Consider the following 56,154-nt stretch of genomic DNA (forward strand, 5'->3'; position numbering starts at 1 on the left):
TACGCACCACCCCGTCAGTAGCTGAACAGGAGGGACAGCTGATAGAAACAGAAGCCACTGGAGCACCTCAAAAACACCATCATACACTAAATCAGTAAGTTGGCAGCATCACCGGCAGCGCCATTACTATAAATAAAACAGCCTTTATTTTTATGTTTTGGTCCAATGCCGAAGAGGCAGAAATGATTTTACTATTCTTTTTAAATGTTTTATCTAATTGCGATTCAATTAAATTGCTACCATAGGAAAGAATATTTTTCGGGTCATCTTTTCTAGCGGAAAAGTTAATTAGCTTTTCTACTTTTTTCATCCTCCGCTGCCGATAGATAAGTAACAATATACTTCTCATTCCAATTGCAAATAAAACACAGAAAAAAGCATATATCATTAGTTTATCCCACCTTATTCATCATCATCCATACCAACCATATTCCGGTTAATATACTACCTACAGCGTAATACAGTATAAATCGTCCTGAATCTGTCCCTATTAATATGTCAAAGTTATCTGGTGAAACAAATTTTATAAAGAAGAAAAAGAAGACTGGTATAATCACAAGCACTTTTACCGACATCCTGGCCTCAGACGTCATGGCGATTTTTTTTCTTTCCAAGGCTTTACTTGCAGAGATCAACATAGTTAACCGAGTCATCACTTCGCTAACTTGCCCACCACCTTTTAAATTTATTAATACCGTTATTACAAATGAAAAGTACTCACTGTAGGGGTAGCGATAATAGGAGTCCATAAATACACGTTCTGGTTCATCGCCAATATCAAGTCTCATTAATACTCGCTTAAATTCCTGTCCAAAATCGCTATTGATTACTCGTGCACATTCTTCGAACCCTTGTAATACCGGTCGCCCTACTCTCACGGAACTATTAATAATATTTAATGCCTCTGCAAAATCACGTTCAAATTCAGTTCGACTTTTTTTTCCTGCTTAACATAGAGAATATACGGTATGATAATCATCACGATTATTGCAATAGTAAGGTTACCAAACTGTAAGAACTCGGCATTGATATATAAAGCTCCCGTCACACCCGCAAATGTAATAGCTGCAGTTTTAACAAGTAGCTCGCTATTTTTACCAATAAGGTTCCTACGAACTTTTCCTAAAACCAATTTTGCATTGTTAGCTAGATTGGAAATTATGATGTTTTTCTGTGTATCCTCGTGGCTGGCAATGATGTTCGTTGATAATATTTTACTCTTTATATTTTTTGAGTTTTTTGCAGAAAAGTATATTTGTGCAATACCTATTAAGAGAAAAATGGTTGAAACAAATACTATAATCATGACACTTTGCTCCCAAATAGTTGCCGTAAAGGTTCAAGATAGCCATGTACTAACGCTTGCCTATAAACTGCAGAACGTTGAAGAAGACCATTGCAGGTGAATGTACCTGTAATCATTCCATTAGCATCTCTTTCAGGATTGGCAGTGAAATTAAAGATATCCTGTAGAATAATATTTTCGCCTTCCATCCCCATTAATTCAGATATATTTGTTACCTTTCTTGAACCATCGGGTAAACGTGATGCCTGCACGACAATATTTACCGCCGTCGAGATATTACGACGAATAGCGATTAGCGGAAGCGCGGCATTAGCCATCATGACCATACTCTCTAATCGAGCTATCGCATCCCTTGGATTGTTTGCGTGCAGCGTTGACATGGAACCATCGTGCCCAGTATTCATCGCCTGCAGCATTTCAAAAGCTTCCGCACCGCGGCACTCACCGATGATAATGCGATCGGGCCGCATACGCAGGGAGTTAATTACTAGATTTCTCATATTAATCTGCCCCTGATTTTCTGACCCAGCAAGCCTTGTCTCTAGCCTCAACACGTGTGTTTGTTGCAGTCTTAATTCTGCCGCATCCTCAAGCGTTAATACACGTTCACTTTCTTCAATATATTGTGACATCGCGTTCAACAAGGTTGTTTTTCCTGATCCTGTCCCTCCCGATACAATAATATTGACCCGGCAACGGCTGGCAATAACCAAAAAATTTGCCATTATTTCATTCATGCTTCCGAACTTTATTAACTCTCCCAGCGTTATATTTCCTTTACCGAATTTTCGTATCGACATTGACGTGCCATCAATAGATATCGGTGAAATAACAACGTTCAAGCGACTTCCATCAGGCATACGCGCATCAACCAATGGTTGTGAATCATCGATGCGCCGCCCCACCTTACCGACAAGTCTCCTTGCGATATCTGTTAACTGTTCATTATTGATAAACTGTTTTTCAGATAACTCCAGACGCCCCTTTTTTTCAACAAAAATACGGTTAGGTCCATTGACGAGAATATCACTGATCGAATCATCTTCCATCAGTTCTCGTAACGGTCCATATCCCGTTATTTCATCAACGACCAGTTCACACAACTCTTGCCGCTCAGGGGCAGAGAGATAATTTTCTGTACGGTTGCCATTAATCACCGAGCGAATAACAGAATTCACTTCATTAAGAAGTTCTGATCTATTTTCTTTTATACTGTCAATCTGCTCAAGATCAATACTTTTAAGAACTTCCTGTCTAAAATAGACAAATGAACTCGATTTATTCATAAGAAATCATCCATGAGTGATTTTCTGAACTAATACTAAAATGTCATTTTTTCTTAAAGAGGGACAAAAATCGTATGCCACTCTTTTTGCTACCAGAATTATCTCTATCATTGATACCAAGCATTTTTACCGCAAAGTTTTGAATTGCGTTATTTTTATTTGTTTGTTTCATGTCTTTGAGATACGAATGAATAATATCGATTTTTTTACCAAGATAGTTTTCAATATCCTCATTTGATAACTCATCCGGCCTTGCAAGATGGTTTTCATTCAATATAATAATATTTTTTGACAACTCCTTCACATTTTCTGGAGTAGGTGAAATACGCTCGAACTCATCAATAATCAGACGTGCATTACGTACCGAAGCTAGCTCTCTGGTAACTACAATAAACATAAAATCAGTACCAGGGACAATTACTGTTAATTTATCCCTGACCTGGGTCGTAACATTATGATCAAAAATAACAATATTATAATTTCGATAATCAGGAGCATCGAATTGCCATAACTCCTCTTCTGTGGCGATTTTAATTCCCTGATGATTGTTAAGATGAGTGATAACACCATCGCGTGCTAACGATGTATCTGCGATTAAATCCAGATCTGGCGTTCCAGTGTGGCCCTGAACCAAAAGTATGGGGAAATTACTCAGCTCACTAAAAGCTTTAAATAGCTTCCAGGCCAACAGTGAAGTACCACTCCCTCCCTTACACCCAATGACGCTAATTTTTTGCGTATAGCTCGAAGTTTCAGAAACCTCATTGACCTTTTTTAGCGCATTCCCAACCATCAGTATTTGTGATTCAAGGTGTAAATAGACAGTACCAATTCGCGTCATTTCATCACAGAAACGAATAGAATCAGTATCACCGACAAATATTTTTTTGGTTGTTATTGGAAATAAAAATTTCATTTTTTGTTCAATAATTGATATGTCATTAAAACCTTCAAGGTCTATAACAATATAATTACATGATGGTATAATCTTCCCATCAGTTATATCACAGAAATAAGCATTAACGCGTGTTACTTCCATCCCTGTACTCATTCTTATTTGAGTTGCCAGGCCTGATGCTATATTTTCCCGCGTTGTAATAATTGCAATATTTTCCGTTCCTGATGAGCCGGCACTGCTTTCGACATTTTTCTTATTAATTTTAGTTAAATCTAACATAGCGGTAACCTACCTATCTAATAAATCCACCGTGTGAAATAAACCCTCGGCCATCATTATTCTCCAGCCTATCTTTGTGTTCTTCAGCAACACCAACGTTAAAGAAAAGCTTATCAACAGAGGTTCTATGGAATTGAGGGACTGGCAGTTTATAGCTTTCGGATGCAGATACAGGTTTAACTAATTTTACGGTGGCAAAAACGACTAATTCACTTTTTTCCCGCTCGGATTGACTGCTGCGAGCAAACGCGCCAAAAATAGGAATATCGCCAACATAAGGAACTTTGGATAAAGATTCTCGGTCGGTTTCACTTAATAAACCGCCGATGACAAAACTATCGCCGTCAGCAAGTTCTATCGTTGACTGTGTTCTTCGCGTATTGATTGTTGGAATGGAATAAGAGTTATAGGTATAGCTTCCCGTAACGTTACTAAGTTCATTAGAAATAAATAGGCGGATTTTGTCGCTACGATTTACCTTTGCACCAATGTTAAGTCGGATACCGTATTCTTTATACTCCACAGAAGTAGAACTATCGCCACCGCTATCCACTACAATTGGAATTTCGCCACCAACCAGGAAGCTAGCGTATTCTCCCGAAAGTACGGTTAAATTTGGCTGTGCGAGTACCCTAGCGATACTATCATTTTTAACGGCATTGATTACTGTACTAATGTTTCCAGCATCAAAGCCACCTTTAAAACCAATCAAACTGAAAACACCTGCGGAATTTGCCGCACTACCACCGTTGATAATACTATCAAGCGTCAAGCTGCTCCACTCGATACCCAGTGCATCCGTAAAGTTCTTCGTGACCTCAACCACAGTCAGTTTTACGTTAACCTGTTGCGACGTTGAGAGCACGGTCATGCGGTCGATAACATTTCCCCACTGTCTTTTAGTCAGGTGGTCAATCTTATTATCCCCTCCATCCTGTGAACTCCAACTGACCTCTCTATCTTTTTTATCATCACCAACCAAACTTCCGACGGTATAATATATCTCATCCCTGATTTCTTCAGTCGCGACATCACCTTTTATGATATATGTCAGTTTTTCCCCGCTCATATATCTTTCAATTTTTATATTTGTTCCTGGATACTGTTTATTTATCCTCGCCGTTAACGTTCCCCCAACAGAATCTACAGTTACGGTGATAAACCTTAAAACCTTACCTTTTGCGCCATAAATCGTAAGGTCGGTATTTCCTGATTTTTTAGCATATAGAACAACTTTTTTACCATCAATGACTTTGTAATCTGCAATATCTGGGTTAGATATAAATACCGTATCGATTTTTTGCCCTGATGTGATATTTTTTGCTTGCCCTTCCTTCAAAATCATATCTTCTGCAAATGATGAGCTAATCGCGAAGGGTAATAACAGCAAAAGTATAAATACTTTAAGTATTTTAAACATACTACATCCTCTCGTTATTGTATGGGTTTAAAATCCATTTAGATATGTCTTTAATCTACGTAAGAGTAATACTCCGGGATGCTACCTATAGATTTAATTATTTCATTTTTTATTTTCAATCTCGGTGCTAGCAGCACTAGTCCCGCGATATTCTCTTATAGAATCTATTGTATTCTGAGGTTCTTGTACTATATTTTCTACCACTATAGGAGCCGGTGCTGGTGAATTTGTAAATAGAATATCCCGGTTATCGACCGGCCACTGCCCCTCACTTCCAACTAATACTGAATGTTCAAGACTCATATCGCCGCGATTTTTGTTCGTAGGGAACAGATAGATAGACTTATTTTCAAGACCTTTTAAAGTCATGACTTCAGCTGGTGACAATTCGACTAAAATATATCCCTCATTATCTATAGGACTGCTTTGGTCAACGATCTTCGTCATTTTTGACGCCTGCGACGTAATCGATAGTATTTTTTTATCTTTCATTATTAACTTAAAATGTTTATTATTGATACTATCCGTCGTATCGGCAGTTGGTATCGATTCTTTCTGCCCATCATCCTCCCTACTTTCTCTCAATATGTAGGCAAGATAGATATCGACTCCTTCTCCAGCACGAACATTAGTAAAAAGGTAGCTGTCTGATTTTTGAATAGCAAAACCATAAACAATAGTTCCAGGTTTAGCCGACATTTGGATATATTCATCACTTCCCGGTGCGACTAATACTGCGGTTGGTATTTTCCCCCCCGTTGCAACATCATTCTTAACCATCCAGTTATCAATATCGTTAACCGAAAATTTCTTTACCTCTTCGCTATCTTTCTCTACCTGCACCGTCTCTAACCTGAAATCCTCAGAGGTTAAACGCATCCCTTTTTTTAGCTCTTTCCGGGCTACGGCAACCGTTATACTTTCCTTTGGTTTTTCATTTGCTTTAACCAGCGCTGATTCATCAGTGTTAGGTTGCACTGCTTTATTGTTATTTGCGGTATAATAAACAACCATTCCAATAATGCCGATGATTACCATGGCAATATTAATTATTAATTTGTATTTTTTGCTCATTGATATCCTCAGAATTAACGTTTGTAACAATTCATTCCCTAGTTAATGAATCTGGAATCATGAATAACTACTGGTTATTAAATTTATAGTTTGAAATAATAGATAGAAGTGGATAACTTGCGAGCGCATATTCACTATGTGAATAATAAATATAGCGATGCATAGCTACCGCACGAACTGTACTGTGATACAGCCCCTTTGGCATATGTATAAAACTTATGTTTAAAAGTATAATTCCATTGTAAAAATACAGACGGCATATGACGCCGCCTGTATTTTTACTTGCAGCAACTTAGCGTTTAAACACCATGCTTACTTGATATTAGTACTCACCACAGCTGTTGCTTTGGTGAATAAGCTATTTATCATCGATTGAACCTGCCCCTTATCACCAAACACAACGGCTACTACTGCTGCTACGCCCGCCAGTACGATGGCATATTCAACTGCGGTAACACCATTTTGGTCTTTACAAAAACCACGCATTTTCTGCAGGCCAACACTTCCCAGAACGTAGGTTTTGATCATTAAATCATTCATTTCATTTATTCCTTTATTAAACATCCCAATAATATTTATTGATTCTATTGTTCCAGCCACATATATAAGGCATGTCTGGAGCGTCAAATATTATATTCTTACACTTGGCTAAAAGCTTAACAGAGGTTTTTTTTTAGGATATTATTTATATAGCAAGAGTGAATTAGTGATTTAGGTATAATTATTAGGCGCAAAAATATATTAGCCAACTAGCTTGTTGATAAGAATATGTATTTTATTTTTCTGCAAAATATGAATGTGGATAGATAATTGTTCATATCATTTTTTTTGACTGTTTGTGCTATTCATCTTATGCACACAATATAATAATTCAACACCACCTGCGTTTTTGCTGCAAACATAAGCGCATATCGCGAAGACAAAAAACCCCGCAAGCATTCGTTACTTGCGGGGCTTTACAGTATGTCATCTATAACCTGGACAGTTATCTCAAAGACATTACCGTGTACCTTTCTGGAACAGCGAGTCCCACATCGACTTAACCAACGCCTGGTCACGCGGCGTGAGTTCGCCCGCCCCAATAGCCTTTTCCAGACTCCCTGCTACAGTGCGATAGACGGCCTCTGCGGAATGGTCGTCGCCCTCTTCCAACTCCGCTACCGCGAGCGTTAAATGGCCGCGCAGATAACCGCTGGCAAACAGCTCATCATCACTGGCGTGCTCCACCATGTCATCAATTAACGCCAGAATGCGTGCTTCAAACTCCGCGATCATCTTCTTTCCTCTTTCGGTAACATGGCTTTAGAGATCTTCCGGCCATGGGAATTGTTCCGCCGTTAGGGTCGGCGTATGGTAATAATCCTGTAGTGCTTTGATAAACGCCGCCGGGCGCGACGGAATGCCTTGCGTCAGATAGGTCATCACCTGCGCGTGTACACGCCGCTGGAAGACGATACGGTCCGGTTCAAAGTCACCTTCCAGGTTGTCGCAGCTAACGTTGAACGGGAAGCCCGCCGCCACGCAGAACAACCAGTCAAACGCCTGCGGCTTCACCTCAACGTCTTCAAACTGCCCCTGGGTTTTGGCATCGCGCCCGTCCGGGCAGTACCAGTAACCAAAATCAACCTGTTCACGTCTTGCTTTACCGGCAATACACCAGTGTGAGATTTCATGCAGCGCGCTGGCGAAAAAGCCGTGCGCGAAGACGATACGGTTATAGGGCACCTCGGCGTCCGCTGGAAGATAAATAGGTTCGTCGTCACCTTTAATCAGACGAGTATTAAACTCATCGGCAAAGCAGCCATCGAAAATCGTCACCAGCTGCTGGTAATCGTGTGTGTTCGTCATTAATTCATCCCTAACCAATGCATAATCTGCTGTCCATGGCTGTCATACAGCAGCTTCGCGCTCATCACTGCGGAAACCACCACGATCATCGGGCGAATCAGCGTCTGCCCTTTACTTAGCACCAGACGGGAACCCATACGAGCACCGAAAAACTGCCCAACCATCATCACAAAGCCGGTTGCCCAGATCACCTTGCCACCAATAATGAATAGCAGCAGCCCCCCCACGTTAGAGGTAGCGTTAAGAACCTTGGCGTGTGCGGTAGATTTAGCGAGGTTGAAACCCATCAGCGTGACGAATGCTAACGCGTAGAAAGACCCTGCGCCGGGGCCAAAAAAGCCGTCGTAGAAACCGACGCAGCCGCCGGCCACTAGCGCGAACGGCAGACCATAGAGGCGCTGTTGGCGGTCAGCTTCGCCAAGCTTCGGCATCAGCAGGAAATAAAGACCGATACCTATCACCAGCAGCGGCAGAATTTGGCGCAAGATTTCCGACTGCACGTATTGCACCAGCAGCGCACCGGTCATCGAGCCGATAAAGGTCATCAGGATATTGAGCTTTTGGTCCGCTAGATTTACCACTTTGCGGCGAACAAAATAGAGTGAGGCGGATAGCGAACCGCCACAGGCCTGCAGCTTGTTGGTTGCCAACGCCTGCGCGGGCGGCATGCCTGCTGCCATTAGTGCCGGTACGGTCAGTAAACCACCGCCGCCCGCCAGTGAATCAATAAAACCCGCCAGAATCGCAGTAAAGAAAAGGACCACCAGCATCAGTGGTTCAACCATAAATAGTGCGGAGAAGCTGTCCATTAGAGTACGTGTTCGTCCAGTAGCGCCTGGCAGGAAGGCGGCAACGGAGGAGGCGTCTTCTTCACAGGCTTAGTGGCGCCAGGTTTTGGCGGTTCAAACCAGCTTTGCAGTTCAGCGCCGCAGCCGTCTCCAGCCGGGGGCAGTGCCTGCTCTTCACACTCAAGGCTGTTCGCAGGGCACTTCAGGCGGACGTGCATATGCGCACGATGCTGGAACCACGGGCGAACTTTACGCAGCCAGTCGCGGTCGTTACCCGCGTCGAGGCAAAGCTGTTGTTTAATAGCTGGGTTAACAAAAATGCGCGTCACTTCACGGTCTTCGGCAGCGAGCTTAATCAGTTGGCCGATTTCCGGTTTCCACAGCGTCGGGACCACGTGTTTACCATCCGCGCTGACTAAATCCAGCGCCTGGGGTTTCAGCAATTGGGCTGAACTCCAGCGCGCCTTCGGTAGCTGCAGGAAAATATCGACATCCAGCCCGCTCTGGTGGCTGGCGTGTCCGCCGTTAAAGCGCCCACCGGCAGGCATCCCCATATCACCAATCAGCATCGTGCCCATCCCATGCTGCTGTACCTGGTTGCCCAGACGCTGGATAAACTGCACCAGATCCGGGTGACCAAAGTAGCGGCGCTGGTCGGTACGCATCACCTGATAGGTGTCTGATTGCAGCGGTAGCGCCTGTGCGCCCACGATACAACCGTTGGCAAACGCGCCAATAGACTGCGCGCTGCCGCTGATAGGCTGGGTGATTTTCTGCCACGGCGTTGCCGCCAGCGCCGTGCCGCTGGCCACCAGAGCCAGCAGCGCAATAACGGTTTTTTTCATGTTTACCAGCGTGGAATCGACGTTGTCACATCGGCGTTCTGCGCGCGTTGGCGCATAAAGTGATCCATCAGGACAATCGCCAGCATCGCTTCAGCAATGGGTACCGCGCGGATGCCCACGCAAGGATCGTGACGACCTTTGGTGATCATCTCCACTTCTTCGCCAAAGCGGTTCAGCGTTTTGCCCGGTACAGTAATGCTGGAAGTCGGCTTCAGCGCAATATTCGCCACGATCTGCTGACCGCTGCTGATACCGCCCAGAATGCCGCCCGCGTGGTTGCTCTGGAAACCGGCTTTGGTGATTTCGTCGCGGTTTTCGCTGCCGCGCAGTTTCACCACCTCAAAGCCATCGCCAATCTCCACGCCTTTCACCGCGTTGATGCTCATCATCGCGTGGGCGATGTCCGCATCCAGACGGTCAAACACCGGTTCGCCAAGGCCTGCAGGCACGCCATCCGCCACTACGGTCACCTTAGCACCAATAGAGTCGCCCTCTTTTTTGAGGCCGCGCATCAGTTCGTCCAGCGCTTCAATCTTATCCGGGTCCGGGCAGAAGAACGGGTTCTGTTCTACCTGATCCCAATCTTTGATCGCCAGCGGAATGTCACCCATCTGGGTTAAACAACCGCGAATAACGATACCGAATTTCGCCGCAAGAAATTTCTTGGCAATCGCCCCTGCCGCTACGCGCATCGCCGTTTCACGGGCAGAAGAACGGCCGCCGCCGCGATAGTCGCGCAGGCCGTATTTCTGTTCGTAGGTGTAGTCTGCGTGCCCCGGACGGAAGACGTCTTTAATGGCGCCGTAGTCCTGCGAACGTTGATCGGTGTTTTCAATCAGCAGACCAATGCTGGTACCGGTGGTCACCCCTTCGAACACGCCGGAGAGGATTTTCACCTGATCCGGTTCGCGACGCTGGGTGGTGTAACGCGACGTGCCCGGGCGGCGACGGTCAAGGTCGTGCTGCAGGTCAGCTTCGGTTAACGGGATGCCCGGAGGCACACCGTCAACGATGCAGCCCAGCGCGATGCCGTGCGACTCGCCAAAGGTCGTTACACGAAAGAGTTGTCCAATTGTATTTCCTGCCATCACGACTCCGTTATCGTTGTTCTGTTGTTGCGTGCTGGATTAATCAGTCTTTGTACTGGGCGAAATGATCCTGCGCGGCAATCAGCTGCGCTTTGGTCAGCATAAAGACGCCGTCACCGCCGTTATCAAACTCGAGCCAGGTGAACGGAACATCCGGGTATTGGTCCATCAGATGTACCATGCTGTTACCCACTTCACAAATCAGAATACCGTCGTCGGTGAGGTAATCCGGCGCGCAGCCGAGAATACGACGGGTCAGGTGCAGGCCATCTGCGCCGGAAGCCAGACCCAACTCCGGTTCGTGGCGATATTCTGACGGCAGGTCAGACATATCTTCTTCATCCACGTACGGTGGGTTGGTGACGATCAAATCGTATTGCAGCTGCGGCGCATCACGGAACAGATCGGAACGGATCGGCGTGACGTTATGGATCATGCCGTGTTCTTCAATGTTGAATTCGGTGACGGCCAGGGCTTCAGGGGAGACGTCAATGGCGTCCACTTCCGCTTCCGGGAAAGCGTAGGCGCAGGCAATCGCGATGCAGCCGCTGCCGGTGCACATATCAAGAATATGCTCAGGACGATGGTTAATCAGGCCCGCAAAGCGGTTGTTAATCAGCTCACCAATGGGGGATCGCGGCACCAGCACGCGATCGTCAACGTAGAATTCGTGGCCGCAGAACCAGGCTTTGTTAGTCAGGTATGCCACCGGAATACGCTCGTTCACGCGACGGATCACGCGTTCAACGATCAGCTGTTTTTCCGTGGTGGTCAGGCGCGCGCTGCGCATATCTTCTGGAATATCCAGCGGCAGGTAGAGCGTCGGCAGCACCAGTTGCACCGCTTCATCCCACGGGTTATCGGTGCCGTGACCGTACCAGATCTCGGCCGCGCTGAAGCGGCTTACCGCCCAGCGGAGCATGTCCTGAATGGTATGCAGCTCATTGACTGCTTCATCAACAAAAATCTTATCCACATTGTCCTCCAGGGGCATGCGTCGGGGTAAATTCGGCGGCTAGTTTGCCATGAAGGCGGCGATAAATCAGCATTCTTGCGTAGGGTGCGGGGAAAAAAGCGTTTTCGCTGCAGGGAGCAGCGTGAAAAGGTAAACTAAGGGAAAAGGCGAATTGAGAAGAATCAATAATGAAGAACAAAAATTCACTGAGCGAGGAGGATCAGGCACTCTTCCAGCAGCTAATGACGGGCACCCGCAAAATTAAGCAGGACACCATCGTGCATCGCCCGATACGTAAAAAGATAAGCGAAGTGCCGCCAAAGCGCCTGTTACAAGAGCAAGCAGACAACAGCCACTACTTTTCCGACGAATTCCAGCCGCTGCTCAATACCAACGGCCCGGTCAAATACGTGCGCGAAGATGTCAGCCACTTTGAGTTGAAAAAGCTGCGCCGAGGTGACTATTCACCGGAGCTGTTTCTCGACCTGCACGGGTTAACGCAGATGCAGGCCAAGCAGGAACTGGGCGCGCTGATTGCCGCCTGTCGCCGGGAACATGTGTTCTGCGCCTGCGTGATGCACGGCCACGGCAAGCATATTCTGAAGCAGCAAACGCCGCTGTGGTTGGCTCAGCATCCGCACGTGATGGCGTTTCATCAGGCATCGAAAGAGTACGGTGGAGATGCCGCGCTGCTGGTGCTGATTGAAGTGGAAGAGTGGCTGCCGCCAGAACTCCCCTGACAGATTCCCGGAGTCGGCGTAAACGCCTCGTCCGGGCTACAGGGAAAATTGACATTACCCAGCCATCAAGCTGGGTAAAAAACGATTAAATCGCTTTCGCCATTTTCAGATTGCACGGGCTCATTTGCCAGTTCAGGACACCTTGTCCGTTAGCGTCAAGGGTGACGCTGGCAATGGCGGAGGTGGTAAACATCGGCGGAACTTCGCCTGGGCACAGTTCAGCAACCAGATAACCCACCAGCGGCAGGTGAGAAATCACCAGCACCGATGAAGTCCCTTCATTGGCTAACGCCTGAAGATAGGCGCTGACCAGGCCGATATCGCCGCATGGCGTGAGCTCAGGCAGAACATCCACCTCTTTTGGCAGGTTAACGCACTCCCCTACCACTTCGAGCGTCTGCTCCGCACGCAGGAACGGGCTCACCAGAACACGATCGATATTCACATTTTGGTCTTTCAACCAGGTTGCCATCTGACGAGATTCATCACAACCACAACCGGTGAGAGGACGAACCGAGTCACTGGCTGCATCGAGGGCAGCGTCGCCGTGACGCATAATAAAAACTTGCATATTGCACCGCTTTTGTTGACCAGAAGCACCAACGTCACCATAACGGTGACGCGGTAGCCGGGCATTGTGCCTTATCCATTCACTGAATGAAACGCTGATTTTTACCTTACTGGTGTAAGTATAGTCAACATCCGTTTACAAAATAGCCAAAAACCATGCATTTCATCTGGGTTCAATACCTTTGACCTCAGCTCAGTGAATCTGTTTCATCACCTGGCCAAAAGGTATCGCCGCGCTCCGCCCGCTGCACGAGTGCCTCGCATGGGGTAAATCGCGAACCATACTGTGTAGCCAATCGTTGCAACCGGGCAACTACCTCACCCGCGCCTAATGAATCCATATAGCGCAGCGGGCCACCGAGGAACGGTGGAAAACCAATGCCAAAGACCGCGCCGATATCGCCGTCACGGGCGCTACGGATCACGCCTTCATCACGACAACGCGCCGCTTCATTCAGCATCAGCATCACGCAGCGTTCAGCCACTTGCTCAGCCGAACACTGGCTACGCCGAGCCGACATTCCCGGGAGGGAATAGACCGCGCTATCGACCTGTTTCTTGCTTTTACGCCCTTTCGCACCATAAAGATAGAAACCGCGACCATTTTTTCTACCTTTGCGATCGTCATTCAAAATTGCCTGAATCAACGTTGCAGGTGCGCTAAAACGCTCGCCGTAGGCGGCTTCAAGAATAGGCAGAATTTTGGTGCCGGTGTCGATACCTACTTCGTCGAGCAACTGAATAGGCCCAACCGGGAAACCAAATTTAACCAGTGCATTATCAATATGTTCAACATTTTCACCGTCCACCAGCATGCGCATGGCCTCGGCGATATAGGGCGCAAGAATGCGGTTAACGTAGAATCCCGCTTTATCTGCGACCACAATCGGCGTTTTGCCCTGTTTCTTGGCAAGCTTCACGGTGGTCGCAATTGTCTGCTCTGAGGTTCCAGCATGGGGAATTACCTCGACCAACGGCATTTTTTCAACCGGGCTGAAAAAATGCAGGCCGATAACCTGTTCAGGCCGTTGGGCCAAGGCTGCAATATCGCCAATCGGTAAAGATGAGGTATTCGAAGCAAAAATAGTGTGTGGCGCGCAATACTGTTCAATCTCACCCACCATCTTCTGCTTGAGCGCTAAATCTTCAAATACCGCCTCTATCACCAGATCGCGATGGGCAAAACCCCGGTAGTCGGTGCTGCCGGAGATCAGCGCCAGTTGTGCGTCACGCTCCGCTGCTTTCATATGGCGACGGCGCACTTTTTGTTCAAGCTGATCCCAGCTGTACTTCAACGCATGGTTAATCCCGTTGGCGTTAATATCTTTAATGCGTACTGGCAATTTGCCTTTTACCGCTGTGACATAGGCTATGCCGCCACCCATTAATCCACCGCCCAGCACGCCTACCGAACGCAGCGGGCCAGGAGCAACAACGGCACCGGGATCTTTTTTGATATCGGTACTAGCAAAGAAAATGCTACGCAGCGCTTTAGACTGCGGCGTCATTGCCAGCTCACCAAACGCGCGCGCTTCCGCCTCGTAGCCGCTGTTCACGCCGTGCGCCAGGCCGGTTTCAATAACCTGCAGAATTTTATCGGTCGCCGGGTAGTTACCCTGGGTTTTTTGTGCCGTCTTTTTGGCGGCCATGCTAAACAGCAGATTGCGCCCCAGCGGCCCCGCCAGAATGCGCTCGCGTACCGGCAAACGACGATGTTCGTGGTGCGGTTTACGGGCGTACTCCGCTGCAGCCTCCAGCAGAATTGAGTGCGGCACAACCTCATCCACCAACCCGGCTTTCAGCGCCTGACGAGCACGAAGCTGCTTGCCAGTGAGAATCATATCCAGCGCCGTGCTGACGCCAATCAAACGCGGTAAACGCTGGGTGCCGCCGGATCCCGGCAGCAGACCAAGCTGTACTTCCGGCAATCCCAAAACGGTTCGCCCATCGTCTGAGCAAATACGCGCATGGCAGGCTAACGCCAGCTCCAGCCCGCCACCAAGACAAGCTCCGTGTATCGCCGCGACTACAGGGATCGACAGGCTGTGAATTTCAGCCATCACCTGCTGCCCCTGACGGGCGAGGGATTCCGCTTCCTGTGCGCTTTTACAGCGGCCAATCATATTAATATCCGCCCCGGCGATAAAGTTATCTGCCTTCGCGGAGATCAGCACCACGCCCTGCAGCGCTTTGTTTTCTCTGATCTGTTTGAGGATCGCACGCACCTGGCCACCAAACTCAGCCTTCAGGGTGTTCATCTTTTCATCAGGCACATCAATCGTCACTACCGCCACGTTGTCCGGGCGCACGGTGAGCGTAAATGCGGATTTCATTTCCATTATTCAGCCTCCAGAACCATTGCCGCACCTAACCCGCCCGCCGCACACGCCGTCACCAGCCCGAACCCACCGCCACGGCGGCGCAGTTCGTTCAGGGTTTGGGTGATCATACGTGCGCCGGTCGCCGCAAACGGGTGACCGTAGGCAATTGAACCGCCCAGGACGTTGAATTTACTTTCATCAACCTCACCGGTAGCGTGGCTGCGCCCGAGCACTTCGCGGGCAAATTTTTCGCTCGCCAGGCACTGAATATTCGCCAGCGTCTGAGCGGCAAAGGCTTCATGCATATCGATAAGCGTGAGGTCGGCAAAGGTCAGCCCTGCGCGATTCAGAGCCAGCGGCGTGGACCACGCCGGCCCCAGCAGCATATCCTGCCAGACATCAATGGCGGTAAAAGCGTAGCTGCGCAGATAACCCAACGGCACCAGCCCCAACTCTTTCGCACGGGATTCGGTCATCAGGATAACCGCAGCCGCACCGTCGGTTAACGGCGTGCTGTTGGCCGCCGTCACCGTGCCATGCTGACGGTCAAATGCTGGACGCAGCTTGGCGTAATCGGCAAGCGTAGAGTTTGCACGGATGTTGTTATCCTGCTCCAGCGGGTTGCGGTACGGCGGCGAGTAGGCCGTCATGACCTCATCAGTCAATTTTCCAGCCGCCCAGGCCTGCGCCGCCAGTTGATGCGAGCGGTTAGCCAGCGCATCCTGCTGCTCACGGGTGATGCCGTAGGTTTTCGCCATTTGCTCCGCGGTGTCACCCATCCGCAGGCCGGTCGAGTATTCCGCCACAGCCGGAGGCACCGGCATCAGGTCACGCAGGCGCAGTCGAGAGAAGAGTTTGAGTTTCTGGCCCAGGGTACGGGCTTTGTTGGCATCCACCAGCGTACGCGCCAGTTTTTTGCTCACGCCGATAGGCAGCACCGAGGAAGAGTCGGCCCCGCCCGCAATCCCGGCGCGGATGGTGCCTGCCATCAGGCTTTCCGCAACGTTTGCCACCGCCTGGAAGCTGGTGGCGCAGGCACGGCTGACGCTGTAGGCATCGGTATGCACATTCATGCCGGTACCCAGCACAATTTCACGAGCGATATTCGGCGCGGCGGGCATCTGCACCACCTGGCCAAAGACTAACTGTTCGATAACGTCAGGGGAGATTTCGCTACGGGCCAGCATTTCACCCACGACCATTTTACCGAGGTCGACGGCGGGAACGCCGTGAAAAGCGGTCGCCTGTCGGGCAAACGGGGTACGTAATCCACTGACTATAGCAATGCGTTCGCCCTGACGGGTGATAAGCGGTAACGCCTGACTCATAACTCTCCCCTGTTAACGGAATAAAATCAAGTGGTCTGACCTGATAACAGTTTTAACTAATTTATTACACTTAGCCAATCGGGGAGAGAAAAAATTGGGAGCTAAAACACACTGAGAACAAAAGAAAACGCCCCTGTTACCAGCGTAACAGGGGCGTTATTTAACGTCGTTGTGCAGGGGCGCGATTAACGCAGGCCCAGCTGGAAGATCAGCGTTTCAGCTTCGCAGGCGAAGACAAAATCGATATCCAGCTGCACGCCGCCTTCGACTTCTTTGAAGTCAGCGGTAATTTTGCAGGGTTCAGATTCTACGCTACGGGCTTTTTCTGACAGCGCGGCCAGCGTTGCTTCTGCGTCGGCACGGTTGGCGAATACACGGCTATAGGAAGCGGTGCAGTCGGAGTTGTCCATAATGGTACCCACGTCCATGCAGCAGCAAACCGGGGTTTCATCAGCACTACATTTGCTCATTGTAGATTTCCTCTGTTTTGTGCACTCAAGGTGCCAGATAAACGATGAGCATATTTTACGTCCACCCGCTTTTCGCCTCCAGTCGAGAATGTGATCTCTGACGTTAAGTGACCGAAATCACAATTAAAAATGATCTAAAACAAATTTAGTGTTTCTCCCCCTATGACAAGACCCGCAATTTTGCCAACCAGATCCCGTTTCAAACAACATCTCAGAAAAAATTAATAAACAATATTGCAACATACCAGCTGGTCAGACCTATACTCTCGTCACTGGTCTGATTTCTCTGTCGTAGTCCAGCCCCTACACTTCGCGCTTCTGTTACTACATGTAACATTGTTTGTATAAAAATAACTCAATGAGGTTATGGTCATGAGCCAGAAAACCCGTTATACGAAGTCTGCTCTTGCTGTCGCAGTGGCACTTGTTTCAACTCAAGCCTGGTCCGCAGGCTTCCAGCTAAATGAATTCTCAGCCTCTGGTCTGGGCCGTGCCTATTCCGGCGAAGGTGCTATCGCAGATGATGCGGGTAATGCTAGCCGTAACCCGGCGCTGATTATGATGTTCGACCGCCCGGAGTTTTCTATCGGTGCGGTGTTTATCGATCCGGATGTAAATATCTCGGGTACCGCACCAAAAACGAAAAAAAGCACCGATGCCGATAATATTGCACCAACCGCATGGGTTCCTAACATGCACTTCGTTATGCCTATTAACGAACAGTTTGGCTGGGGCGCTTCGGTAACCTCCAACTATGGTCTGGCGACCGAATTCAATAATAACTATGCTGCTGGCATGTATGGCGGTACGACAGACCTTCAGACCATTAACCTTAATCTGAGCGGTGCCTACCGCCTGAGCAGCAACTGGAGCTTCGGTCTGGGCTTTGATGCTGTCTACGCCAAAGCAAAAATTGAGCGTTACGCTGGCGAGTCAAGCCTCTTATTAGGCCAAGTACCTGGGTCTGGCGTTACTGGCTACGATTCTCAAATTGCCTATCTTAAAGGTGATGAATGGGGCTATGGCTGGAACGCAGGTATCTTATATGAGCTGGACAAAAATAACCGCTGGGGTCTGACGTACCGCTCTGAAGTCAAAATCGACTTTGACGGCGATTATAAGAGCTCAATTAATAGCCAATATAACGGTGGATTACCTGCAGGTACACCATACGGCACCAGCGGCGCCACCATCCCTGGCTCTCTGACCCTGAACCTGCCTGAAATGTGGGAAGTCTCCGGTTATAACCGCGTCGATCCGCAGTGGGCTATCCACTACAGCATCGCCTATACCAGCTGGAGCCAGTTCCAGGAGCTGAAAGCTACCGGTTCAAACGGCCAGCAACTCTTCTATAAAGAAGAAGGCTTCAAAGATGCTTACCGTATCGCACTGGGTACCACCTACTACTACGATAAGAACTGGACCTTCCGTACCGGTATCGCATTTGACGATAGCCCGGTTCCAGCAGATAACCGTTCTATCTCCATTCCAGATCAGGACCGCTTCTGGATTAGCGCCGGTACGACCTATGCCTTTAACGATGACGCTTCTATCGACTTCGGCGCATCCTATATGCACGGTCAGGACGTCACCATTAAAGAAGGCGACTACACCTTCAAATCCGAAGGTAAAGCCTGGCTGTTCGGTACCAACTTTAACTATCGCTTCTGATATCCTGCCGACATAAAAAAAGGGTGAACATCACGTTCACCCTTTTTTATTGCCATCAATCCGCTATTCGGAATCGATATCTTTCAGGTCACCCTGAATTGCCTGCGCGTTCGGGTTCTCTTCCGGCTTCAGCTTACCGCCGCTGGCGATAAAGTCATGCTGCTGGAAGTAGGCTTCACGCACCATAATGTACGGATCGGAAGACTGGCGCAGCAGACCGTCGGAGTCGAGCAGCTGTGCACGCGTTTCTACCCCTTCAACCATCCACTTACCGATAGACATCGGCCAGGTCAGCCAGGAGAGAACCGGATAGGTGGTATCCGCGAAATCACCACCGTCTTCACGCAGCGTGAAGCTGCCGTAAAACGGCAGTTGCAGATACGGACCATAGCCTACGCCGTAATGGCCCAGCGTGCTGCCAAAGCGGTGCGGCTGGACGCGCTGCAGTTTCGGGTTAGCCATACCCGCCACGTCGATAAAGCCACCCATCCCCAGAATAGTGTTGAGGAAGAAGCGGGTAAAGTGCACCATCCCCTGGTACGGGTCGCCCTGTAAGAAGTAGTTCACCATCGTCGCTGGCTCTTCCAGGTTGCTGGTGAAGTTACTGAGGCCATTACGCGCAGGTTGCGGAACATAGTCACGCCAGGCGACGGCGACTGGACGAACGACATACGGGTCCAGCACGTTGAAGTTGAAGCTGTACATCGTGCGGTTAAAACCTTCGAAGGGGTCTGAACGCCCCTGCTGTTCTGTACCGGAACTCGCACAGCCCACCAGCAGTGTCGTCCCGAGCGCAAGCGCCGACAGGCGAAGCTTCATAAATGTCTCCCTGTTGATTATGGCTATCGCTGATTGCCATCCATGCGGCACGTTTACGTATCCGCCTGTTTAGATGTGAGCGATTGTAACAGCCCATCGGACGATGTCTATATAGCCAAGTTTTGTTGATTTTATCATAGCCTGGTAAAGCCGGGGCTGCGGCACGCCATGCCTGCCTGGCGCAATTAAATCTTTGCAATAACGTCAGTATTTCAGAATAGCGCCAAACCTGCATTGTCTGTAACCCGCTACGCTTAGGCTATATGTGCTTATTTCAGGGCCACCGCGATGGATGAACTCAAAAGAGAGACCATAGACCGCCACCATGACGAAATAGCAGTTGAAAGCGAAGAAAAACAGCAAGGGAAAAGCATTGAAGTGAATGAAGACCGGCTCCCCTCTCGCGCCATGGCGATTCATGAGCACATTCGCCAGGAGGGCGAAAAGGAGATGGAGCGTGATGCAATGGCACTGCTGTGGTCCGCCATCGCCGCCGGGCTATCGATGGGCGCATCGTTGCTCGCAAAAGGTATTTTTCACGTTCAGCTTGAGGGCCTGCCCGGCAGTTTTCTTCTTGAGAACCTTGGCTATACCTTCGGTTTTATCATCGTCATTATGGCCCGCCAGCAGCTCTTTACCGAAAATACCGTCACCGCCGTACTGCCCGTGATGCAAAAACCGACGTTGGGCAACGTTGGTTTACTGATGAGGCTGTGGGGGGTGGTGCTTCTCGGGAATATTATCGGAACGGGAATCGCAGCATGGGCGTTTGAATATATGCCTATTTTTGATGAACCGACGCGCGATGCCTTCACCAAAATCGGCATGGACGTGATGAAGAACAGCCCAATAGAGATGTTTTCAAACGCCATTATATCAGGGTGGCTGATTGCGACGATGGTCTGGATGTTCCCTTCCGCAGGGGCGGCAAAAATCGTGGTCATCATCCTGATGACCTGGCTTATCGCGCTGGGAGATACCACCCATATTGTCGTCGGCTCGGTCGAAATACTCTATCTGGTATTCAGCGGCACGCTCCACTGGGGGGATTTTATCTGGCCTTTCGCCCTGCCAACTCTCGCCGGCAATATCTGCGGTGGCACCTTTATTTTCGCCCTGATGAGCCATGCACAGATCCGTAATGATATGAGCAACGCACGTAAGGAAAAAGTGCGCTTAGCGTCTGAACAGGAAGGAAAGCGACAAAAAGATGAGAAGAATCAACTCTGAATGGCGAGTGTTTGAGCAGTCGAGCGGCCGAGCACTTACCCAGGCGCACAAAAAACGCTATACTCGGCGCGCTCTGTCCCCTTAGTTAAATGGATATAACGAGCCCCTCCTAAGGGCTAGTTGCAGGTTCGATTCCTGCAGGGGACAAATCCCTCCCTCTCCAGCCGTAAACGTCCCAACAACTGCAATTACACAGCCCTACGACTTTTATATTATTACTCACAATATAAATAGCCACCTAACATACAAAAAACAAATCCAAGTTTATCAACCTGCCAATAAGTCGATCCCACAAACACTTTTGAAACATTGTTCCAAATTCATACTTTCGACATCATTTTTTGTGAACATCGTCAGCGAAATAATTGGTTACATTCATTAACCTGCACAACGAGCAGCATTAAGACCCTTTTTCACTGCCCTTTCCCAGGGGCGGTTCTTACTCTGTTTTTCTCTATTAATGGATATTAATACGTGTCTGGAGAAGGAAAATGAAATTGACAAAAACACTGTTAAGCTTGTGCATTGGTTCGACCTTAATATTGACTGCCCACACGGCTCTCGCGCAAACATTACGCGCCGCTGACGTCCATCCCGCCGATTATCCGAACGTAGTCGCCGTAAAACATATGGGGGAGAAACTCAGTACCGCGACCCAGGGCCGTCTTGATATTAAAACCTTCCCTGGCGGCGTTCTCGGCGATGAAAAGCAGATGATTGAGCAGGCGCAATTAGGTGCGATTGATATTATCCGTGTATCCATGGCCCCGGTTGCAGCGATTCTGCCTGAGATAAACGTCTTTACCCTGCCCTATATTTTCCGTGACGAAAACCATATGCATCAGGTACTTGATGGTATGATTGGACAGGAAATTGGCGATCGTCTGACCGGTAATAGCAAGTCTCGACTGGTGTTCCTCGGTTGGATGGATGCCGGTACTCGTAACCTCATCACCAAAGAACCGGTCGCCAAACCGGAAGACCTTAAAGGGATGAAAATTCGCGTACAGACCAGCCCGGTAGCGCTGGATACCTTAAAAGCGATGGGCGCTAACGCCGTTGCTATGGGAACCAGCGAAGTGTTCAGCGGCATGCAAACCGGCGTCATTGACGGCACGGAAAATAACCCGCCAACCTTTGTAGCCCATAACTATTTACCGGTAGCGAAAAACTATACCTGGAGTAAACACTTTATTATTCCTGAACTGTTCCTGTTTTCAAAACCAAAATGGGATAAGTTGAAAAAAGAGGACCAGCAGTTAATTCTCAATCTGGCGAAAGAGGCGCAGATGGAACAGCGTCAACTTTGGCAAGTCTATAACGAAAAATCCCTCGAAACGATGAAGGCCAACGGCGTTCAATTCCATAATATCGACACCGAATACTTTTATAACGCTACTCAATCCGTGCGCGATAAATACGGTAAAGACCATCAGGATTTAATTAAGAAAATTCAGGACGTGAAGTAATCGTTCGGGCGGGTGAACCTGTTCATCCGCCTCAGTTCCATTATGTCTTCGAGGTTATGATTATGGACGAACGCTATTCGTCATTGATGGATATTATCTATCGTATCTCCATGTGGATTGCCGGGCTCGCGCTGCTGGTCATGGTTGCCGTTATCCCCGTAGGTATTTTTGCCCGCTACGTGATGAACAGCGCCCTCTCCTGGCCTGAACCGGTTGCCATTTTATGTATGGTGACTTTTACCTTTATCGGTGCCGCCGTCAGCTATCGCGCGGGCTCCCATATTGCCGTCAGCATGGTCACCGACCGTCTGAGCGAAGGTGCGCGCCGCGTCTGCCTGATCCTGGCCGACCTGATGCTGATGGCCATCAGCCTGTTTATCCTCTGGTACGGCACCCTGCTGTGCTACGAGCTGTGGGAACAGCCGGTGGCGGAATTCCCGCTGCTCACCGCCGGAGAAAACTACCTGCCGCTGCCAATAGGTTCCGCCATCACCCTGCTTTTCATCATCGAAAAGCTCTGGCGTGGCCCACAGTATCAGCGCCCTGTCGTGATGCTGGGTTCCACCAGTTAAGCCCCGGTTATTGAGAAAAGGAATACAGATGGACGCATTTATTCTCGTCTTTACGCTCGGCATTATGCTGGCAATTGGGGTACCGGTGGCTTTCGCCGTGGGCATCAGCGCCATTATTGGCGCCTGGTATATTGATATCCCGCTGGAAGCGGTGATGATTCAGTTAACCAACGGGGTCAATAAATTCTCGCTGCTGGCGATTCCGTTCTTTATTCTCGCCGGGGCGATTATGGCCGAGGGCGGCATTGCCCGCCGACTGGTGAACTTCGCCTACATTTTCGTGGGCTTTATCCGCGGCGGCCTGTCGCTGGTGAATATCGTCGCCTCAACCTTCTTTGGCGCCATCTCCGGCTCATCCGTGGCGGACACCGCGTCGATTGGTTCGGTGATGATCCCGGAAATGGATAAAAAGGGCTATCCGCGCGATTTCGCCGCAGCGGTTACCGCCAGCGGTTCGGTGCAGGCCATCCTGACGCCGCCAAGCCACAACTCAGTGATCTACTCACTGGCAACCGGCGGCACGGTCTCCATTGCCGCGCTGTTTATTGCCGGTATTTTACCGGGGCTGCTGCTGAGTTTAAGCCTGATGGTGATGTGCGTATGCTTCGCCCGCAAGCGCGGCTACCCGAAAGGTGAACGTGTGCCGTTCCGCCAGGCGCTGAAGATTTTCGTCGATACCCTCTGGGGGCTGATGACCGTAGTCATCATTATGGGCGGGATCCTCTCCGGTATCTTTACCGCAACGGAATCCGCGGCCATCGCCTGTCTGTGGTCGTTCTTTGTGACGATGTTTATCTACCGCGACTACAAATGGTCCGAGCTGCCAAAACTGATGTACCGCACGGTAAAAACCGTCACTATCGTCATGATCCTGATTGGTTTTGCCGCCGCTTTTGGCGCCATCATGACCTATATGCAGCTGCCAATGCGTATCACCGAAGCCTTCACCAGCATCTCCGATAACAAGTATGTGATTCTGATGTGCATTAACATCATGCTGCTGCTGATCGGCACTTTGATGGATATGGCACCGCTGATTCTGATCCTGACGCCGGTGCTGCTACCGGTGACCAATGCGCTGGGCATCGACCCGGTTCACTTCGGGATGATTATGCTGGTTAACCTGGGAATTGGTCTGATTACGCCGCCGGTCGGCTCGGTGCTGTTCGTTGCCAGTGCGGTCAGTAAGCAAAAAATCGAGCAGGTGGTAAAAGCCATGCTGCCGTTCTACGGCGTCCTGTTCCTTATCCTGCTGCTGGTTACCTATATTCCAGAAATTTCGCTGTTCCTGCCTAAACTCTTCGGGGTGATGTAAAACACCACAGAGGCGACGATTCCGTCGCCTCTCTCTTTTCCTGCTCGCTTATCAGAACGCGTAACGTACCTTCAGGCTAACGCTTTGGCTGGTAAAGGCGGTGCGCTGCCCGGCATCGTACTGAACCGTGCCGTCCAGCACATCGCTGAACTTCGCCGTTACCCCAACGCCTGCCATTGCAATCCACGGGCTTTCGCTCATGCCACGATAGGTGAATGGCGTTGTCGTGCTGCCGATAAAGGCCGCCGTGGTGTCAGAGCGCCGGTTCATCGTGTCATAACCTGCACCGATATAGCCGTGAACATTCACAATATCAGAGAGTTGCAGCCCGGCCTTTAGCTTACTGGAGACAATTAACGCTTCGGTAGTGGCACCATCCACCTTCAGACCAACGTCATCAGCACCGGACTCCTGATAGCCATCATCCTTCACCCGATAGTAGTCGGTGCGCACCTCAGGCGTTAACGTCACCTCGTTCGTCGGATGGAATGCGCTTTGCAGCCCCAAACCCGCCTGGAAGGTATCGCTGTTATAGTCTGAGTGCGCCACGCCGTTAAACACCGAACTACCGTCCGCCGGGTTCTCAATATTCAGGTATCGATTACCTTTAGTGGTATTGCGCCCCAGCCCGGTTTGCCACGTCAGCCCAGTGTCCGGCGTAAAGTCATAGCCGCCATAGACCAGCATATTCCAGCTATCAACCCGCGCATCATGACGGATATCATCGGACGTATCGTTAACATCCGTACGGCTCATTCCCAGCGCTAAACCAAGCCGGGTACGGTCATAAACTAGCCCATCGGCCCCGATGGCAATGCCGCGCGTATCTGCGTTGTAGCCTGCGTAATCGCCACGAGTGGACTGGCTATCCCAACGCCCCACCGGGCGGATCCACAGATATTTCTCCGGATTAAACTCGCTGAGGTAGCCCTGCCCACGCACTGAATCCTGACGGCTGCTGACGATATCACCAAACGCACGCAAATTATTAAGCGCGATATACGGCATGCTGCCATCCATCAGCGGAGCAAGCTGAACCACGTTTTTGCGCACCTGCCCGGCATTAAACGATGAAGTAATGGCACAAACGGTACTGGCGAGCGCGCCTGTACAGGCTGTCGCCTGGGAAGCCTTATTGTTGTTGATAATCGTATCAACAACCGTCCCTACGCCCGTCAGCGAATCGTTGCTTTTGGTCGTCGCGATAGTATTGGATACCGTCGTCAGATTGGTATCGACAATTTTCAACGAGTAGGTGGTCCCGGTCAGTTCTTGCACAAACTGGTAACGGAGCGAGTCATCCAGCACCGCGGAAGGCGTGCCGGTAATACTGGCCGCCGTCACTACGTTCGTCAGTTCATCACCGTCGGTAAAGCTCGTACTGCCGCGCGTTGCGACCACCACCCGTCCGTTGAGCGTAGCATCACCCGTGGCCTGTAATTGGCCGTAGCTGGTCGAACTGTCGGCCTGTAGACCCAGCACGCCAGTAGCGGTCTGCGAGTAGTCTTTGACCACCGACGGCGCGCTGGTACTGAGCAGTTCAACGATGCCGTAGTTATGCAGATTAGTATTTGGGGCGTTGATCCTGCCGACAATCGCTCCCTGGTTTTTCACCCCATCGCTAATGACGGCTGCGCCATCGACGCGAATAGCATCGCCATCCAATGCGCCAATAATACCGGTATTCGTCAACTGTCCAAGGAAAGCGCTGTCCGTTACTACAATGGCGTCACCGGTACCCGCACCGATGATATAGCCATTATTCTTCAACGTGATAATCCGCGAGGTGCCACCCAGCGAGATACCAGCAACGCCCGCATCAATAATGCCATCGTTGATGATCGAATTGACCGTTGCGCCATCGCGCGTAGTGATGCCGTTGCCCGCCGATGAATAGATAACGCCATTCGCCGCATTCTGCAGAGTGTAGTTAGTGACCTGGTCGCCCAGATAAATGCCGTTACTTCCGGCCCCGCTGGCCGTAATATTCCCCTGGTTAACTATCGTACCGTCATTGCTATACAGCACATTAATACCGTTCGCGGTGTCTCCGGTCGTCACGATATTACCGCTATTGTTCAGCGATGGCTGACGAGTGTCAGCGCCAATATTGATACCGTGGCTGTTCGCCCCCGTCGTTGCCAGCGTACCGCTATTGTTTAGCGAGCTGTTTCTAACTTCGCTTATATCAATGGCATCAGACCAATCACCAGAGGTGGTTATCGTCCCCGCATTTCCGAGCGTCGCCCCACCGGTGGTGTGATATTGAACCGCATCGCCATCGGTCGAGATGATGCTGCCGTTGTTTTGAAGAGTGCCCCCCATGCTTGAGAAGTACGCGGCATACAGTTGACCAGAGGTGGTTATCGTCGTTCCTTGCGTAATATTGATATTTTGTCCCGCAGAATCAAAACGCTGAGATGACGTGATGGTGCCGGAGCACGTCACAGAGGTAGCGCTTGAAGTAGAGCAATCCGCAAACGCGGTTGGAACCGTAAAGAGACCGGCGCTGCCGGTAAAACCCGCGACGAGCAAACGCATTGATTTTTTATTCATTTCCCTCTCCCCAGGAAAAGAAACACAATTGCATCACATATATATCAAGATCGTTACATCGCTTAATAAATCACTAAAAAATTAAGAAATATATAAATTTTACTTATGATTTAAAACATCCCTCTTATGCCTGATAGAGACATCAAAAATCGGCATGACGTGCGGGCAGTAACACCAGGTAGCGACGCGAAAACAGAGGGGAATAGACTGGGGATTAACCGTCAGAAGACGTTCTCCTGACGGTTTCAGGAAGTGATGCTAAAAGCAGTACGATGGCGAAACCGACCGTTTACTGGGCGGCTTTCCACATCTCGACGCAGTTCCTACCACGTTTTTTGGCGATATAAAGCGCTTCATCCGCCAGTTGGATCAGCCGTTCATAGTCCGGGTGACCGTTAAACATCGCCGCCCCGATCGACAGCGACAGCGGGATATCATTACCGTCCGGTGCCTTCACTTTGGTTTTCTCAACCCGGCTGCGGATACGTTCGGCGGTGCGCAATGTATCAACCGGGGTTGCTTCGGTGAGGACGATAATAAACTCATCACCGCCGTAGCGGAACACGTAATCGCTGCTGCGCACGTTGTCATAAAAGACCTGAGACACCCGACGCAAAATATCATCGCCGGTGTTATGACCCCAGGTATCATTAATTTTCTTAAACTTATCGACATCAATCACCAGAATAGACAGCGGCGTGCCAACCCGGTTAGCGTGGGCGATTTCACGTTTAAAAATGGTTGGCAGAAAACGGCGGTTGAGCAGTTTCGTCAGCACGTCCATCCCTACCTCATGGCGAGAAACCTCTTCAAACAGCTCACGGAGCAGAGTCAGGATCTGCGACACCGTACTTCTAAGCTGGATCAGAAACTTATTACGCTGGGCTTTGTTGCCGAGCGATTTATCTCCCGCGCTCTGGACGTGGATAACACCATCGAAATCCTGCATCAGTCGGGAAATATGGCCCACTTCGGCAATACCGCTGAAGTAATGACGTCCCTTATGGTTAAACCACAGGCCAAAGTCCGACTGGCTGAGCGGCATGCTGTTGCCGAGATCCGAATCCAGCACGACTTTATAGATAATATCGAGCTCCCAGGTCAGCAACGTGGCGATTTGCCGCTCTTTCTCCTCTTCGGCATTCTCCAGCAGCGAGAAGATTCGGTAGTTCTCATCCTCTTTCGATAGGCTGCTTTCACTGAAGGAAAATGCCCGCGACATGACCTCCATCGCCAGGTCAATACTGTTGATAGCGAAGTGGTAGATCTGCAGCTTATCGGCCGCCTCCTGCGAGCTGTAAATAATGGCGGGATAGAGGATTTTCTTCAGTACCCGAAATCCCATCTCCACCAGTTCAACCGGAATACCGATCCGCGCGTGCACTTCCGCAACGGTATGCTGGGCTTCAATCAGGCGGTCGATGTCCTCCTCTTTGCAGGAGAGAATATCGATAATCCACTTCTCCAGCGCGCTCTTGAGCTGTTTTTCCACCTGCTCATTGCTAAGGAACTCTTCAGCGTGAGGGTCGGCCAGCACCACTTTATAAAATTCAGCGCACAGCGCATGCGCATTTGCGGCGGCAATCTCTGCGGCCAGCGTCCGTATGTGAGGTTCGGTCTGCTTAAGCAGCAACAGCCACTCGCCTTTCATCTTCTTCAGGTATGTCTCCATGGGCGACTCTCTCACATAACAATCATTCATAAATTAAATAACAACTATGCAACTATGACCTTTAGCGGCATAAGACACAAGCCACAGGCTTCACTTGCCCGGTAAGTTCTGGCAATCTGGCGACCACATTTTCCCGTATAAACAAGGCCGTCAGGATGAAACAGATCACCTGTAACGATATGCAACAGCAGAGCGCCGCTGCCGCTCAATCTCCACGACTGCGCGCGCACCGTAATTTCCATCCTGAGCTAAGCGATCCGGTTCAGCGTCTGGCGATTGCGATGGAGCCAGGTACCTATGTGCGCCCACACCGCCATCCGCATACCTTTGAGCTACTGCTGCCACTCAGCGGACGTTTTGTGGTGCTGAATTTTGACGAACAGGGAACGGTAACTCACCGGGCGGTACTGGGAGAAAGCTGCACCGTACTGGAAATGGCGGCGGGCACCTGGCATGCCGTGCTGTCGCTGGACAACGGCGGCGTGATTTTTGAAGTGAAACAGGGCGCGTATCAGCCTGTCGCTGAACAAGACTACGCGCCGTGGTCTCCGGCTGAAGGAGAAGCGGGAACCGCTGAATTGATGGCGTGGTATGCCATGGCTCAGGTTGGTGACAGCGCGCCAGCCCGCTGAGTGTCCTCAATGCCCCGCCATCCTGCGCGGGGCGTTTTTAACCACTGACGCTAAAGCCCTTGGGTAACGATTTTTGCCGCAGCGGCCAGTACATCGCGACGACTTTCCGCCTTCTGATCCGGCTGGGTAAAGTAGGTCACCAGAATCAGCGGCGCATGGTCTTCCGGCCAGATAACGGCGATATCGTTGGTCGTACCATAATCCCCGCTGCCGGTTTTATCTCCCACCACCCATGATGTTGGCAGGCCCGCCTGAATGCTCGCGCTGCCGGTAGTGTTGCCCTTAAGCCACGTCACCAACTGCGCCCGCTGGGTTTCCGCCAGCGCTTTACCCAGCGTCAGATTACGCAGCGTCTGCGCCATCGCCAACGGCGTGGTGGTATCGCGCGGGTCGCCAGGGATAGCAGTATTGAGCGTTGGTTCGGTTCGGTCGAGACGGAAGGTTTCATCCCCCAGCGAACGGGCAAAGGCAGTGACTTTATCCGGGCCGCCAAGATGCGCAATCAGCTTATTCATGGCGGTATTGTCGCTGTACTGCAGCGCCGCCGCGCTAAGTTCCGCCAGCGTCATGGTGCCGTTAACGTGCTTTTCGGCTATCGGATTGTAGTTAATCAGATCGCTCTTCTTAATTTCAACACGCTGATTTAAAAGCGTCTTATCACTTTCGCTCTGCTTGAGCACCGCCGCTGCCGCCATCACCTTACTGGTGCTGCACATCGCAAAGCGCTCGTCTGCGCGATAGACAATTTGCGAATCATCAGCGGTGTTAATCAGCGCCACACCCAGCCGTCCGCCCGTGCTTTTCTCCAACGCTTCCAGCTTTTGCTGCACGTTGTTGGTCCCGGCGTACAGTGCCGTACTGCCAAGCAGTAGCGGAAGAGTGGCCATCATCATTAACATTGTCCGGCGAACGCTCAGGGTCATCATAGAAAATCCTCTGTCAGTATTATCCCTCGTCCATTCAGTATTCATTGAAAAAACAAAAAGTAAAAACAAAACGGCCCGTTTTTTGCCGATCCGTAGCCGCATGTCCAATATCCGCGTCAGAGGGCACATTCTATTTCGCCATCCTGCCAATAAAGGGCTCAGGCGAAGAACGATGATTTTCCGACATTCGTCACAAAATTAGCCTTTAAATCAATGGGGTTTAAGCGAGCAAAAAGCGGTAAACGAAACGTCGCCAGAATGGAATTTATTACCGTATGAAATTAAAGTGTCGCCGAATCACGACACTCGTAAGTAACTAAAAATTAATAAAAAAATCCCTCTTGTTTCCCCTCATCTTTAGGCGTACATTAGCGCCATCTGGAGCACAAATGCACAGAATTCTGAGGTGATGCCAGTCGCGAAAAGTCAGTCAGATTTTTCTGTCGGTTGATATCAACTCGCAGTACCACCCGGTCATAAGTGCGTAGAAAAAATTACGCGGAGAGATGAGTCGTGAAATATTTCTTTATGGGCATTTCCTTTATGGTCATCGTTTTTGCCGGCACGTTCGCCCTGATGATCTAGCCAATAAAAAGCAAAAAAAACAGGAGCCAATTGGCTCCTGTTTGCTTTTCTGGGGATGAAGCGATCAGCCCGCTGATTTACCCTCTGACGGCAGCAGGCCGTCGGCGCGGAACATCGCTTTGATGCCGCGAATGGCCTGGCGAATACGGTCACGGTTTTCAATCAGCGCAAAGCGCACATGGGTATCGCCATAGTCACCAAAGCCGATGCCCGGCGACACGCAAACCTTCGCATCCTGCAGCATCTTCTTGGCGAACTCCAGCGAGCCCATATGGGCGTACTGCTCGGGTATTTTAGCCCACACGTACATCGATGCTTTCGGCATGTCGACCATCCAGCCCGCCTCATGCAGCCCTTTCACCAGCACGTCGCGGCGGCGCTTGTACTGCGCGGCGATATCGTGCACGCACTGTTGATCCCCTTCCAGCGCGGCAATCGCTGCAACCTGTAGCGGAGTGAAGGTACCGTAGTCGTGGTAGCTCTTAATACGCGCCAGGGCATTGACCAGGGTTTTATTACCCACCATAAAGCCAATACGCCAGCCCGCCATGTTGTAGCTTTTCGACAGCGTGAAGAACTCGACCGCCACGTCGCGAGCACCGGGAACTTCCATAATCGACGGCGCTTTCCAACCATCGTAGACGATATCGGCATAGGCCAGGTCATGCACCACCAGCACGTCGTAACGTTTAGCCAGCGCGACCACTTTTTCAAAGAATTCCAGCTCGACGCACTGCGCGGTCGGGTTAGACGGGAAACCTAAGATCATCATCTTCGGCTTCGGATAGCTTTCGCGGATCGCCCGCTCCAGCTCGTTAAAGAAATCGACCCCTTCCACCAGCGGCACGGAGCGTACCTGGGCTCCGGCAATTACCGCGCCGTAAATGTGGATCGGGTAACTCGGGTTCGGCACCAGTACGGTATCGCCGTGATCAAGCGTCGCCAGCATCAGGTGCGCCAGCCCCTCTTTTGAACCAATGGTCACAATCGCTTCGCTTTCCGGGTCGATCTCAACGTTGTAGCGATCCTGATACCAGCGAGAAATAGCCCGGCGCAGACGCGGGATACCGCGTGAGGTAGAGTAGCCGTGAGTGTCCGGGCGTTGAGCCACGGTACAGAGCTTTTCGACGATGTGCGGCGGCGTCGCGCCGTCCGGGTTCCCCATGCTGAAATCGATAATATCTTCACCGCGCCGACGCGCAGCCATTTTCAGTTCAGCGGTAATGTTAAAAACATAAGGGGGTAAGCGATCGATACGCGTAAAACGGCGTTCAGGACTGGAGTCAGCCATAGGTTCCTCAGATTTACGTTAGCGCCCGAACCGTTCGAGCGACGCTGCCACCGATGTGGCATGACTAGAAAATAACCTGAAAAAATTGGCGCTGTCGAGGGGGCAGGTAAAAAAATATTTCCGCAGCAAAAAGGGGAAGGCCTACGAATGGGAATTAATCACTAGCGGTCAAAATCAGTAAAATTAAAACACAGATATAACAATATATTATCTAGTGATTTTCATTGGAGTTGTACTGACCGGTCGAAAATTTATGATCTCACCTCGGTGATTCGTTTTTTCTATCAATCCCCTTTTAAAAACAGGGTTTATCCCTATTCATGCGTACCGCTGGTCATCCGCCGCCGGGTTTCTTATCATAAGCGCTTTCCTGAAAACATTCGGCGCCCCCCCATGCACGAAATACTCAATATGCTGCTCGCGGTCTATGACCGGGCCGCATTAATGCTGATCTGTCTTTTTTTCCTGATTCGCATCCGTCTGTTCCGCGAACTGCTGCATAAATCAGCGCATACCCCGAAAGAGTTGCTGGCGGTCACGGTCATTTTCTCGATGTTCGCTATCTTCAGTACCTGGTCCGGCGTGCCGGTGGAAGGGTCGCTGGTGAACGTGCGGATCATCGCAGTGATGTCGGGCGGGATCCTGTTTGGCCCTTGGGTAGGCGGTATTGTGGGGATTATCGCTGGGATCCACCGCTACCTGATTGATGCCGGTGGCGTCACCGCGGTGCCATGTTTTATTACCAGCATTATTGCCGGGATCCTCTCCGGCTTGATTAACCGCCGGGTGCCGAAAGAGCTGCACTGGAAAATCGGTATTCTTGGCGGGATGCTGTGCGAAACGCTGACCATGATTCTGGTGATCGTCTGGGCGCCAAACATCGCACTGGGCGTGGATATTGTGTCAAAAATCGGTATCCCAATGATTGCCGGCAGCGTCTGCATCGGCTTTATCGTCCTGCTGGTACAGAGCGTTGAGGGGGAAAAAGAGGCCAGCGCCGCGCGTCAGGCCAAGCTGGCGCTGGATATCGCCAATAAAACGCTGCCGCTGTTTCGCCAGATAAACAGCGACACGCTGCGCCAGATTTGCGACATCATCCGTCAGGATATTCACGCTGACGCGGTAGCGATCACCAATACCGACCGGGTACTGGCCTACGTCGGCGTAGGGGAAGATAACTACCACAATAATGATGACGCCATCAGCCCGACCACCAAGCAGGCGATCAACAACAACGAAATCATCATTAAAAACAATGATGAAGCCTATCGTACGCCGGAAATCCACTCGATGCTGGTGATCCCGCTTTCCGAGAAAGGAGTCGTCACCGGTACGCTGAAAATTTACTACTGCCACGCCCACCAGATCACCTCCTCGCTGCAGGAGATGGCGATAGGGTTATCGCAAATCATCTCTACCCAACTGGAAGTTTCTCGCGCCGAACAGCTGCGGGAAATGGCAAATAAGGCAGAGCTGCGCGCGTTACAAAGTAAGATCAATCCCCATTTCCTGTTTAACGCCCTGAATGCGATTTCTTCATCGATCCGCATGAACCCGGATACCGCCCGGCAGCTGATTTTCAATCTCTCGCGCTACCTGCGCTATAACATTGAATTAAAAGATGATGAGCAGATTGATATTCGCAAAGAGCTGTACCAGATTAAAGACTATATCGCCATCGAACAGGCGCGTTTCGGCGATAAGCTCACGGTCATTTATGATATTGACGATGAGGTGAACTGTCTGATCCCTAGCCTACTGATCCAGCCGTTGGTGGAAAATGCCATCGTGCACGGCATTCAGCGCAGCAAGGGGAAAGGCGTGGTCACCATCAGCGTAACGGAGTCCGGCAACCGCGTGCGCATTGGCGTGCGCGATACCGGGCCGGGTATCGACCCGCAGGTCATTGCGCGGGTTGAAGCCAACGAAATGCCGGGGAATAAGATAGGCCTGCTCAACGTGCACCACCGCGTCAAACTGCTGTACGGCGAAGGGTTGCATATTCGCCGTCTGGAGCCAGGCACGGAAATGTCGTTCTATATTCCTAACCAGCGTACGCCCGTGCCGGTCGCCGCCACGTTATTGCCCTAACCCGGAGTTTACATGAAAGTCATCATTGTCGAAGATGAATTCCTGGCACAGCAGGAGCTGACCTGGCTGATTCAGCAGCATAGCCAGATGGAGATTGTCGGAACGTTTGACGACGGGCTCGACGTGCTGAAATTTTTGCAGCACAACAAAGTGGATGCCATTTTCCTCGACATCAACATTCCATCTCTGGACGGCGTACTGCTGGCGCAGAACATCAGCCAGTTTGCCCATAAGCCGTTTATCGTCTTTATCACCGCATGGAAAGAGCATGCGGTGGAAGCCTTTGAGCTGGAAGCATTCGACTACATTCTGAAGCCGTATCAGGAATCACGCATCGTCACCATGCTGCAAAAGCTGGAAGCCAGCTGGCAACAGCAGCAGGCAGGTAGCGTCAGCGTGGCCAGCAGCGCGCCGCGCGAAAATGACACCATCAACCTGATTAAAGACGAGCGCATCATTGTGACGCCGGTAAACGACATCTACTACGCCGAAGCGCACGAGAAGATGACGTTTGTCTATACCCGCCGCGAGTCGTACGTGATGCCGATGAACATCACCGAGTTTTGCACCAGGCTGCCAGCCAGCCAGTTTTTCCGCTGCCACCGCTCCTTTTGCGTCAACCTGAATAAAATTCGCGAGATAGAGCCATGGTTTAATAACACCTACATTCTGCGCTTGCGCGACCTGGAGTTTCAGGTGCCGGTGAGCCGCAGCAAGGTGAAAGAGTTTCGCCAGATCATGCATCTCTAGCTCGGGGACGGGCGACATTAAACGGATATTCTGTAGATGAAAGCGATGCCCTACCAGGAGACCTTACAGAGACTTTTGCTTGCCGACCCTGGCAGAATGCAGGCGCTTCATGCTGTGCAAACCCTAGGGCTCAGGGACGGCTGGATCGGCGCCGGATTTGTGCGGGAAGCAGTGTGGGATCACCTTCATGGGTTTAGCCCACGCCCCGTAGCAGGCGATGTGGATGTGGTATTCTTCGATGAAAATCAGTGCAGCCCGGATGAGGATCGACGCCTGGAAGAAAAGCTTCGGCAACTGACATCAGCATTTGACTGGTCAGTGAAGAATCAGGCCAGAATGCATCACCATAACGGCAACTCCCCCTATGACTCAACGGAGCATGCGCTGAGCTTCTGGCCCGAAACCGCGACGGCGGTGGCCGTCAGAATCGCACCTTCAGGTCTTATTGAGAGTATCGCCCCTTATGGGCTTCACGACCTCTTTGAACTCCGTCTCAGGCCGACGCCCCCGTTTGAGCGGGATAAGTTCGCCGTTTTCAGAGAGCGGGTTGCGATAAAAAGATGGCTGGAACGCTATCCTCAGCTACAGCTTGTAAAGGCAGCATAGTAGCGGTTTCTCCCAGGTCACTTTCTCGCCTTTAAGCCTCCCGCACACGCGCATGCCTCCTTATCCGGCTGACGTAAATAATGGTATCAACGCCGAGCAGTTTACCCTTAGCGATATAAAGCGAGACATCGACGAAAACGAGAATGGCGCTACCAGATAAATAATAATGAATAGAGTCCGATAAACATGATGATGTTGAGGATGACCTGAGCCAGAAGCACCAGAAAAGCCAGGCTCCCGAACACCGTTATTTTTCTACGCAGAATAAACGTCACGCCGGACAGTACGGCACAAAACAGAACGATTTTTAAAAGGTAAGACAACGGAACCAGCGCGGCATGGGTGGTATGAATGCCCGCAAGGCCAATCAGGCCCAAAACCAGCCCGCCACAAAATCCCCATCCCCAAAACGTCATTGGCAAACTCAGTTGCCCGGTGACCAACTTTTTCAACACAGCACTATCCCTTTTTAATTATCTCTGTACGTTAATGCTTTTATCATCCGTTATCCTGGACGGTATAGCGAATTTTACCTGTGCCTCATGGGTTTAAAAAACTACCCTAAATGAGGTGTCGGGCTCCTGTCAGGTTGGTGTCGCCTGCCTGTCGTGCCGCTATGAGAAAAGATGTGCAAGACTGTTCCTATCCCATATCTACGAGGCAACAGCAATGAGTACGAGTGAAAAAATTAAAGCCTACCGGCTCAAAAATGCATGGTCACAGGAGCAGTTGGCGCAACTGGCTTCTCTGTCGGTGAGAACGGTACAGCGCATTGAAAATGGGCACACGCCGGGGCTTGAAACCATCAGCGCGTTGGCCTCGGTATTTAACGTTACGGTCTCGGCGCTTTCGGAAGAGACGCAGGCAGCAAGCGAGGCGCTGGATACGCGGATCCACGATGCCAGACAACGGGTACAGGAGGAGGCACGCTTCTACCGCACTCTGACCATTGCCACGCTGGTCTGTGCCGGGCTGATGGCGGTGAACTACTTTTACTCGCCTGGCAGCTATTGGTCGCTGATAGTGGCCCTAATCTGGGGTTCACTTATCGCCTTTCGCGGACTGAGAACCTTTGTCCTCCGGGAGCGCATTGCCCAATGGCAGCACAACCGAATGCAGCGGCTGTTACGTGAAAAAAATGCCACATCGACGCCGGATAAACCACATGCCGATAGCGACGCTAATTCATGATGTCATGAGCGATGGCCGGATAAGGTGTTCACGCAACCGTCCGGCAATTCGCCTCAGAAGCGCTATGCCAATTGATAGGGAAAGAGATGAACAACATTGCTGGCTAGCGGGAAGAGCCCCAGGCTTTCGGTTCGTTTTCGAGCCTCTTCCAGCGGCAGCCCGGCAATCGGTTCGCGCCCACCCCAGATAAGCAGGCCTTTGTTGGCATAGTCAGCCATGACTTCCACCGTTTTGCCGTTGTTAAGTGCGATCAGTAGCTTGTTCTCTTTCACATGGTGCAGGGCACCATCAGCGCCGGCAATAAACAGCACAATACCGACGCCCGAAGTGGAATTATTTTCATGATGCGGGGGAGATAATCACGCCATTCGATGCCACCGGCATGACGTTCAGCGTTGAAAACGCGGTCTCCGTCGAGGAGGCAGAGGGCATCCGCCCGCCCCAGATATGGATACCATCTGGAATTTCCGCCGGTAACGGCTGCTGGCTTTCTGCCAGTTCAAGCGTCTTGCCGTTATCAAACTCAACCACAATACTGCCGCCTTGCTGCAACGCTAAGCCGCCCTTCTGGTCGATGAGATAGAGGTTCATACCATCCCCTTATTCAGCAGCAGATACACCGCGATCATCGCCACGATGTTCACTATCACGCTGATAATAAAATAGGTTTTAAACGGCTGTTTTTGCGTTTTATGGCGAAAAACCTGCTGCCCCAGCAGCGCGCCAGGCCAACCGCCCACCACGCCAAACGTTAGCAGCGTGGCCTCCGGCACTCTACGCCAGCCCTGACGAGCCGCCAGTTTATCGGCGCCGTAAATCACCAACGTCAGAACATTAGCCAGCAGGAACCACGCCACAGTCGGATAGGGGGTAAAAATGCTGGCAAGAGCCGCCAGCACCAGCAGTAAATAACAAAAGCGATTGAGATTCATCGTCGTCAGTACAAGGTTATTTAACGTATCGAACGCGTATTATACCCAGAAGGTTGGGGTTACTTGTTCTGATAAAGATCCCAGCGGTTACCGTAGAGGTCTTCGAAGACCACCACCGTACCGTATTCTTCTTCTCGCGGTTCCTCGCAGAACGTGACACCTTTCGCCTTCATGGCGTGGTAATCACGCCAGAAATCATCGGTTTGCAGGAACAGAAACACCCGCCCACCGCACTGGTTACCGATAAAGCTCTCCTGCCGCTCGTTCGAGGCACGCGCCAGCAGCAAATTACAGTCGCTTTCCGGGTTTGGCGAGACCACCACCCACCGTTTTCCCGGCTGCGGCGTATCTTCAACCAGCGTAAAGCCCAGTTTGTCGGTGTAGTACTCAATGGCGCGGTCGTAATCATCGACCACAATAGCCACGTGCCCCATGCATCGTTTCTGCGTTCTCATTTTTGCTCCATCAGAGTGTCGTTACCCTTTTATCATAAATGAATTTTATTCACCTTCTCAGCATCCCCTGCTTCAGCACTATGAACTTCTCTCATGTTGCAATGAAATTAAGTCGCTTTCCCTCTTCCACCGCCTCTGGCATAAATTATCAACATTAACTTATCGGCAACATTAAGACTGCTGAATGAGCAAACCAGAGCACAAACTCTGGGTACCAGGACGTGATTTTAATTTTCATTTCAGCACTCGGGATGCAAGACGCGATGAACAAAGACTTTACCTTTACGATTAAAAGCAGCCGTTTCGACGAGAACTATAACCCGGCGGAAAATACGCGCATTACCACCAACTTCGCAAACTTGGCCCGTGGGGAAAACCGTCAGGAGAACCTGCGCAACACGCTGAAGATGATTGACAATCGTTTCAATACCTTAGCGCATTGGGATAACCCGAAAGGCGATCGCTATGCCGTTGAGCTGGAGATTATTTCCGTCGAAATGAATATCGATGCGGACGGGAAAACTAACGCCTTCCCGGCCATCGAAATTTTGAAAACGCATATTGTTGATAAGCAAACCAACGAGCGTATCGAAGGGATTGTCGGCAATAACTTCTCATCCTACGTGCGGGATTATGACTTCAGCGTCCTGCTGTTAGAACATAATAAAAACCGTACAGAATTTAACATCCCGGATACCTTCGGCGACCTGCACGGCAATATCTTTAAGCTGTTTGCCCACTCCGCAGAGTACAAAGCGAACTTTAAAAAAGCGCCGGTCATCTGCCTGAGCGTGTCCAGCAAAGACGTCTACCGTCGTACCGGCAATGAACATCCGGTGCTGGGCATAGAATATCAGCCGAGCAGCGCGTCACTGACCGAGCAGTACTTCGGCAAAATGGGCCTGAAGGTGCGCTATTTCATGCCAAAAAACAGCGTCGCACCGCTGGCCTTCTTCTTCTCCGGCGATCTGCTGGCGGATTACACCAGCCTAGAGCTTATCAGCACCATCAGCACCATGGAGACGTTCCAGAAGATTTATCGCCCGGAAATTTACAATGCCAACTCAGCGGCAGGCCTGTGCTATCAGCCAGATCTGAACCAGCAGGATCACTCATTAACCAAGATTGTTTACGACCGCGAAGAGCGTAGCCGGTTAGCGATTGAGCAGGGCAAATTTACCGAAGAGCACTTTATTAAGCCTTACCAGAACATTCTTGAGCAATGGTCCGCAAGCTACGCTCTTTGATTAACGAAAAATACCAGGTTATCGAATATGAAAACATTGCTCCCTACTTCCACCGCCGGCAGCCTGCCAAAACCTTCCTGGCTGGCGCAGCCCGAGACGCTATGGTCTCCGTGGAAACTGCAGAACGACGAGTTAATTGAAGGGAAACAGGATGCGCTGCGTCTTTCCCTGCAGGAACAGCTGCTGGCCGGTATCGATATCGTCAGCGACGGCGAACAGACCCGTCAGCACTTCGTTACTACCTTTATTGAGCACCTGAGCGGCGTCGATTTTGAAAAACGCGAGATCGTAAAAATTCGTAATCGCTACGATGCCAGCGTACCGACGGTAGTTGGTGAAGTGGCGCGTCAGAAACCGGTCTTTGTTGAAGACGCACGCTACCTGCGTCAGCTCACTAAGCAGCCTATCAAATGGGCGCTGCCGGGGCCGATGACCATGATTGATACGCTGTACGACAACCACTACAAAAGCCGCGAAAAGCTGGCGTGGGAATTTGCCAAAATCCTTAACCAGGAAGCCCGTGAATTAGAAGCCGCTGGCGTCGATATCATCCAGTTCGATGAGCCAGCGTTTAACGTCTTCTTTGATGAGGTCAACGACTGGGGTATCGCCGCCTTAGAGCGCGCCGTTGAAGGGCTGAAATGCGAAACCGCAGTACATATTTGCTACGGCTACGGCATTAAAGCCAACACCGACTGGAAAAAGACGCTGGGTTCAGAGTGGCGTCAGTACGAAGAAGCGTTCCCGAAACTGCAGTCGTCGAATATCGATATTATCTCGCTGGAGTGCCATAACTCTCGCGTACCGATGGATCTGCTGGAGCTGATTCGCGGTAAAAAGGTAATGGTTGGGGCCATTGACGTGGCAAACCATGCGATTGAAACGCCTGAAGAAGTAGCCAACACGCTGCGAAAAGCCCTGCAGTTTGTCGATGCAGAGAACCTCTACCCGTCAACCAACTGCGGCATGGCGCCACTGCCTCGCCAGGTAGCACGTGGCAAGCTCAAGGCATTGAACGCGGGGGCCGAGATCATCCGTAAAGAGATTCTGGGCCGAAAACCGCCTCTGGCATAGAAATAAAAAAACCGCGATGAACGCGGTTTTTGGTCTTATAGGGCCGGGGATTACAGTACCTGGCCCAGCGTTTGACGCAGGTGCGCACCGGAACCCAGCAGCCCCGGATTGTCGTGGACAATCAGGTAGACCGGGATTGGGTGAACGTAATCTTTAAAGCGGCCCTTATCTTCAAACCCGCCGCGGAAGCCGGAGGCTTTGAAGAACTCGAGGAAGCGCGGCACGATGCCACCGGCGATATAGACGCCGCCAAAGGTGCCCAGGGTTAACGCCAGGTCGCCGCCAAAGCGGCCCATGATGACGCAGAACAGTGACAGCGCGCGGCGGCAGTCGGTGCAGGTATCAGCCAGCGCGCGTTCGGTAATATCCTTCGGCTTGTAGTTTTCCGGCACGCGGTTGTCGGACTTCACAATGGCCCGATAGAGGTTGATAAGGCCAGGGCCGGAGAGCACGCGCTCGGCGGAAACGTGGCCAATTTCTTCGCGCAGCACTTCAAGGATAATCCCCTCTTCTTCGCTGTTCGGCGCGAAGTCAACGTGGCCGCCTTCGCCCGGCAGGCTGACCCAGCGCTTGTCGACGTGAACCAGATGCGCCACGCCAAGGCCGGTGCCCGCGCCGTAAACGGCGATCGGTTTGCCTTCAACCGGCTCGGTGCCGCCGAACTGGATCAGATGCTCTTTTTTCAGCATCGGAATCGCCATGGAGACCGCGGTGAAGTCGTTGATAATTTCCAGATGCGAGAAACCGAGGTTTTTCTTCATTTCCGCAATCGAGAACTGCCAGGTGTGGTTGGTCATCGCCACCCAGTCACCGGTAATCGGGCAGGCAATCGCGATACAGCCGTCTTCGACCGACACATTATGCTCGTCGAGATAGACGCGGACAACGGCTTCCAGGCTTGGATAATCCAGGCCGGAATAGGTTTTCGCCTGCGAAATTTCACCGCTGGCTAAATCGCACAATGCCAGACGCGCATTGGTGCCCCCAACATCACCCACTAAAGCAAACTTTGTCATTCCGTTACGGCTCCGCTAAAGTCAGAATAAATCTTTGTCACACTGTAAATTCAAGGCGCTTTCACGACAATGACGTTTGTGTGAGCACCCCAGGATTATCGATCCCGGTCACATTTTTTGCCTCATTCTTATCAGATGCAAAGGCCGGATGCGCTATCGCGCCGTATCGTTTCAGCATCATTTGCGCTGAACGTAAACGCCGGAAAATGCAAAGTAACCTCAGCATTCAGTCAAAAGGATAAAAACATGCTCCACCCGCGAGCCAGAACGATGTTGTTGCTCTCTATTCCCGCGGTGCTGATCGGTATCGCCTCGAGCCTGCTTTTAATTGTGGTGATGAAAATTGCCGCCGTGCTGCAACATCTGCTGTGGCGCAATCTGCCCGCGACGTTCGGCGTGGCCTTTGACTCCCCTTTTTGGATAATCCTGATGCTGACCCTGACCGGCATCGCCGTCGGTCTGGTCATTCGCTATAGCCCCGGTCATGCCGGGCCGGATCCGGCCAGCGAACCGTTAATTGGCGCGGCAGTTCCCCCTTCACATCTACCGGGACTGGTCATTGCGTTAATTATCGGCCTGGCGGGCGGGGTTAGCCTCGGCCCTGAGCACCCGATTATGTCGGTGAACATCGCGCTGGCGGTTGCGTTGGGCGCACGCTTCTTCCCGCGTGTCAGCTCGCTGGACTGGACCATTCTCGCCGCAGCGGGCACCATCGGCGCACTGTTTGGCACTCCGGTTGCCGCCGCGCTGATTTTCACCCAGACGTTAACCAGCAATAACGAATCACCGCTGTGGGACCGCCTGTTTGCGCCGCTGCTGGCCGCCGCCGCCGGGGCATTAACCACCGGCGTATTCTTTCATCCGCAGTTTTCACTGCCGATTGAGCATTACCAGACGCTGCGCATCGTCGATATTTTCAGCGGGGCGATTGTCGCCGTCTTTGCTATCGCCGTCGGTATGGTCGCCGTCTGGTGCCTGCCGCATCTGCACGCGCTGATGCACCGATTGAAACATCCGGTATTGATCCTCGGCGTCGGCGGTTTTGTGCTGGGGATTATCGGCACCGTTGGCGGGCCAATCACCCTGTTTAAAGGGCTGGATGAGATGCAGCGGTTGACCGCAGGTCAGAGCTTCGGCGCAGGCGACTATATGCTGTTTGCGCTCAGCAAGCTGGCGGCGCTGGTCGTGGCTGCCGCCTGCGGCTTCCGAGGAGGGCGCATCTTCCCGGCGGTATTTGTCGCGGTGGCGCTGGGGCTGATGCTGCACGCGCACGTGGATGCCGTTCCGGCGGCGATTACCGTCTCCTGCGCTATTCTGGGGCTGGTGTTAGTGGTCACTCGCGATGCCTGGCTGAGCCTGTTTATGGCTGCCGTGGTGGTGCCAGATACCACGCTGCTGCCGCTGCTGTGCATCGTGATGCTCCCCGCCTGGCTCCTGCTGGCGGGGAAACCCACAATGATGGTGCCGCGCAAACGTAAGGATTAATGGCTGTTGTTACGCGCCTCTAGCGCCTGGGTGACCGCTTTTAACAGCGGCGGAATATCCATTTTCGGCAGCATCACCTCAAGCAGGGTCAGCCTGTCCCGGTGGGCGGCGCGCGCCAGCGCGTCGCTAAGCTGCGAGACGTTGCTCACTTTCCAGCATTCGGCCTGGCAATCCAGGTTGAGTGCTTGCGGCAGTTGGGTCCAGTTCCATAGGCTAATATCGTTATAGCGTTCTTCCGGGCCATGAATAGCCCGTTCGACCGTGTAGCCTTCATTATTCAGCAGCAGAATCAACGGCTTCAGCCCATCGCGCAGCATTGAGCTGAGCTCCTGAATCGTCAGCTGCGCGGCCCCGTCACCCACCACCAGCACCACGCGCCGCTCCGGCTGCGAGGTTTGCGCGCCAAACGCGGCTGGCAGCGTGTAGCCAATCGATCCCCACAGCGGCTGCACGATCAGGCTGGCCCCCTGCGGGAGCGTCAGGTCAGCAAGCCCGAATGCCGCCGTCCCCTGGTCACCCAGTATAATATCGTGCGGCATCAGATATTTATCCAGAGTTTGCCAGAAATGGCGCTGGGTTAGCTGACCGGTATCCGCCGCCGTCGTTTTCTGCGCCCGAGGGGGCTGAATTTGCCACTGCGCGGAAAAGTCACGGCTCAGCGCAATAAGCGCATTCACCGCCTCCTGCATGCCTATCCCGCTAAACCAGCGTTTCCCTACCCGCGCGGCAAAAGGCTGGATTTCAATCGATTTTTCTGCCGGAATCTGGTGGGTAAAGCCCGCCGTGATCGTGTCAGTAAAACAGGTGCCGATGCAAAAAATAACCTCCGCATCTTCTATTGCGGCTCGCGTTTCCGGCTGGCTGGCTCCACCGCTGTAAGTGCCCACAAACCCAGCATGCGTCTCATTAAATAGCCCTTTGCCCATCAGCATGGTCGCGTGAGGGATCGGTAGCGCATCCATCCATTTGTTTAGCGTCGATTGCAGACCAAAGCGTAGGGCAAGCACATCGGCCAGCAGCGAGACACGGCGGCGGTCATTCAACAACGCGCGGGCGTGCGAAACAAAATCGGTCAGTTCAGTCGAGTCAACCGGCGTAGGTTTTGCCGTGAGAGCGTTTACAGGAGGAGAGGTTGGCAGCGCGGCGATATCCGCAGGCAACAGCAGATAGCCAGGACGGCTGTAGTGCAGAATATCGCGCAGCACGCGGTCAATTTCATCGCGGGCGTTAGCGGCATCCAGCACGCCCTGCGCTACCGAGATAGGCGCGCTCATCTGGCGAAAACGATCGAAATTGCCATCACCCAACGTGTGGTGTAAACACTCACGTCGCTGCTGAGCACCGGTACAGGGGGCACCGACAATATGCAGAACAGGAACGTGTTCAGCAAAGCTCCCCGCTACCCCGTTCAGCGCACTCAGTTCACCGACGCCGAAGGTGGTGAGCAGCGCGCCGCAGCCCTGCATCCGCGCGTAGCCATCGGCGGCGTAGGCGGCGTTGAGTTCGTTCGCGCAGCCGACCCAGCGAATCTGTCGGTGCGCGATAACATGGTCGAGGAACTGGAGGTTGTAGTCTCCGGGGACGCCAAACAGGTGGTCAACGCCACAGTCGGCGAGGCGGTCAAGCAGATAATCTGCCACGGTATAGGACGTTGTCATCATGCACCTCCTCCAGTCAGTATTCTTTGAGTATTGAGGAAGTGTTAAGGCTGTCCAGATTTCGTCAAAAAGTCCCCTGGAAAGCAATTTTTACAGATTTCAGGAGTGTACGAGTCGGTGGACATTCGCTAGTGTAAGCGTATACACAACCGGATAATCTGGAGGACACAATGGTTTACAAGGCAAGCCCGACGCGTTATGAGACCATGACGTTTCAGCGCTGCGGCAATAGCGGCCTCAAGCTGCCGGCCGTTTCGTTGGGGCTGTGGCACAACTTTGGCGATGAAACGCGAGTAGAAAACAGCCGCCAACTGCTGCAACACGCGTTCGACCTTGGGATCACCCATTTCGATCTCGCCAACAACTACGGGCCGCCTCCAGGCTCTGCTGAAAGCAACTTTGGCCGCATCCTGCGGGAAAATTTCCTGCCTTACCGCGATGAGCTGATTATCTCCAGCAAAGCCGGTTATACCATGTGGGACGGGCCGTATGGCGACTGGGGTTCACGTAAATATCTGATTTCAAGCCTCGATCAGAGTCTGAAGCGGATGGGGCTTGAGTACGTCGATATCTTCTATCACCACCGCCCGGACCCGGAAACGCCGCTGCTGGAAACCATGCGAGCGTTGGATCATATCGTTCGTCAGGGCAAGGCACTGTACATCGGGCTTTCCAACTACCCGGCCGAACTGGCAAGTCAGGCTATTGCGATGCTGAACGACCTCGGTACGCCGTGTCTTATTCACCAGCCGAAGTATTCAATGCTTGAGCGAAGCCCTGAAAATGGCCTGCTTCAGGTACTCCAGCAGGAAGGCGTCGGCTGTATCGCCTTCTCACCGTTAGCGGGCGGGCAACTGACCGATCGTTACCTGCACGGCATTCCGGCAGACTCCCGTGCCGCTAGCGGCAGCATCTTCCTGAAGCCAGAGCAGTTGACCGACGGCAAGCTGGAAGCCGTACGCCAGCTTAACGCTATCGCAGAGCAGCGTGGTCAGAAGCTATCGCAGATGGCGCTGGCGTGGGTTTTACGCCAACAGGCGGTGACGTCGGTGTTGATTGGTGCCAGCAAAACCGCGCAGCTTGATGATGCAGTGGGCATGCTGAGCAATCGGCATTTCAGCGCTGAGGAAAGCGAAACCATCGATAGTATTCTGCGCAGTATAAAATAACGGCGACTTTAGCAAAAAGTGCTCTCTCCTGACGATTTAAGAGTTACCCCAATAATCGCGGCATTTACCGAATTGTAATATTGCGTTAACAGGCCTTACAGGCCACGATCGTATAGGAGAGAAGTATGTTCAGGTCACTGATTCTGGCGGCAGTGTTGATGGCATCGGCCCCGATGTTCGCGAATGCTGGTGAAATCACCCTGCTGCCATCCGTAAAATTACAAATTGGCGATCGCGATAATTACGGTAATTACTGGGACGGCGGTCGCTGGCGCGATCGTGATTACTGGCATCGTAACTGGTATCACCGCGATAACGGCTGGCACCGCGGTTGGGATAACCGCAAAGCCTATGAGCGCGGCTATCGTGAAGGCTGGAGCGACCGCGACGATCATCGTGGGCGCGGTCGTGGCCATGGACACGGGCATCATCACTGATACTTTCCCGGAGTCGCTGCGCTCGTCCGGGCTACACATCAAAAGTAGCCCGGACAAGCGGGTTTATTACATCAACGTTCCCAGCAGCAGCCACCCATTCAGCGCTACCACAATCGCCACAATCACCCAGCCAATCCGTTTAATCCACAGCGTGTTGACCAGTTCGCCCATCAACTGACGATTGCTGGTGAAAATCAGCAACGGCACCAGCGCCAGCGCGATGCCGAAGCTTAGCAGCACCTGGCTCATCACCAGAATACGCGTTGGGTCGAGCCCCATCAGAATCACAATAAATGACGGCAGCATCGTCACCGCACGACGGAACCACAGCGGAATGTGGAAGCGAATAAAGCCCTGCATCACCACCTGACCTGCCAGCGTCCCAACCACCGTGGAGGAGAGCCCCGCCGCCACCAGACTCAGGCCGAAGATAGTTGCTGCCGCATGGCTCAGCAACGGTTCGAGGGTGAGATATGCCTCATCAAGGTCGGCAATGCCGGTGTGACCGTGGAAGTGGAACGCCGCTGCCGCCGTCGCCATCATCGCCAGGTTCACAAAACCAGCAATGGTCATGGCGATCGCCACATCCCAGCGCGTGGCGTGATAGCGCTCTTTGGCGCTGCCGCCATGCAGATGCTGAGTCAGAGATGAGTGCAGATAAATAACGTGCGGCATGATAGTCGCACCCAGCACGCCCGCCGCGAGGAACACCGCTTCGGAGTTAGGCAGCGACGGAATAATCATCCCTTTCGCGAGCGGTGCCATCTGTGGCTGGGAAAAAACCAGCTCAACGATATAGGCTGCCGCCACAAATAGCAGCAGGCCGCCAATCACTTTTTCCAGCGGCTTTTGCCCACGGCGCTGCAGCATCAGAATCAGGTAGGTGGCAACCCCCGTCAGCACCGCACCTTGCAGCAGCGAAACGCCGAGAATCAGCTTAAAGCCGATTGCTGCACCGATAAATTCTGCCAGATCGGTTGCCATAGCGATGATTTCCGCCTGCACCCAGTAAAACCAGACCACCGGGCGCGGATAATGGTCGCGAATCTGCTCCGCCAGGTTTTTCCCCGTGGCAATGCCGAGCTTCGCGGACAGCACCTGAATCAGCATCGCCATCAGGTTCGCCCAGACGACAACCCACAACAACTGATAGCCGAAGCTCGCCCCTGCCTGAATGTTGGTGGCAAAGTTGCCGGGATCGATGTAGCCGATGGCGGCAATAAATGCGGGCCCCATCAGCGCTAGCCGCATACGGCGCGCTGCACGACCGGTGTTACTCTCAACGCGACTGTTTGTCATGGTCTGCCTCAAAAACATAGCCTTTGCTATGTTTCAGGCTAACAGAATGCGAATGATTATCAAGTTCATTTGTAAAAGATGATAATGATTGCTCTGATAGCCGGAATCAATCGCCAGACTGGAGGTTGCGGGGGTTTGGTGTACGCTTAAGATGAGAGTAGTACAACAAGGGAACTTTTCATACATTTACTTAACATCACAAAAATGTATCTTTGATCACTAATTTTGAGTTTGCTCACAGGAACTAAATATAGTGGGATGGAGATCTCGTTTTATTTAATGATGTTACATAGAATGTGCAAGAAAATTTAACCCGTCTCATGTTTGGAGCAAATATGGACCGCGTCTTGCATTTTGTTCTCGCGCTCGTTGTGGTAGGGATCCTGGCCTTGCTGGTCAGCACCAACCGCAAACAGATTCGCATTCGTTATGTTATTCAATTACTTGTCATTGAAGTTTTACTGGCATGGTTCTTCCTGAACTCTGACATTGGTCTGGGTTTCGTACGCGGCTTTGCCGAAATGTTCGAAAAACTGCTTGGTTTTGCGAACAACGGGACCGACTTCGTCTTCGGCAGCATGAACGATAAAGGTCTGGCCTTCTTCTTCCTGAAGGTGCTCTGCCCTATCGTCTTCATCTCCGCGCTGATCGGTATTCTGCAGCATATCCGTATTCTGCCGATTATCATTCGTGCGATTGGTACTGTGCTGTCTAAAATCAACGGCATGGGTAAACTGGAATCTTTCAACGCCGTCAGCTCCCTGATTCTGGGCCAGTCTGAAAACTTCATCGCTTATAAAGATATCCTCGGCAAAATGTCCCGTAACCGCATGTACACCATGTCGGCCACGGCGATGTCTACCGTTTCCATGTCTATCGTGGGCGCCTACATGACCATGCTGGAGCCGAAGTTCGTTGTTGCGGCGCTGGTACTGAACATGTTCAGCACCTTTATCGTTCTGTCGCTGATCAACCCGTACCGCGTGGATGCTAGCGAAGAGAACATTCAGATGTCTAACCTGCACGAAGGACAGAGCTTCTTCGAAATGCTGGGTGAATACATTCTGGCAGGCTTCAAAGTTGCGATTATCGTTGCTGCCATGCTGATCGGCTTTATCGCCCTGATCGCCGCGCTGAACGCCCTGTTCGCGACCGTTACTGGTTGGTTCGGCTACAGCATCTCCTTCCAGGGCATTCTGGGTTATATCTTCTATCCTGTTGCATGGGTTATGGGTGTACCGGCAAGCGAATCCCTGCAGGTGGGTAGTATCATGGCGACCAAACTGGTTTCTAACGAATTCGTTGCCATGATGGATCTGCAGAAAGTCGCCGCTGAACTCTCCCCGCGTGCGGTCGGCATCATCTCCGTATTCCTGGTTTCCTTCGCTAACTTCTCTTCTATCGGTATCATCGCTGGCGCGATTAAAGGCCTGAACGAAGAGCAGGGTAACGTGGTTTCCCGCTTCGGTCTGAAGCTGGTGTACGGTTCTACGCTGGTGAGCGTCCTGTCCGCTTCTATCGCGGCACTGGTTCTGTAATCTACCCGCATTAAAAAAGGGCCTGTAACGTTGTTACAGGCCCTTTTTATTTATGACTCGGTCTGATAGCCAATATCGCAAAGCGGTCTTGGCTTATCAATGAGATACCCCTGCATATAGTCCACACCTAGCTCCATTAGCAGCGCCTGCTGCGCCTCGGTCTCGACATATTCCGCCACAACCTCCAGATCCTGCATCTCCGCCAGTTCGCAGATGGAACGAATAATCATCGCATCCATTGGGTTAGTGAGCACGTCACGCACAAACGCGCCGTCAATCTTGATGATATCGGCCTCAAGACGCTTCAGGCGCTCATAGTTGGCGTAGCCGGTGCCGAAGTCATCAATCGCAATCTGGCAGCCGAACTCCCGTAATCTATTGAGATTCTGAATGCTGATATCCGAGTTCGAAAACGCCTGCTCTTCGGTAATTTCAATAATGATGCGCTGAACCTTAACCCGGTAGCGTCGGAACAGCGCAATGATTTCCGCGGCGCTCTCCTTATGCATCAATGTGTAGGGCATCAGGTTGACGGAAAAACGCTGCCCCGGAAACGCCGGCAGTGAGCGGAACAGGTTTTCCAACACCTGCATGTCGAAGCGTTTGCTCAGGTTGAACTGCGTCAGGATGGGGATAAATTTATCCGGCATCACCATGCCGTTAGCATCCACCAATCGGCTGAGGATTTCATAGTACCCTTCACCCGATGGCTTCCTGATAGGCTGCGCGTAGAGGACAAAGTTTCCCCACTCCAGCGCGCTTTTAATGCGGTTGAGGAGCACAACGCGGTCGCCGGTTTCGTCAAAAGCCTCCACCTGACCGTTATCCAATTGCAAGATCTGGCTCTCTTCACCTGCCTGCTCTGCCAACCAACTGAGCTGCCCAAGCGTATGGTAGAGATTATCGTCCTGCGTACGCACCCTGCCCCACGAGATGCCATATTCCAGCGTTAAGAGCGTGTTGTTCCAGCGAATATCCTGGCGCAGCAGGAAATCCACCAGATGGTTGAGCCGCCCTTCGGTGTCTGGTCCATTTAACACCAGCAGCAGTTCATTGCCCGGCAGCTGAAACAGCTTCTCATTGCTGTCGAGCTTAGGCTGCAGCACCTGGGTGATGCTGCGCTTGCACTGGATACGCATCATCATGCCGTAGTGGCGGCTGAGGAAGTCCAGGTTCTTAATGTGCAGGCAACAGACGCTGGTTACGCCAGGAACTTTCATATAATCCTCTAGCGCTCGCAGGTTAGGCAGCCCGGTCAGCGGGTCAATCAATGCTTGCTCGTGCCACTTCTGCTTGAGATGTTTACTGCGATGGTAAATTTGCAGCATGTATTGCAGACAGACGGTAAACGAGATCAGCGCCGACAGGATAAATGAGAGCGAGTATTGGGTTTGGATACCGTGCAGGAAGTTTTTGTTGTACATCACCAGCATAAAGGCGGACAGCGTCCAGCTCATAACGATCAACGGATACGACAGCTGGCTGATACCGAAGGCGAAAAAGATAAAGATAATGGGGACGAGATAACCAGCAAAATAGCGCTCACCGAACGGTGCACAGAGGAAAAACAGCATGCAAATCAACGCGAGGAACCAGGAGATAACGAAGCATTTTCCCCTTAGCCCCGTATAGCCCGCAATGTTTTTACGCCAGAATACTCTTGCATAGTGGGTATTCAGGCACATCCGTATTGGATAATAGAATAGTTTAGTAAATATTAAGGATGCACAAACCAGCCCCTGAATATCAACAATCGCATAAATAACGGAGGTTATATTAAAATAGCTAAACATTACGGCGGGAACAATAGTCACCTCGCCCACCAAATACATCATAACCTTAGCTAATATCGGCGTCGCAAAACCAAACCAAAAAATACGTAAGCCAATATGATGAATAGCTAATCCATGACGCCAACGCCGCCCCAAAATGGAATATAGAATAAGGCTGGAAATACAGACTGCGGTTAACTGACAGAACAACAATATTAATGAATCAAAAGGTGAAAGGTGCAGCTGCCAGTAGTTGGTGGCGATAAAGCCTAGCGCCAGAGGCAGCACAGCATGGCGGCCAAACAGCATCATCAGCGCAATCATTACGCTCAGCGGTAACCATGCCAGATATACAGAGTGACCATCATAAAATGCGGTCGGAGAGATATATCGAGAAACAGGAATCATCACCAGGCTAATAACCAATGCCAGGATGAATTTCCTTATAGGGGTACTCCGTTGCACAGTCATGCGTATCTGCCGATATCCTTTATCGTACGTAGAGTGACTGCTCAAATATTATTGGTAGTTATTATTCGAAGCAAACCGAGTTGAGTAAATCCTGATCTACGCATGCCTTTTATAATATAAACGCTGTTTTTTTGTTCACATCCACAAAGCAAAAAACCCCCGCCATAGGCGAGGGTTTCGAATTTTGGTGGAGCTAAGCGGGATCGAACCGCTGACCTCTTGCATGCCATGCAAGCGCTCTCCCAGCTGAGCTATAGCCCCACATTTTCTTTACGTTCCAAACCTGATGGGAGCAGGATTTGGTGGAGCTAAGCGGGATCGAACCGCTGACCTCTTGCATGCCATGCAAGCGCTCTCCCAGCTGAGCTATAGCCCCAACGTAAAGCTGTCGTGTTGACGGGCGGCATAATATGAATTCCCTAACACAGTGTCAACGGCAAAATAGGCGAAATAGTTCTAATCGCTGAAAAAGCAGGCAAACGCGCCATATTGCTCGCCTCCTCGCAGGTTGGAGTTAAACCTGTCACGTTTTCTCATAAAACGATGCTATAACATGGACATGTAATTCCCACACTGCGACTCAGGAAATTGTATGCTCAAGGAACGAATGACGCCGGAGGAGATTGCTCATCTGACGGGATACAGCCGACAAACCATCAACAAATGGGTGCGTAAAGAGGGCTGGAAAACGTCACCCCGTCCCGGCGTTCAGGGAGGAAAAGCCCGTCTGGTACACGTTAACGACGAAGTCATGGAATTCATCCATAGCGCCCAGCGCGCCTCTGAGTCTTCGGCTCCCTATGCGGTGAACGGTAGCGACAATCCTTTCCACACGCTGCTGCTGACACTGGTTGATGAAATGACCGAGGCCGAGCAGAAACAGCTCACGTCACTGCTGCTACGCGAAGGCATTAGCGGTTTATTGCAACGTTTAGGAATTCGCGGTTAAGCACGGTCTATGAAAAAACTTCCCGCAAAAATGTCCACGGAAGAGCTGGCTGAGATGCTGGGGATGACCCGGCAGACCATCAACCGTTGGATTCGTGAAAAAAACTGGCACACCGAACCGATGCCGGGCATTAAAGGCGGCCGCGCACGGCTTATCTTTATTACCGATGAGGTGATGGATTTTCTGGTGAATACGCCGGCTTTCCGCCAGTTGCCAAACGACAATCAAATTGATGAACCCGCAGGCAGCTACACCGCACATGCTTCAGATGCGGTCTGGCGGCAAATTAGCGACGTATTGCAGAACAACATGACGCCGCTGGAACAAGAGCGCTTATGTCGGCTTTTGGCCCGTGAAGGTATTTGCGGTTTTCTGGCGCGACTTGGGCTGGGCGACCAGAACGATAAGGTATAAAAAAAGCGGGTTCCCCCGCTTTTTTCACATCTGAACGCCGATTACTGCTGACTTTCACGCTCAGCGATAAACGCCAGCGCTTTGTTGATGCGCTCGATGCTACGGGATTTACCGATCGCATGAACGGTCACGTCCAGGCCAGGTGACTGCCCTGCTCCGGTCACCGCAACGCGCAGCGGCATACCCACTTTGCCCATGCCCACTTCCAGCTCATCGGCGGTTGCCTGAATCGCGTGGTGAACGTTTTCAGCGGTCCAGTCGGTGATGGCGGAGATTTTATCACGTACCACTTCCAGCGGCTGACGCGCAACCGGACGCAGGTGTTTCTTCGCGGCGTCCGCATCGAACTCTGCAAAGTCTTCGTAGAAGTAACGGCAGCTCTGCGCCATCTCTTTCAGCGTTTTGCAGCGCTCACCCAGCAGTTTCACCAGCTCGCTCAACTGCGGACCCACGCGAGTATCAATATTTTCCTGCTCAATGTGCCACTGCAGGTGCGTCGCCACATATTCCGGCGCCATCGTATTGATATAGTGGTGGTTCAGCCACTGCAGTTTGTCAGTGTTGAACGCACTAGCGGACTTGCTGACCGCACCCAGAGAGAAGAACTCGATCATCTCTTCACGGGTGAAGATCTCCTGGTCGCCGTGGGACCAGCCCAGACGCACCAGATAGTTCAGCAGCGCTTCCGGCAGGTAGCCGTCATCGCGATACTGCATGACGCTGACCGCACCGTGACGTTTGGACAGCTTTTTGCCGTCGTCGCCGTTGATCATCGACACGTGCGCGTAAACCGGCACAGGCGCGTTCAGCGCTTTCAGGATGTTAATCTGACGCGGGGTGTTGTTGATATGGTCTTCACCGCGAACAACGTGGGTGATTTCCATATCCCAGTCATCAACAACCACGCAGAAGTTGTAGGTTGGGGAACCGTCGGTACGGCGGATGATCAGATCGTCCAGTTCCTGGTTGCTGAATTCAATTGGCCCACGGATCTGGTCGTCAAAAATAACGGAACCTTCCTGCGGGTTAGCAAAACGCACTACGCACGGCTCATCGTCAGCATGATGTTCGTGACCGTGGCGGCAGCGACCGTCGTAACGCGGCTTCTCACCGTTGGCCATCTGCTCTTCGCGCAGCGCTTCCAGACGCTCTTTGGAGCAGTAGCATTTATATGCCGTACCTGCTTCCAGCATTTCATCAATTACCGCGTTGTAGCGATCGAAACGTTTGGTCTGATAGTACGGGCCTTCATCCCACTCCAGATTCAGCCAGTTCATACCATCCATGATGGCTTCAATGGCTTCCGGCGTTGAGCGCTCGAGATCGGTGTCTTCAATACGCAGCACAAACTCACCTTTATGGTGACGTGCGAAAAGCCAGGAATAAAGAGCAGTACGAGCACCGCCGACGTGCAGATAGCCAGTCGGGCTAGGCGCGAAGCGAGTTTTGATTTTCATGAAATGGCCTTACGTTTATAAACATGCCGACAACCGGCAAATCCTGGAAATAGAAGTGGGCAATATTCTATCACTCCCACTCGGTTGTTCCCACCGCAAGCGTGTGGTTTGCATTTTTTGCATAGAATTCATACACCATAGCGTGTTTTGCGATCATATCGTCTAATTTTACGACGAACAGATAAATTATTTATAAAAGGCGTTGACTCATTTTCAACTCTCCCTATAATGCGACTCCACACAGCGGGGGTGATTAGCTCAGCTGGGAGAGCACCTCCCTTACAAGGAGGGGGTCGGCGGTTCGATCCCGTCATCACCCACCAACTACTTTATGTAGTCTCCGCCGTGTAGAGTAAGAAATTGAGAAGTGGGTGATTAGCTCAGCTGGGAGAGCACCTCCCTTACAAGGAGGGGGTCGGCGGTTCGATCCCGTCATCACCCACCACTTTCTCGCCAGCTGGATTTCTTACTAAAAATTGAAGTACCGAAGTGGGTGATTAGCTCAGCTGGGAGAGCACCTCCCTTACAAGGAGGGGGTCGGCGGTTCGATCCCGTCATCACCCACCACTTCGGGTCGTTAGCTCAGTTGGTAGAGCAGTTGACTTTTAATCAATTGGTCGCAGGTTCGAATCCTGCACGACCCACCAATGTAAAAAAGCGCCCTAAAGGCGCTTTTTTGCTATCTGCGATTTGTTCAGCTTGGCGATGTAGCCCGGCCAAGCGCAGCGCCGCCGGGAAAAGCTCAAGTCTCCCCCCATTCTGCCGATACTCCTTATATTTCTCCCAATAAGGCGTTCACCATGACCACCATCAGCGCTCCCTCTATCGCTTCACTAAAAACCACCACCAGCACTGCCGCGCCGAGCGGTAACGATGCGGCATCACAAATGGCACGTATCACCCAGCAGATCGTTAAGCTAACCCAGCAGCTTAAAGAGATTGCGGACGGCAGCGGCAGCACAGAAGAAAAGCAAAAGCAGGCCGAAATGATTCAGGAGCAGATCGCCATGCTGGAAGCACAGCTGGCGCAACTCCAGAATCAACAGGCAGAAAAAGCGCAGGAAAAACAGGAAGCCTCTTCTGCCGCCATCACCGGCGTGAACAAGCCCAGCGACGATCATCAGATTGATATTTACGTCTGATACAGCGGGTCCTGTAGCCGTTCATCCATTAGCTGCTGGCTTTGCTCCCGTACCACGTCCCACAGCGCCTGAGCCGCGGTGGAGAGCGAACGATTTTTCCGTCTCGCCAACATCAGCTGGCGCTCTACACCCGGCGACATCCGCTTCACCACTAGCGGGCTCCCCTCCGGCAACGGTAGCGCCAGCGCCGGAATAATGCTGATGCCGATGCCCGCCGTTACCATGGGGAACAGCGTCGCCGGGTGACCAATCTCCTGAACGATATTCGCCTCAATCTGATGCAACTGGAGCGCTGCATCAATCAACATACGGCTGCCGGAAGCGTAATCCTGCAGCACCAGCTTAGCCCCTTGTAGCGCCTGCCAGTCGACCTCAGGCATAACGGCAAACGGGTGATCGCTACGGCACAGCAAGAAGAACGGTTCAGAGAGCACCGTTTCGCACTGCAAATCCCCCACAACGCCGGGATCGATAACGATACCGAAATCAACGTCCCCCTGACGAATACTCTCCAGCACCCACTGCTGCGGCCGGTCGTGCAGCACAAAGCGAATGTCCGGGTACCGGCGATTGCTTTGGGCAATGCACTGCGGAATCAGATGCGCTGAAATCGTCTGGCTGGCCGCCACCCTGACCGTTCCACTTAGCTGCTGCCCGGTGCGCCCGGCTTCCCGTAGCGTGCCCTGTAGCTCATCCAGTAACCGTTCCAGGCGGGCGGCAAGCTGCTGCCCCGCTTCCGTCAGCACCACTTCACGCGTGGTGCGGTCGAGCAACCGGACGCCGGTCTGGCTCTCCAGCTCCTTTACGCTGTGGCTGACCGCCGACTGGCTCAGGCCGATTATTTCCCCTGCCCGGCTAAAACTCTTCGCCTGGGCCACCGTTACAAACACCTTCAACTGTCGCAGCGAGTAATTCATCTGTTTTATTCATGAATGGATGCAATAAATCAATTTTATTTCTCAAAAATAAAAAAGCAAAATGTGTGCATCGATCTTCAGGAGTCTTTATGAAACTTTTCCGCATTTTAGATCCGTTTACGCTGACGCT

The 56,154-nt window shown here is 51.6% G+C and carries 57 protein-coding genes and 7 tRNA genes (1 of these 64 only partly in view); 27 read left to right on the forward strand and 37 right to left on the reverse strand.

The features are described 5' to 3' along the window. From FHC49_RS24545 to prmB, 15 genes are all read right to left on the reverse strand, one after another. A partial coding sequence (locus tag FHC49_RS24545) for an IS1 family transposase (protein ID WP_097491765.1) occupies nt 1-58 on the reverse strand: 58 nt, incomplete at its 3' end. A 33-nt stretch (nt 59-91) separates the two neighbouring features. Beyond that, nucleotides 92-310 carry a hypothetical protein gene (locus FHC49_RS00340; protein WP_220438217.1) on the reverse strand — a complete coding sequence of 73 codons (219 nt, stop codon included), beginning with the start codon at nt 308-310 and terminating at the stop codon, nt 92-94. Nucleotides 311-392: 82 nt separating this feature from the next. After that, nucleotides 393-878 (reverse strand): type II secretion system F family protein, encoded by a 486-nt coding sequence (locus tag FHC49_RS00345; RefSeq protein WP_220438218.1) that lies wholly within the window; start codon nt 876-878, stop codon nt 393-395. A 17-nt stretch (nt 879-895) separates the two neighbouring features. After that, nucleotides 896-1,306, reverse strand: coding sequence for a hypothetical protein (locus FHC49_RS00350; RefSeq protein ID WP_220438219.1), 411 nt, complete (start codon nt 1,304-1,306; stop codon nt 896-898). Next, nucleotides 1,303-2,592, reverse strand: coding sequence for a CpaF family protein (locus FHC49_RS00355; protein ID WP_185669541.1), 1,290 nt, complete (start codon nt 2,590-2,592; stop codon nt 1,303-1,305). Before FHC49_RS00355 ends, FHC49_RS00350 begins: the two co-directional genes overlap by 4 nt. 43 nt (nt 2,593-2,635) lie before the next feature. Beyond that, a complete protein-coding gene (locus FHC49_RS00360) occupies nt 2,636-3,769 on the reverse strand; it encodes a hypothetical protein (RefSeq protein WP_220438220.1) in 1,134 nt (377 codons plus the stop codon). A 13-nt stretch (nt 3,770-3,782) separates the two neighbouring features. Then, complete coding sequence (locus FHC49_RS00365) at nt 3,783-5,189, reverse strand: type II and III secretion system protein family protein (RefSeq protein ID WP_255581003.1); 1,407 nt, start codon at nt 5,187-5,189, stop codon at nt 3,783-3,785. Between the two features lie 102 nt (nt 5,190-5,291). After that, nucleotides 5,292-6,263, reverse strand: coding sequence for a hypothetical protein (locus FHC49_RS00370; protein ID WP_220438221.1), 972 nt, complete (start codon nt 6,261-6,263; stop codon nt 5,292-5,294). 312 nt (nt 6,264-6,575) lie between these two features. Then, nucleotides 6,576-6,803: a Flp family type IVb pilin gene (locus FHC49_RS00375; protein ID WP_220438222.1), complete on the reverse strand. Its 228-nt coding sequence runs from the start codon at nt 6,801-6,803 to the stop codon at nt 6,576-6,578. Nucleotides 6,804-7,262: 459 nt separating this feature from the next. Next, nucleotides 7,263-7,538: a YfcL family protein gene (locus tag FHC49_RS00380; protein WP_220438223.1), complete on the reverse strand. Its 276-nt coding sequence runs from the start codon at nt 7,536-7,538 to the stop codon at nt 7,263-7,265. Nucleotides 7,539-7,565: 27 nt separating this feature from the next. Then, on the reverse strand, nt 7,566-8,111 hold the full coding sequence (locus FHC49_RS00385; RefSeq protein WP_220438224.1) for an elongation factor P hydroxylase: 546 nt from the start codon (nt 8,109-8,111) through the stop codon (nt 7,566-7,568). Continuing rightward, entirely contained in the window at nt 8,111-8,920 is an 810-nt protein-coding gene (locus FHC49_RS00390; RefSeq protein ID WP_185669535.1) for a sulfite exporter TauE/SafE family protein, read from the reverse strand. Before FHC49_RS00390 ends, FHC49_RS00385 begins: the two co-directional genes overlap by 1 nt. Continuing rightward, nucleotides 8,920-9,744 (reverse strand): penicillin-insensitive murein endopeptidase, encoded by an 825-nt coding sequence (gene mepA, locus FHC49_RS00395; protein ID WP_220438225.1) that lies wholly within the window; start codon nt 9,742-9,744, stop codon nt 8,920-8,922. Before mepA ends, FHC49_RS00390 begins: the two co-directional genes overlap by 1 nt. Nucleotides 9,745-9,746: 2 nt before the next feature. Then, nucleotides 9,747-10,832: a chorismate synthase gene (gene aroC, locus FHC49_RS00400; RefSeq protein WP_185669533.1), complete on the reverse strand. Its 1,086-nt coding sequence runs from the start codon at nt 10,830-10,832 to the stop codon at nt 9,747-9,749. A gap of 43 nt (nt 10,833-10,875) precedes the next feature. Further along, nucleotides 10,876-11,808, reverse strand: coding sequence for a 50S ribosomal protein L3 N(5)-glutamine methyltransferase (gene prmB, locus FHC49_RS00405; protein WP_220438226.1), 933 nt, complete (start codon nt 11,806-11,808; stop codon nt 10,876-10,878). A 167-nt stretch (nt 11,809-11,975) separates the two neighbouring features. On the opposite strand from prmB, the gene smrB reads away from it, so the two are divergent. Continuing rightward, nucleotides 11,976-12,527 (forward strand): endonuclease SmrB, encoded by a 552-nt coding sequence (gene smrB / locus FHC49_RS00410; protein WP_185669531.1) that lies wholly within the window; start codon nt 11,976-11,978, stop codon nt 12,525-12,527. A gap of 85 nt (nt 12,528-12,612) precedes the next feature. Here the strand turns inward: smrB and sixA are convergent, their stop codons facing one another. The 4 genes from sixA to FHC49_RS00430 form a co-directional block, all read right to left on the reverse strand. Then, the gene (gene sixA, locus FHC49_RS00415) at nt 12,613-13,098 is read right to left on the reverse strand and encodes a phosphohistidine phosphatase SixA (RefSeq protein WP_220438227.1); all 486 of its coding nucleotides are present in this window, start codon (nt 13,096-13,098) and stop codon (nt 12,613-12,615) included. A 187-nt stretch (nt 13,099-13,285) separates the two neighbouring features. Further along, nucleotides 13,286-15,436 (reverse strand): fatty acid oxidation complex subunit alpha FadJ, encoded by a 2,151-nt coding sequence (fadJ, locus tag FHC49_RS00420; RefSeq protein WP_220438228.1) that lies wholly within the window; start codon nt 15,434-15,436, stop codon nt 13,286-13,288. After that, nucleotides 15,436-16,746, reverse strand: coding sequence for an acetyl-CoA C-acyltransferase FadI (gene fadI / locus FHC49_RS00425; RefSeq protein ID WP_220438229.1), 1,311 nt, complete (start codon nt 16,744-16,746; stop codon nt 15,436-15,438). Before fadI ends, fadJ begins: the two co-directional genes overlap by 1 nt. Nucleotides 16,747-16,931: 185 nt before the next feature. Then, nucleotides 16,932-17,216 carry a YfcZ/YiiS family protein gene (locus tag FHC49_RS00430; RefSeq protein ID WP_185669527.1) on the reverse strand — a complete coding sequence of 95 codons (285 nt, stop codon included), beginning with the start codon at nt 17,214-17,216 and terminating at the stop codon, nt 16,932-16,934. Between the two features lie 372 nt (nt 17,217-17,588). On the opposite strand from FHC49_RS00430, the gene fadL reads away from it, so the two are divergent. After that, nucleotides 17,589-18,887: a long-chain fatty acid transporter FadL gene (gene fadL / locus FHC49_RS00435; protein ID WP_220438230.1), complete on the forward strand. Its 1,299-nt coding sequence runs from the start codon at nt 17,589-17,591 to the stop codon at nt 18,885-18,887. Between the two features lie 63 nt (nt 18,888-18,950). Here fadL and mlaA read toward each other — a convergent pair whose 3' ends face one another. After that, entirely contained in the window at nt 18,951-19,706 is a 756-nt protein-coding gene (gene mlaA / locus FHC49_RS00440) for a phospholipid-binding lipoprotein MlaA (protein WP_185669525.1), read from the reverse strand. Nucleotides 19,707-19,994: 288 nt separating this feature from the next. Here mlaA and FHC49_RS00445 point away from each other — a divergent pair, with 288 nt between their 5' ends. The 5 genes from FHC49_RS00445 to FHC49_RS00465 all read left to right on the forward strand — a co-directional run bounded on the left by FHC49_RS00445 (nt 19,995) and on the right by FHC49_RS00465 (nt 24,292). After that, a complete protein-coding gene (locus FHC49_RS00445; RefSeq protein ID WP_220438231.1) occupies nt 19,995-20,936 on the forward strand; it encodes a formate/nitrite transporter family protein in 942 nt (313 codons plus the stop codon). Nucleotides 20,937-21,011: 75 nt separating this feature from the next. Beyond that, nucleotides 21,012-21,083: transfer RNA gene (locus tag FHC49_RS00450), tRNA-Arg, on the forward strand. A gap of 344 nt (nt 21,084-21,427) precedes the next feature. Beyond that, nucleotides 21,428-22,405 carry a TRAP transporter substrate-binding protein gene (locus FHC49_RS00455; protein WP_185669523.1) on the forward strand — a complete coding sequence of 326 codons (978 nt, stop codon included), beginning with the start codon at nt 21,428-21,430 and terminating at the stop codon, nt 22,403-22,405. Nucleotides 22,406-22,467: 62 nt separating this feature from the next. Next, complete coding sequence (locus FHC49_RS00460) at nt 22,468-22,977, forward strand: TRAP transporter small permease (RefSeq protein WP_185669522.1); 510 nt, start codon at nt 22,468-22,470, stop codon at nt 22,975-22,977. Between the two features lie 28 nt (nt 22,978-23,005). Next, entirely contained in the window at nt 23,006-24,292 is a 1,287-nt protein-coding gene (locus FHC49_RS00465) for a TRAP transporter large permease (RefSeq protein ID WP_185669521.1), read from the forward strand. Between the two features lie 51 nt (nt 24,293-24,343). Here the strand turns inward: FHC49_RS00465 and FHC49_RS00470 are convergent, their stop codons facing one another. Both FHC49_RS00470 and FHC49_RS00475 read right to left on the reverse strand, forming a co-directional pair. Then, nucleotides 24,344-26,848 carry an autotransporter domain-containing protein gene (locus tag FHC49_RS00470; protein WP_220438232.1) on the reverse strand — a complete coding sequence of 835 codons (2,505 nt, stop codon included), beginning with the start codon at nt 26,846-26,848 and terminating at the stop codon, nt 24,344-24,346. Nucleotides 26,849-27,137: 289 nt separating this feature from the next. After that, nucleotides 27,138-28,520: a diguanylate cyclase gene (locus tag FHC49_RS00475; protein ID WP_220438233.1), complete on the reverse strand. Its 1,383-nt coding sequence runs from the start codon at nt 28,518-28,520 to the stop codon at nt 27,138-27,140. Between the two features lie 155 nt (nt 28,521-28,675). On the opposite strand from FHC49_RS00475, the gene FHC49_RS00480 reads away from it, so the two are divergent. Continuing rightward, complete coding sequence (locus FHC49_RS00480) at nt 28,676-29,152, forward strand: WbuC family cupin fold metalloprotein (RefSeq protein WP_220438234.1); 477 nt, start codon at nt 28,676-28,678, stop codon at nt 29,150-29,152. Between the two features lie 50 nt (nt 29,153-29,202). Here FHC49_RS00480 and blaCTX-M read toward each other — a convergent pair whose 3' ends face one another. After that, entirely contained in the window at nt 29,203-30,078 is an 876-nt protein-coding gene (blaCTX-M, locus tag FHC49_RS00485; protein WP_220438235.1) for a CTX-M family extended-spectrum class A beta-lactamase, read from the reverse strand. Nucleotides 30,079-30,591: 513 nt separating this feature from the next. On the opposite strand from blaCTX-M, the gene ypdK reads away from it, so the two are divergent. Next, entirely contained in the window at nt 30,592-30,663 is a 72-nt protein-coding gene (gene ypdK / locus FHC49_RS00490) for a membrane protein YpdK (RefSeq protein ID WP_100249902.1), read from the forward strand. A gap of 64 nt (nt 30,664-30,727) precedes the next feature. Here ypdK and alaC read toward each other — a convergent pair whose 3' ends face one another. Beyond that, the gene (alaC, locus tag FHC49_RS00495; RefSeq protein ID WP_185669516.1) at nt 30,728-31,954 is read right to left on the reverse strand and encodes an alanine transaminase; all 1,227 of its coding nucleotides are present in this window, start codon (nt 31,952-31,954) and stop codon (nt 30,728-30,730) included. 393 nt (nt 31,955-32,347) lie between these two features. On the opposite strand from alaC, the gene FHC49_RS00500 reads away from it, so the two are divergent. The 3 genes from FHC49_RS00500 to FHC49_RS00510 are packed head-to-tail and all read left to right on the forward strand — an operon-like array spanning nt 32,348 to nt 35,401. Beyond that, nucleotides 32,348-34,045 (forward strand): sensor histidine kinase, encoded by a 1,698-nt coding sequence (locus tag FHC49_RS00500; RefSeq protein WP_220438236.1) that lies wholly within the window; start codon nt 32,348-32,350, stop codon nt 34,043-34,045. A gap of 12 nt (nt 34,046-34,057) precedes the next feature. Next, nucleotides 34,058-34,795: a LytTR family DNA-binding domain-containing protein gene (locus FHC49_RS00505; protein WP_220438237.1), complete on the forward strand. Its 738-nt coding sequence runs from the start codon at nt 34,058-34,060 to the stop codon at nt 34,793-34,795. Between the two features lie 45 nt (nt 34,796-34,840). Next, complete coding sequence (locus FHC49_RS00510) at nt 34,841-35,401, forward strand: nucleotidyltransferase family protein (protein ID WP_220438344.1); 561 nt, start codon at nt 34,841-34,843, stop codon at nt 35,399-35,401. A 149-nt stretch (nt 35,402-35,550) separates the two neighbouring features. On the opposite strand, the gene FHC49_RS00515 is transcribed toward FHC49_RS00510, so the two are convergent. Continuing rightward, the gene (locus FHC49_RS00515) at nt 35,551-35,856 is read right to left on the reverse strand and encodes a hypothetical protein (protein WP_185669513.1); all 306 of its coding nucleotides are present in this window, start codon (nt 35,854-35,856) and stop codon (nt 35,551-35,553) included. A gap of 214 nt (nt 35,857-36,070) precedes the next feature. Here FHC49_RS00515 and FHC49_RS00520 point away from each other — a divergent pair, with 214 nt between their 5' ends. Further along, complete coding sequence (locus tag FHC49_RS00520; RefSeq protein WP_220438238.1) at nt 36,071-36,592, forward strand: helix-turn-helix domain-containing protein; 522 nt, start codon at nt 36,071-36,073, stop codon at nt 36,590-36,592. 62 nt (nt 36,593-36,654) lie between these two features. Here the strand turns inward: FHC49_RS00520 and FHC49_RS00525 are convergent, their stop codons facing one another. Genes FHC49_RS00525 through FHC49_RS00540 form a run of 4 tightly spaced genes read right to left on the reverse strand, consistent with a single transcriptional unit; the run spans nt 36,655 to nt 37,979 of the window. Beyond that, a complete protein-coding gene (locus FHC49_RS00525) occupies nt 36,655-36,903 on the reverse strand; it encodes a hypothetical protein (RefSeq protein ID WP_220438239.1) in 249 nt (82 codons plus the stop codon). A 28-nt stretch (nt 36,904-36,931) separates the two neighbouring features. Further along, a complete protein-coding gene (locus tag FHC49_RS00530; protein ID WP_220438240.1) occupies nt 36,932-37,183 on the reverse strand; it encodes a hypothetical protein in 252 nt (83 codons plus the stop codon). After that, entirely contained in the window at nt 37,180-37,524 is a 345-nt protein-coding gene (locus FHC49_RS00535) for a DUF1294 domain-containing protein (RefSeq protein ID WP_220438241.1), read from the reverse strand. Before FHC49_RS00535 ends, FHC49_RS00530 begins: the two co-directional genes overlap by 4 nt. Before the next feature lie 59 nt (nt 37,525-37,583). Continuing rightward, entirely contained in the window at nt 37,584-37,979 is a 396-nt protein-coding gene (locus tag FHC49_RS00540) for a VOC family protein (RefSeq protein WP_185669509.1), read from the reverse strand. A 263-nt stretch (nt 37,980-38,242) separates the two neighbouring features. On the opposite strand from FHC49_RS00540, the gene FHC49_RS00545 reads away from it, so the two are divergent. Continuing rightward, nucleotides 38,243-39,226: a DUF1852 domain-containing protein gene (locus FHC49_RS00545; RefSeq protein ID WP_220438242.1), complete on the forward strand. Its 984-nt coding sequence runs from the start codon at nt 38,243-38,245 to the stop codon at nt 39,224-39,226. Between the two features lie 27 nt (nt 39,227-39,253). Continuing rightward, nucleotides 39,254-40,300 (forward strand): methionine synthase, encoded by a 1,047-nt coding sequence (locus tag FHC49_RS00550; RefSeq protein WP_220438243.1) that lies wholly within the window; start codon nt 39,254-39,256, stop codon nt 40,298-40,300. Between the two features lie 50 nt (nt 40,301-40,350). Here the strand turns inward: FHC49_RS00550 and glk are convergent, their stop codons facing one another. Further along, a complete protein-coding gene (gene glk, locus FHC49_RS00555) occupies nt 40,351-41,316 on the reverse strand; it encodes a glucokinase (protein WP_185669506.1) in 966 nt (321 codons plus the stop codon). Between the two features lie 246 nt (nt 41,317-41,562). Between glk and FHC49_RS00560 the strand changes: the two genes are divergently transcribed. Then, nucleotides 41,563-42,801 (forward strand): ion channel protein, encoded by a 1,239-nt coding sequence (locus FHC49_RS00560; protein WP_220438244.1) that lies wholly within the window; start codon nt 41,563-41,565, stop codon nt 42,799-42,801. Here the strand turns inward: FHC49_RS00560 and FHC49_RS00565 are convergent. Further along, the gene (locus FHC49_RS00565; protein WP_220438346.1) at nt 42,798-44,459 is read right to left on the reverse strand and encodes an alpha-keto acid decarboxylase family protein; all 1,662 of its coding nucleotides are present in this window, start codon (nt 44,457-44,459) and stop codon (nt 42,798-42,800) included. The genes FHC49_RS00560 and FHC49_RS00565 overlap by 4 nt on opposite strands. A gap of 170 nt (nt 44,460-44,629) precedes the next feature. Between FHC49_RS00565 and FHC49_RS00570 the strand changes: the two genes are divergently transcribed. Further along, nucleotides 44,630-45,628, forward strand: a complete 999-nt coding sequence (locus FHC49_RS00570; RefSeq protein ID WP_220438245.1) for an aldo/keto reductase — start codon at nt 44,630-44,632, stop codon at nt 45,626-45,628. A gap of 125 nt (nt 45,629-45,753) precedes the next feature. Then, nucleotides 45,754-46,065 (forward strand): DUF2502 domain-containing protein, encoded by a 312-nt coding sequence (locus tag FHC49_RS00575; protein WP_185669503.1) that lies wholly within the window; start codon nt 45,754-45,756, stop codon nt 46,063-46,065. Between the two features lie 66 nt (nt 46,066-46,131). Here FHC49_RS00575 and FHC49_RS00580 read toward each other — a convergent pair whose 3' ends face one another. After that, a complete protein-coding gene (locus tag FHC49_RS00580; RefSeq protein ID WP_185669502.1) occupies nt 46,132-47,364 on the reverse strand; it encodes an Nramp family divalent metal transporter in 1,233 nt (410 codons plus the stop codon). A 335-nt stretch (nt 47,365-47,699) separates the two neighbouring features. On the opposite strand from FHC49_RS00580, the gene FHC49_RS00585 reads away from it, so the two are divergent. Next, entirely contained in the window at nt 47,700-48,902 is a 1,203-nt protein-coding gene (locus FHC49_RS00585; RefSeq protein WP_185669501.1) for a NupC/NupG family nucleoside CNT transporter, read from the forward strand. Nucleotides 48,903-48,952: 50 nt separating this feature from the next. Here the strand turns inward: FHC49_RS00585 and FHC49_RS00590 are convergent, their stop codons facing one another. The 3 genes from FHC49_RS00590 to FHC49_RS00600 all read right to left on the reverse strand — a co-directional run bounded on the left by FHC49_RS00590 (nt 48,953) and on the right by FHC49_RS00600 (nt 51,521). Then, a complete protein-coding gene (locus tag FHC49_RS00590; protein WP_185669500.1) occupies nt 48,953-51,145 on the reverse strand; it encodes an EAL domain-containing protein in 2,193 nt (730 codons plus the stop codon). Nucleotides 51,146-51,330: 185 nt separating this feature from the next. Beyond that, nucleotides 51,331-51,406: transfer RNA gene (locus FHC49_RS00595), tRNA-Ala, on the reverse strand. Between the two features lie 39 nt (nt 51,407-51,445). Beyond that, nucleotides 51,446-51,521, reverse strand: a tRNA-Ala gene (locus tag FHC49_RS00600). Nucleotides 51,522-51,737: 216 nt separating this feature from the next. Here FHC49_RS00600 and FHC49_RS00605 point away from each other — a divergent pair. Continuing rightward, nucleotides 51,738-52,094, forward strand: coding sequence for a YfeC-like transcriptional regulator (locus tag FHC49_RS00605; protein WP_185669499.1), 357 nt, complete (start codon nt 51,738-51,740; stop codon nt 52,092-52,094). 9 nt (nt 52,095-52,103) lie between these two features. Further along, the gene (locus FHC49_RS00610) at nt 52,104-52,508 is read left to right on the forward strand and encodes a YfeC-like transcriptional regulator (protein WP_185669498.1); all 405 of its coding nucleotides are present in this window, start codon (nt 52,104-52,106) and stop codon (nt 52,506-52,508) included. A 41-nt stretch (nt 52,509-52,549) separates the two neighbouring features. Here FHC49_RS00610 and gltX read toward each other — a convergent pair whose 3' ends face one another. After that, the gene (gene gltX / locus FHC49_RS00615) at nt 52,550-53,965 is read right to left on the reverse strand and encodes a glutamate--tRNA ligase (RefSeq protein ID WP_185669497.1); all 1,416 of its coding nucleotides are present in this window, start codon (nt 53,963-53,965) and stop codon (nt 52,550-52,552) included. 247 nt (nt 53,966-54,212) lie between these two features. Between gltX and FHC49_RS00620 the strand changes: the two genes are divergently transcribed. The 5 genes from FHC49_RS00620 (at nt 54,213) to FHC49_RS00640 (ending at nt 55,107) form a co-directional block, all read left to right on the forward strand. Next, nucleotides 54,213-54,288, forward strand: a tRNA-Val gene (locus FHC49_RS00620). 46 nt (nt 54,289-54,334) lie between these two features. Continuing rightward, nucleotides 54,335-54,410 (forward strand) — tRNA-Val (locus FHC49_RS00625). Between the two features lie 46 nt (nt 54,411-54,456). Then, nucleotides 54,457-54,532 (forward strand) — tRNA-Val (locus tag FHC49_RS00630). 4 nt (nt 54,533-54,536) lie between these two features. Then, nucleotides 54,537-54,612: transfer RNA gene (locus FHC49_RS00635), tRNA-Lys, on the forward strand. A gap of 153 nt (nt 54,613-54,765) precedes the next feature. Continuing rightward, nucleotides 54,766-55,107, forward strand: a complete 342-nt coding sequence (locus FHC49_RS00640; RefSeq protein ID WP_185669920.1) for a FlxA-like family protein — start codon at nt 54,766-54,768, stop codon at nt 55,105-55,107. On the opposite strand, the gene FHC49_RS00645 is transcribed toward FHC49_RS00640, so the two are convergent. Then, complete coding sequence (locus tag FHC49_RS00645) at nt 55,098-56,024, reverse strand: LysR family transcriptional regulator (protein WP_185669919.1); 927 nt, start codon at nt 56,022-56,024, stop codon at nt 55,098-55,100. The genes FHC49_RS00640 and FHC49_RS00645 overlap by 10 nt on opposite strands. An 89-nt stretch (nt 56,025-56,113) precedes the next feature. On the opposite strand from FHC49_RS00645, the gene FHC49_RS00650 reads away from it, so the two are divergent. After that, nucleotides 56,114-56,154, forward strand: partial view of a bile acid:sodium symporter family protein gene (locus FHC49_RS00650; RefSeq protein ID WP_220438246.1) — the start only. Its footprint extends 955 nt past the window's final position; the window shows 41 of its 996 coding nt (coding positions 1-41); its start codon is at nt 56,114-56,116; its stop codon lies beyond the right edge, outside the window.

The organism is Kluyvera sp. EC_51 (assembly GCF_019584505.1).
GTDB classification, from domain to species: domain Bacteria; phylum Pseudomonadota; class Gammaproteobacteria; order Enterobacterales; family Enterobacteriaceae; genus Kluyvera; species Kluyvera sichuanensis.

Bases quoted from the DNA above. Each gene is read 5' to 3' on its own strand.
- FHC49_RS00340 (WP_220438217.1), bottom strand. From the start codon at position 310: ATGAAAAAAGTAGAAAAGCTAATTAACTTTTCCGCTAGAAAAGATGAC.
- FHC49_RS00350 (WP_220438219.1), bottom strand. From the start codon at position 1,306: ATGATTATAGTATTTGTTTCAACCATTTTTCTCTTAATAGGTATTGCA.
- FHC49_RS00355 (WP_185669541.1), bottom strand. From the start codon at position 2,592: ATGAATAAATCGAGTTCATTTGTCTATTTTAGACAGGAAGTTCTTAAA.
- FHC49_RS00360 (WP_220438220.1), bottom strand. From the start codon at position 3,769: ATGTTAGATTTAACTAAAATTAATAAGAAAAATGTCGAAAGCAGTGCC.
- FHC49_RS00365 (WP_255581003.1), bottom strand. From the start codon at position 5,189: ATGTTTAAAATACTTAAAGTATTTATACTTTTGCTGTTATTACCCTTC.
- FHC49_RS00370 (WP_220438221.1), bottom strand. From the start codon at position 6,263: ATGAGCAAAAAATACAAATTAATAATTAATATTGCCATGGTAATCATC.
- FHC49_RS00375 (WP_220438222.1), bottom strand. From the start codon at position 6,803: ATGAATGATTTAATGATCAAAACCTACGTTCTGGGAAGTGTTGGCCTG.
- FHC49_RS00380 (WP_220438223.1), bottom strand. From the start codon at position 7,538: ATGATCGCGGAGTTTGAAGCACGCATTCTGGCGTTAATTGATGACATG.
- FHC49_RS00385 (WP_220438224.1), bottom strand. From the start codon at position 8,111: ATGACGAACACACACGATTACCAGCAGCTGGTGACGATTTTCGATGGC.
- FHC49_RS00390 (WP_185669535.1), bottom strand. From the start codon at position 8,920: ATGGACAGCTTCTCCGCACTATTTATGGTTGAACCACTGATGCTGGTG.
- mepA (WP_220438225.1), bottom strand. From the start codon at position 9,744: ATGAAAAAAACCGTTATTGCGCTGCTGGCTCTGGTGGCCAGCGGCACG.
- aroC (WP_185669533.1), bottom strand. From the start codon at position 10,832: ATGGCAGGAAATACAATTGGACAACTCTTTCGTGTAACGACCTTTGGC.
- smrB (WP_185669531.1), top strand. From the start codon at position 11,976: ATGAAGAACAAAAATTCACTGAGCGAGGAGGATCAGGCACTCTTCCAG.
- sixA (WP_220438227.1), bottom strand. From the start codon at position 13,098: ATGCAAGTTTTTATTATGCGTCACGGCGACGCTGCCCTCGATGCAGCC.
- fadJ (WP_220438228.1), bottom strand. From the start codon at position 15,436: ATGGAAATGAAATCCGCATTTACGCTCACCGTGCGCCCGGACAACGTG.
- fadI (WP_220438229.1), bottom strand. From the start codon at position 16,746: ATGAGTCAGGCGTTACCGCTTATCACCCGTCAGGGCGAACGCATTGCT.
- FHC49_RS00430 (WP_185669527.1), bottom strand. From the start codon at position 17,216: ATGAGCAAATGTAGTGCTGATGAAACCCCGGTTTGCTGCTGCATGGAC.
- fadL (WP_220438230.1), top strand. From the start codon at position 17,589: ATGAGCCAGAAAACCCGTTATACGAAGTCTGCTCTTGCTGTCGCAGTG.
- mlaA (WP_185669525.1), bottom strand. From the start codon at position 19,706: ATGAAGCTTCGCCTGTCGGCGCTTGCGCTCGGGACGACACTGCTGGTG.
- FHC49_RS00445 (WP_220438231.1), top strand. From the start codon at position 19,995: ATGGATGAACTCAAAAGAGAGACCATAGACCGCCACCATGACGAAATA.
- FHC49_RS00455 (WP_185669523.1), top strand. From the start codon at position 21,428: ATGAAATTGACAAAAACACTGTTAAGCTTGTGCATTGGTTCGACCTTA.
- FHC49_RS00460 (WP_185669522.1), top strand. From the start codon at position 22,468: ATGGACGAACGCTATTCGTCATTGATGGATATTATCTATCGTATCTCC.
- FHC49_RS00465 (WP_185669521.1), top strand. From the start codon at position 23,006: ATGGACGCATTTATTCTCGTCTTTACGCTCGGCATTATGCTGGCAATT.
- FHC49_RS00470 (WP_220438232.1), bottom strand. From the start codon at position 26,848: ATGAATAAAAAATCAATGCGTTTGCTCGTCGCGGGTTTTACCGGCAGC.
- FHC49_RS00475 (WP_220438233.1), bottom strand. From the start codon at position 28,520: ATGGAGACATACCTGAAGAAGATGAAAGGCGAGTGGCTGTTGCTGCTT.
- FHC49_RS00480 (WP_220438234.1), top strand. From the start codon at position 28,676: ATGAAACAGATCACCTGTAACGATATGCAACAGCAGAGCGCCGCTGCC.
- blaCTX-M (WP_220438235.1), bottom strand. From the start codon at position 30,078: ATGATGACCCTGAGCGTTCGCCGGACAATGTTAATGATGATGGCCACT.
- alaC (WP_185669516.1), bottom strand. From the start codon at position 31,954: ATGGCTGACTCCAGTCCTGAACGCCGTTTTACGCGTATCGATCGCTTA.
- FHC49_RS00500 (WP_220438236.1), top strand. From the start codon at position 32,348: ATGCACGAAATACTCAATATGCTGCTCGCGGTCTATGACCGGGCCGCA.
- FHC49_RS00505 (WP_220438237.1), top strand. From the start codon at position 34,058: ATGAAAGTCATCATTGTCGAAGATGAATTCCTGGCACAGCAGGAGCTG.
- FHC49_RS00510 (WP_220438344.1), top strand. From the start codon at position 34,841: ATGCCCTACCAGGAGACCTTACAGAGACTTTTGCTTGCCGACCCTGGC.
- FHC49_RS00520 (WP_220438238.1), top strand. From the start codon at position 36,071: ATGAGTACGAGTGAAAAAATTAAAGCCTACCGGCTCAAAAATGCATGG.
- FHC49_RS00530 (WP_220438240.1), bottom strand. From the start codon at position 37,183: ATGAACCTCTATCTCATCGACCAGAAGGGCGGCTTAGCGTTGCAGCAA.
- FHC49_RS00535 (WP_220438241.1), bottom strand. From the start codon at position 37,524: ATGAATCTCAATCGCTTTTGTTATTTACTGCTGGTGCTGGCGGCTCTT.
- FHC49_RS00540 (WP_185669509.1), bottom strand. From the start codon at position 37,979: ATGAGAACGCAGAAACGATGCATGGGGCACGTGGCTATTGTGGTCGAT.
- FHC49_RS00545 (WP_220438242.1), top strand. From the start codon at position 38,243: ATGAACAAAGACTTTACCTTTACGATTAAAAGCAGCCGTTTCGACGAG.
- FHC49_RS00550 (WP_220438243.1), top strand. From the start codon at position 39,254: ATGAAAACATTGCTCCCTACTTCCACCGCCGGCAGCCTGCCAAAACCT.
- glk (WP_185669506.1), bottom strand. From the start codon at position 41,316: ATGACAAAGTTTGCTTTAGTGGGTGATGTTGGGGGCACCAATGCGCGT.
- FHC49_RS00560 (WP_220438244.1), top strand. From the start codon at position 41,563: ATGCTCCACCCGCGAGCCAGAACGATGTTGTTGCTCTCTATTCCCGCG.
- FHC49_RS00565 (WP_220438346.1), bottom strand. From the start codon at position 44,459: ATGACAACGTCCTATACCGTGGCAGATTATCTGCTTGACCGCCTCGCC.
- FHC49_RS00570 (WP_220438245.1), top strand. From the start codon at position 44,630: ATGGTTTACAAGGCAAGCCCGACGCGTTATGAGACCATGACGTTTCAG.
- FHC49_RS00575 (WP_185669503.1), top strand. From the start codon at position 45,754: ATGTTCAGGTCACTGATTCTGGCGGCAGTGTTGATGGCATCGGCCCCG.
- FHC49_RS00580 (WP_185669502.1), bottom strand. From the start codon at position 47,364: ATGACAAACAGTCGCGTTGAGAGTAACACCGGTCGTGCAGCGCGCCGT.
- FHC49_RS00585 (WP_185669501.1), top strand. From the start codon at position 47,700: ATGGACCGCGTCTTGCATTTTGTTCTCGCGCTCGTTGTGGTAGGGATC.
- FHC49_RS00590 (WP_185669500.1), bottom strand. From the start codon at position 51,145: ATGACTGTGCAACGGAGTACCCCTATAAGGAAATTCATCCTGGCATTG.
- FHC49_RS00605 (WP_185669499.1), top strand. From the start codon at position 51,738: ATGCTCAAGGAACGAATGACGCCGGAGGAGATTGCTCATCTGACGGGA.
- FHC49_RS00610 (WP_185669498.1), top strand. From the start codon at position 52,104: ATGAAAAAACTTCCCGCAAAAATGTCCACGGAAGAGCTGGCTGAGATG.
- gltX (WP_185669497.1), bottom strand. From the start codon at position 53,965: ATGAAAATCAAAACTCGCTTCGCGCCTAGCCCGACTGGCTATCTGCAC.
- FHC49_RS00640 (WP_185669920.1), top strand. From the start codon at position 54,766: ATGACCACCATCAGCGCTCCCTCTATCGCTTCACTAAAAACCACCACC.
- FHC49_RS00645 (WP_185669919.1), bottom strand. From the start codon at position 56,024: ATGAATTACTCGCTGCGACAGTTGAAGGTGTTTGTAACGGTGGCCCAG.